We start from the raw sequence: 52,006 nt of genomic DNA, 5'->3' as shown, positions 1-52,006 counted from the left end.
GACCGGGCCACGCCACACGAGGGGGCGCGGGGGGGCCCCGGCCCCCCCCCACCGGTGGGCCCAAAGAAACCGCCCACCCCCCCCCCCCCGCGGCCGGGCCCGCGGGCGTTTGCGTTAGCGCAGGGTGCTGGCTGACTCAGTAGGGAGCCACGCTCATATTGGCTCCACTGCCGATCAGGCGGACCCGCTGACCGACCTGGAAGGCCTGGTCGGCCTTCTGGACGACGACCACGCTCTGGCCATTGTCCTTGCGCACCTCGATCTCCCAGCCGGCGGTACGGTTGACGGAATCCTCGATGCGCGAGCCGGCCACGGCGCCGCCGATGGCACCGGCAGCGGTGGCCAGCTGGCGACCGGAACCACCGCCCACCTGGCGACCCAGCATGCCACCGATCACGCCGCCGCCCACGGTACCGACCAGATTGCCGCTGGGGCTATCGGCCTGGATCTGCACCTGACGCAGGGCAGTGATGGTGCCGAAGGTGACGCTCTGGGCGGTCTGGGCCTGGCTGCCGCGATAGACGTTGCCGCCATAGGGGGCGGTATTGGCGCAGCCGGCCAGCGTCAGGGCGCCAATGGCGATGATGGGAAGAAGACGTTTCATGGTGAACCTCCTGGAGTTGTGTTGCTAAGCCACCCATCGTGGGGGCCGGCCGGACTGCCGAGTTAGCAAACGCTGTTTTATAACTGGAGTCTATCCAAGCTCTGGAGCTTTGACCAGCATTGGCCGGTCATGTGCCGCTCATTCTAGCCCCAAATCGCCCAAGGAATATGAAAGTCCTCGGACATTGGTCGCAGGAGGGCTTGTACCCCGGGCCGAGATAGCGTCAAATCTTCGGCGGTTGACGCCCGTCAGCCCTGTCGCCAAGCCGTGGCTTATTCGCCGATTCTTCCTCCTCCCGTAAGTCAATTACCTTTTTACCCTCCGAATGAGTGCCGATGTAGTTCGACTACAACCGGTGCTGCGGCCAATGGCGCATTGAGGGATTTCTTGCACTGCACCATAGTGAAATCACGGTTTGGTTCAGGGGGTCGCTACCCGGACTCCCTGAACGAATCGAAGCTACGACCGAGGCGCCTTTCCCTTTGATCCGGGCGCCAGAGGCGAAGGTCTTTCCAAGCTTGTGACCCATCGCAGTTGCAGTACCGGGCGCTTACCCGGCCCGGAAAGAGTAGCTAAGGCACCAGATCACCATCGGAGATGGCTGCCCGAGATGGATGCTTCCAGGGCAGTGATGACCTTACAAGAGGAATGACATATGAACTGCACCGAACTGAGCCAACAAGCCGACCTTATCGCCAGCAGCTTCAGCAAGAAGGACCTGGCCAGGCTGGTGGTGGCCCTGAAGGGCAAGCATGAATCCCTGCAGGATGCCCTCGAGGTAATCGATACCATCGATACCCGCATGGGCTACACCCTCGACGAGGCCTGGGAAGAAGTCCATGCCGGGGAGACCCGCATGGCCGCCGTCGACGAGGAGTAACCCCCCCCCGGCGTGGTCCGACTCACCGCCCCCTTGCCACCGGCAAGGGGGCGGTTTTTATTGGTCAGCCAGGGCGCTGGCCGTTGATGATCCTGCTGCCTTGCCCCTTGCCCCTTGCCCCTTGCCCCTTGCCCCTTGCCCCTTCGCCCTGGTGCCGCCCTTGTCCCTTGCCGCCCTGGTGCCGCCCTTGTCCCTTGCCGCCCTGGTGCCGCCCTTGCCCCTTGCTGCCCTGGTGCCGCCCTTGTCCCTGCCCCTTGCCCCTGCCCCCGAAAAGAGGAAAGAAACCACGACGAAGCCTCCCTTTCTCGGTCGAGGAAAGGGGCGGCGATGAGCGGGGAAATAAATCCACAAGCCAACCTGGAGGACAAGGGAGATCGAGGGTGATAGGACGGAAGGAAAGCCGGTGATAAGGAGAGAAGCCCGACGCGATATCGTGGTCGGGAGACGGGCAGGAAAGGACGGGGAAGGAATAAAAAAGGGTTTATCGCAGATCAGCGTGAATCCCTGGCATGGCCAAGCTCGGGCAAGCGATTGCAGGAGCTGGCTTTGCCGGCATAACCGGGTCGCTTTACTCCCACATGGTATTCACGCCAGAGTGCGATAGACCAAAAAAAGGGGAGGCCTAGGCCTCCCCAACTTCCAGTTTCACCGCAGTGCCATGATCAGAACTGATTCATGGTGTTGTCCTTGCCACCGGCCTTGAGGGCCGCATCGCCGTGGAAGAACTCCTTGTGGTCGTCGCCGATATTGGAGCCGGCCATGTCCTGGTGCTTGACGGTGGCGATGCCCTCGCGGATCTCGCGGCGCTGGACCCCGGCCACATAGGCCAGCATGCCTTCGTCGCCGAAGTAGCCCTTGGCCAGGTTGTCGGTGGACAGGGCCGCGGTGTGGTAGGTGGGCAGGGTGATCAGGTGGTGGAAGATCCCCGCCTCTCGAGCCGCATCGCGCTGGAAGTTCTGGGTCCACTGGTCGGCCAGGCGGCCCAGTTCGGTGGCGTCGTACTCGGCGCTCATCAGGTTGGCGCGGTCGTAGGCGCTGACGTCCTTGCCCTCGGCTTCCCAGGCATCGAACACCTGCTGACGGAAGTTCAGGGTCCAGTTGAAGGAGGGCGAGTTGTTGTAGACCAGCTTGGCGTCCGGCACCACCTGGCGGATACGGTTCACCATGCCGGCGATCTGGCCGACGTGGGGCTTCTCGGTCTCGATCCACAGCAGGTCGGCGCCGTTCTGCAGGCTGGTGATGCAGTCCAGCACCACCCGGTCCTCGCCGGTGCCCGGCTTGAACTGGTAGAGGCCGGAGGCCAGACGCTTGACCTTGACCAGCTTGCCGTTCTGCTTGATGACCACGTCGCCGTTGTCGATATCGGAGGCTGAGGTGATCTCGTCGCCGTCCAGGAAGGCGTTGTACTGGTCGCCCAGGTCGCCGGGCTCCTTGGTCACGGCGATCTTCTGGGTCAGGCCGGCGCCCAGGGAGTCGGTGCGAGCGACGATGACGCCATCGTCCACGCCCAGCTCCAGGAAGGCGTAGCGCACGGCATTGATCTTGGCCAGGAAGTCCTCGTGGGGCACGGTGACCTTGCCATCCTGGTGGCCGCACTGCTTCTCGTCGGAGACCTGGTTCTCGATCTGGATGCAGCAGGCGCCCGCTTCGATCATCTTCTTGGCCAGCAGGTAAGTCGCCTCGGCATTGCCGAAACCGGCGTCGATGTCGGCGATGATCGGCACCACATGGGTCTCGTGATTGTCGATCTGGGCCTCGAGCTCGGCCACCTTGGTGGCGTTGCCGGCGGCCTTGGCCTCTTCCAGGGCGCGGAACAGGTGGTTGAGCTCCCAGGCATCGGCCTGGCGCAGGAAGGTGTAGAGCTCGTCGATCAGCCCGGCCACGCTGGTCTTCTCATGCATGGACTGATCGGGCAGGGGGCCGAACTCGGAGCGCAGGGCGGCGACCATCCAGCCGGAGAGGTAGAGGTAGCGGCGCTTGGTGGTGCCGAAGTGCTTCTTGATGGAGATCAGCTTCTGCTGACCGATGAAGCCGTGCCAGCAGCCCAGGGACTGGGTGTACTTAGCACTGTCGGCGTCATAGGCGGCCATGTCCTCACGCATGATCTTGGCGGTGTACTTGGCGATGTCCAGGCCGGTCTTGAAACGGTTCTGGGCACGCAGGCGGGCGGCATTCTCGGGGCTGATGCTCGCCCAGCCGCTACCCATGGCTTCGCGCAGTTGGGTCAGTGCCTTGATATCGTCTTGGTATGACATGGGGCCTTCCTTCCTCAGTGGTATCGAGCCTTCGCCGGGGACCCACAGGTGTCGAGCTATGCTGCACCTGCGAAGTGCTTTCAGGATCGACCAGCGCCGGCGGTTTGTCTCTGCTGCCTTGGTCGAAGGTTTTGCCGGTTTTAAACGAATGTTTAATCTCTGACTACAGGGTCATTATCAAACGAACGTTTTTTGACTGGCTTGCTAAGCACTATGGCCCATGAATGCTGGGCTCAACAATGAACACTTAGGGGGAGAAGGGGTTGTAGTATGACTACATGAGGGCCGGGGATGGCCCTCGATGTGTAGTGACTTTCCGTTTGGATAGGTGGGGTGTGGAAGTTCGATCCACGCTCACTCCACCAGGGAGAGGCGCATATTGCGGTGCGGAATGCCGGCGTCGAGGAAGTCGTCGCCGTAGGCTTCGAAGCCGAGTTGCTCGTAGAAGGGCAGGGCATGCAGCTGGGCGGAGAGCTCCACGCTGGGGTGGCCCTGGATGCGGGCGGCTTCCACCGCGGCGGCTACCAGGCGCTGGCCGACGCCCTGGCCGCGGGCCTCGGCGAGCACCGCCACCCGACCGATATGGGCATCCGGCAGCAGGCGGGCGGCGCCCACCGCCACGCCGTCCCGGTAGGCCACGAAGTGCAGGCTGATGGCGTCGCGGCCGTCCCACTCCTCCTCCTCGGGCACCTGCTGCTCCACCACGAAGACCTGGTGGCGGATGGGGCCGGCAGCATCGCCGAGCTCTTCCCAGTCGCCCTGGCGAATGGTGATGGCATCACTCATGGTCAGTCTCCTCATCATCGAATGCCGCCTCGTCCAGGGGCCAGGCGAGGCTGCCGCGATTGAGCAGCTCGACCAGCAGGGAGGCGGCGCCGGGGTAGGTCAGGACCCGGGCATCCAGCGGGGTGGGGGAGGCTAGGGTGCGGGCCAGGTCGGCGTCACAGGCCAGGCCGTCGCCATCCACGAAGAGGGTGGTTCGGCCGTCGTTCTCCCGGCGCCAGGCGAAGCGGGAGCCCAGGCTGCGCTCCAGCCAGGCGCCTTCCTGTAGTTCGGCGACAAGCTCGTCGGCGGCCAGCGGCGTTTCCTGGGGCACCAGCTGATCCACGTACTTTGGCTGGGTCATCACCCGGCCGAACCACTGGGCCAGCTGCTCGGGGTCGTCGAGGGTGTCGAGGATCAGCCGGCGCATGCGCTCGAGTGCCGCCTCGTCGAGTTCACCGGGATCGGCGGGGGGCGTCATGCCGGCATCGCCGTAGCGTAGCGAGGCGGGCAGCTGTTCCCCCAGGTAGTCGGCGAAGGAGGTCACCGCCTCGTCGGCGGAGAGCGCCCGGAAGCCCACCGAGAGGGTCATGCAGTCGTCGGACTGGCTGACGCCGTGGTGGGCCCAGCCCGGTGGCACATAGAGCATATCGCCTGGCTCCAGGACCCAGTCTTCCCCCGGCGTGACCTCGAAGCGCTCGAGGATGCGCAGATCGATGCCGTCGAGGATGGGAGCGTCGTCGGGGACGCGTCCGCCCAGCTGCCAGCGGCGCTGGCCGCTGCCCTGGAGCAGGAAGACATCGTACTGGTCGACATGGGGGCCGACGCTGCCGCCCGGGGGGGCGTAGCTGATCATGATGTCGTCCAGGCGCCAGCGGGGCAGGAAGGCGAAGGCCTCGAGGAGTTCGGCGACCTGGGGGACATAGTGATCCACCGCCTGGACCAGCAGGGTCCACTCCTGCTCGGGGAGCCTGGCGAAGGTGGCCTCGTCGAAGGGACCGTGGCTGACCTGCCAGGGGCCCTGGGGGCCGCGCTCTTCCACCAGGCGCGCCTCGACGCCAGGCTCGCAGGCCAGGCCGGCCAGCTCGTCCGGGGTCAGGGGGCACGCGAAGTCGGCGAAGGCGCCGCGAATCAGCAGCGGTTTCCGTTGCCAGTAGTCGCGCAGGAAGTCGGCGGCACTAAGGCCGCCGAGCATGGGCAGTGGCGTATCGGTCGACATAAGGATCCTGGGACTCGAATGGGGTGGATGAGCAACCGGACCATAGCGTGAAGCTGGAAGCCGCCCCTGGCTCCTATGACCGGAGGCGGCAGGCTGGCTTCCAGCTTCCAGCTTCCAGCTTCCAGCTTCCAGCTTCCAGCTTCCAGCTTCCAGCTTAGAGCTTGCGCGTCTGCTCGACGGCATTGCCGATATAGCCGGCCGGGGTCAGGGCCTTGAGCTCGGCCTTGACCGCGTCGGGCAGCGCCAGGGTATCGATAAAGGCGGCGAAGCCGGCCTGATCGATGCGCTTGCCGCGAGTCAGCTCCTTGAGCTTCTCGTAGGGCTTCTCGATGCCGTAGCGGCGCATCACGGTCTGGATCGGCTCGGCGAGCACTTCCCAGCTGGCGTCCAGGTCTTCCGCCAGGCGCGCCGGGTTGGCCTCCAGCTTGCCGATGCCCTTGAGGGTCGCCTGGTAGGCGATCAGACCGTAGGCCAGGCCCATGCCCAGGTTGCGCAGCACCGTGGAGTCGGTGAGGTCGCGCTGCCAGCGGGAGATGGGCAGCTTCTGGGCCAGGTGGCCGAGCACCGCATTGGCCAGCCCCAGGTTGCCTTCGGAGTTCTCGAAGTCGATGGGGTTGACCTTGTGGGGCATGGTGGAGGAGCCGATCTCGCCGGCCACGGTGCGCTGCTTGAAGTAGCCCAGGGAGATATAGCCCCAGACGTCCCGGTCGAAGTCGATCAGGATGGTGTTGAAGCGGCACACGGCATCGAACAGCTCGGCGATGTAGTCGTGGGGCTCGATCTGGGTGGTGTAGGGGTTGAAGGTCAGCTCCAGCCCTTCCACGAAGGCCTTGGCGTGGGCCTCCCAGTCGATCTCCGGGTAGGTGGCCAGGTGGGCGTTGTAGTTGCCCACGGCGCCGTTGATCTTGCCCAGCAGTTCGACGCTTTCGATCTGCGCGAGCTGGCGACGCAGGCGGTAGGCGACGTTGGCCATCTCCTTGCCGAGGGTGGTGGGGCTGGCGGTCTGGCCATGGGTGCGCGACAGCATCGGCTGGTCGGCGTGGGCCTCGGCCAGGCGTGCCACCTCGTCGGCGACCCGACGCATCACCGGCAGCAGCTCGGCCAGGCCGCCCTTGAGCATCAGGGCGTGGGAGAGGTTGTTGATGTCCTCGCTGGTGCAGGCGAAGTGCACGAACTCGGTGATGGCGTGCAGCTCCGGCTGGCCCTCGATCTTCTCCTTGATGAAGTACTCCACCGCCTTGACGTCGTGGTTGGTGGTGCGCTCGATCTCCTTGATGCGCTTGGCGTCGGCCACCGAGAAGTCGCGGACCAGGGCCTCCAGGAAGGCCACCGCCTCGGCGGAAAGCGGCGGCACCTCGGTGATCTGGGCGTGACCGGCCAGGGCCTGCAGCCAGCGGATCTCGACGGTGACCCGGGCCCGGATCAGGCCGAACTCGCTGAAGTGTTCACGAAGGGCCGCGGCCTTGTCGGCATAGCGACCGTCGACGGGGGAGAGGGCGGTAAGGGCAGAGAGTTGCATGGGTTCGATCCGTACTGGGTGAAGGGTCAATTCAGGGCATCGAGGGCGCGTTGCATGGCCTTGCGCTGGAAGATCAGCTTCCAGCGCCGCCCGCCCTGCTGGTGCCAGAGCAGGGCGAAACGAATGCCGGTGAGCAGGGCGGCGCGCACCCGCTCCGGCATGCCGCGGCTCTGCAGCAGCCCCGGGTCGCCCTGTACCACGATGCGGTACTTGAAGTTCGACAGGGTCTGCTGGTAGAGCTCGCCGAGGCTGGCCACCACGTTCTCGTGCTGTTCGCCGAAATGCTCGGCCTGGCCCTGGATGCGCGGCAGTTCCTGGCCCAGGGTGGCCATCATCTGGTCGTTCTTGCGCAGCTTGTTCATCAGCAGCAACAACGAGAAGCCGTAGCGCAGCACCACCGGGTTGTGCTGGCGGCGGCCGAGCACCGCCTCCAGCACCTCGAGACCCTGGCGCAGGTGATTGGGGTGACCGCCGTAGATCGCCTCGAAGCTCTCCGGGTCGGTGTCCAGGGTGGCGTGGAGCAGGGTGTTCCAGGCCCGCTCGTCGGCCTGGCCGGTGCGGGCCAGTTCGTCCACCACCTTGGCGGCCTGGAAGACCCCCGCCAGGGCCAGGGCCTGGCGGGTGGTGGGGTCATCGGCGGAGCGATGGATGGGCGTCGGGCTCATGAGGCGGCCTCCGCCCGGTTCCAGGTGGTGCGGATCACCCCGCCGCCGAGGCAGATCTCGCCGTCATAGAGCACCAGGGACTGGCCCGGGGTTACCGCCCGCTGGGGCTCATCGAAGTGCACCTCGACGCCGCCATCTTCCCGGCTGCGGAAGGTGCAGGGCACGTCGGACTGGCGGTAGCGGGTCTTGGCGGTGAGGCGGGCCTCGGTCAACGGCGGCTGGCCGGCCACCCAGTCCATGGCCTCGGTGGCCAGGCTGTCGCTGTAGAGCAGCGGGTGGTGCTTGCCCTGGACGGCGATCAGCACATTGCGGTCGAGATCCTTGGCGGCCACGTACCAGGGCGCCTCGGGGTGGTTCGGCAGGCCGCCGATCCCCAGCCCCTGGCGCTGGCCCAGGGTGTAGTACATCAGCCCCAGGTGCTCGCCGATGACCTCCCCGTCGGGGGTCTCGATGCGCCCCGGCTGGGCCGGCAGGTACTGCTGGAGGAAGTCGCGGAAGCGCCGCTCGCCGATGAAGCAGATGCCGGTGGAGTCCTTCTTGCGCGCGGTCACCAGGTCATGACGCTCGGCGATGGCGCGCACCTCGGGCTTCTCGAGTTCGCCCACCGGGAAGAGGGTGCGGGCGATGGCGGCCTCCGGCACGGCGTGCAGGAAATAGCTCTGATCCTTGTTGGGATCCAGCCCCTTGAGCAGCCGCGGCCGAGTTTCGCCGTCGAGGCGGCCCGTCACCGCACCCTGGCGCACATAATGGCCGGTGGCGATCTTCTCGGCGCCGAGCATCTCGGCGTAGTCGAGGAACACCTTGAACTTGATTTCCCGGTTACAGAGGATGTCCGGGTTGGGGGTGCGCCCGGCCCGGTACTCGGCCAGGAAGTGCTCGAAGACGTTGTCCCAGTACTCGGCGGCGAAGTTGGCGGTATGCAGCTTGATACCGAGCTTCTCGCAGACGGCCTGGGCGTCCGCCAGGTCCTCCTTGGCGGTGCAGTACTCGGTGCCGTCGTCCTCGTCCCAGTTCTTCATGAACAGGCCTTCGACCTGGTAGCCCTGCTCGAGGAGCCGCAGGGCGGACACGGATGAATCGACACCGCCGGACATGCCGACGATGACCTTGCCCGAAGATGACATAGACGCTCTCGGATTGGCGTGGCTGGCAAATAGGCGGGGATTATACCCGACAAGAGTGACAAGCTCGAAGCCCGAAAGGTATCGGCTAGGTCAGGCCCCCGAATGCGGGCGCCGCGGAAGGTTTATCTCGTGGATCACTTTCAGCGGGTAGTGGCGTCCCGCCGCGGCGTCCTGGATGCGCTGCAGCACCAGGGGGCTTCTCAGGCGACCGGCGCGTTCCAGGGTCTCGATCTCCTCCAGGGTCAGCCAGTGGCAGGCGAGGATGTCGCGATCGAGGGCGCGGTCGAGGCGGCTCTCGGGGCGGGCGATAAAGCCGTGGCTATGGAAGGTCAGCCCCGAGGCGGTGCGAAAGCAGTAGAGGCCCAGGTAGGCCTGGGGGGTGATTCGCCAGGCGGTCTCCTCGAGTACCTCGCGGCGCACCGCCTCGAGCAGGCTCTCGTCCGGCTCCAGGTGACCGGCAGGCTGATTGAAGAGCGTGGCGGGGCCGCCGCGCTCCTCTTCCACCACCAGGTAGCGGCCGTCACGCTCCACCACGCAGGCCACGGTGACCCTGGGGCTCCAGCGGCTCATCGGCCACGCCTCGGCTTGGGCCGGCTCCGGCTCGCCGGCTCGGCACCACGCCCCTTGCCCTTGGCGGGGCGTCCCCGGGGCTTGACCGGGGCGTGCAGGGTCTCGCGGCGCCACTCCCCCGGGGCCAGGCCGTCGAGGCGCCAGGGGCCGATGGCCACGCGCACCAGGCGCAGGGTGGGGTGACCGACATGGGCGGTCATGCGGCGCACCTGGCGATTGCGTCCCTCGCTGATGGTCAGCTCCAGCCAGCTGGTCACCGGGTGGCGCCTGGGGTCCAGGGGCGGGTCACGCTCGGGCAGGCCGGCGCTTTCCAGGCGGCGCACCTTGGCGGGGCGGGTGGGGCCGTCGCCCAGGGTGACGCCGCGGCGCAGTGCCTCCAGGGCGGCGTCGTCCGGCACGCCCTCGACCTGCACCCGATAGGTCTTGGGCTGCTTGTGGCGCGGGTGGCTGATGCGGTGGATCAGCTCGCCGTCATCGGAGAGCAGCAGCAGGCCCTCGGAGTCGTGGTCGAGGCGTCCCGCCGGGTAGATGCCCGGTACCTGGATGACATCGGCCAGGGTGGTGCGCCTCTCCGCACCGGCCGCGCGGTCGGTGAACTGGGAGAGCATGCGGTAGGGCTTGTGGAGGAGATAGAGGGTGCTCATGGGCGCAAGCTTACCGGCAAGCAGGGCGAGATGGCAGGGGGAGAGGGCCGTGTCAGCCTTATTGCTTATGCGCCGAGCCGGGCGCGCTGATATAATGCCGCCGCTCGCCGGGAGCGCCCTCGACACGTCGGGGCCTGCTACAAGCAACCTGCCGGGCGCCGATGTTCCCCGAAAGACCCGGCGTTATCGCCTTGCCGGGCAGGCCGCATAGAGCCTCCGAGGCGGACATCGTCAGCGCGCGCTACCGATCCAGTTTCATGCCACCGCAGTGACCAGAGAGATCAACGCCAACATGTCAAAAACGCCGAAGATTATCTATACGCTTACCGACGAAGCGCCGGCCCTGGCCACCTATTCCCTGCTGCCGATCATCGATGCCTACACCGACTCCGCCGGTATCAGCGTGGAGACCCGGGACATCTCCCTGGCCGGTCGCATCATCTGCCTGTTTCCCGACTACCTGAGCGACGAGCAGCAGCTCGGCGATCACCTGGCCGAGCTCGGCGAGCTGGCCAAGACCCCCGAAGCCAATATCATCAAGCTGCCCAACATCAGCGCCTCCGTGCCCCAGCTCAAGGCGGCCATCCGCGAGCTCCAGGCCCAGGGCTACAAGCTGCCCGACTACCCGGACGAGCCCACCAGCGAGGTGGAGCGTGACATCAAGGCGCGCTACGACCGGGTCAAGGGCAGTGCCGTCAACCCGGTGCTGCGCGAGGGCAACAGCGACCGTCGCGCCCCCAAGTCGGTGAAGAACTACGCCCGCAAGTACCCGCACCGCATGGGCGAGTGGAGCGCCGACTCCCAGTCCCACGTGGCCTGCATGAGCGAGGGTGACTTCTACGGTAGCGAGCAGTCCGCCACCATGAGCGCCGAAGGCGCGGTGAAGATCGAGCTGATCGGCAAGGACGGCAGCACCACCGTGCTCAAGGAGAAGACCCCGGTACTGGCCGGCGAGGTGATCGACGCCGCGGTAATGAGCCACCAGGCGCTCACGGCCTTTATCAAGGAGCAGGTGGCCGACGCCAAGGCGCGTGACGTGCTCTTCTCCCTGCACCTCAAGGCCACCATGATGAAGGTCTCCGACCCGATCATGTTCGGCATCGTGGTCAAGGCCTTCTACGGCGAGGTGCTGGAGAAGCACGCCGAGGCCCTGGCCCGGGTCGGCTTCGATGCCAACAACGGCATCGGCGACCTCTACGCCACCATCGCCAAGCTGCCCGCCGCCCAGCAGGACGAGATCAAGGCCGATATCGAGGCCCTCTACGCCGAGCGCCCGCGCCTGGCCATGGTCAACTCCCACAAGGGCATCACCAACCTGCACGTGCCCAGCGACGTGATCATCGACGCCTCCATGCCGGCGATGATCCGCGACTCCGGCAAGATGTGGGGCGCCGACGATGCCCTGCACGACGCCAAGGCGGTGATCCCGGACCGCTGCTACGCCACCATCTATCAGGCGACCATCGACGACTGCAAGGCCAATGGCGCCTTCGATCCGACCACCATGGGCAGCGTGCCCAACGTCGGCCTGATGGCCCAGAAGGCGGAGGAGTACGGCTCCCACGACAAGACCTTCCAGATCCCTGCCGATGGCACCGTGCGCGTGACCAGCGAGGCCGGCGAGGTGATCTTCGAGCACGCTGTGGAGAAGGGCGATATCTGGCGCATGTGCCAGACCAAGGACGCGCCGATCAAGGACTGGGTCAAGCTCGCCGTGACCCGCGCCCGCGACAGCGAGACCCCGGCGGTGTTCTGGCTCGATGCGAATCGTGCCCACGACGCCCAGCTGATCAAGAAGGTCGAGGCCTACCTGGCCGAGCATGACACCAGCGGCCTGGATATCCGTATCCTGGCGCCGGTGGACGCCATGAAGCTCTCCCTGGAGCGCATCCGCCGCGGCGAGGACACCATCTCCGTCACCGGCAACGTGCTGCGCGACTACCTCACCGACCTCTTCCCGATCATGGAGCTGGGCACCAGCGCCAAGATGCTTTCCATCGTGCCGCTGATGAACGGCGGTGGCCTGTTCGAGACCGGTGCCGGCGGCTCCGCGCCCAAGCACGTCCAGCAGCTGCTGGAAGAGAACCACCTGCGCTGGGACTCCCTGGGCGAGTTCCTGGCCCTGGCCGCCTCCCTGGAGCACCTGGGCAAGACCTTCGACAATGCCCGCGCCCGGGTGCTGGCCAAGGCGCTGGACGAGGCCAACGGCAAGTTCCTCGACAGCAACAAGTCACCGTCGCGCAAGGTCGGCGAGCTGGACAACCGCGGCAGCCACTTCTACCTGGCCATGTACTGGGCCGAGGCCCTGGCCACCCAGGACGAGGACGCCGAGCTCAAGGCGCTGTTCGGCAAGCTGGCCGAGGAGTTCCATGCCAAGGAGGCGGTGATCGTCGAGGAGCTCAATGCGGTGCAGGGGCAGGCCGTGGATATCCAGGGCTATTACCACCCCAACGGTGAGCTGACCGAGAAGGTCATGCGCCCGAGCGAGACCCTCAACGCCGCCCTGGCCCTGGTGGCCAAGGGCTGATCGCCCCGGCACCCCTGAGACCAGTGGTGCGACGGCCCCCGCCCGGCAAACGGGCGGGGGCCTTTTGCATTAGGCCCTTGCATGCGTGCCGACCAGGCCGCATCTTGATAAGTGAACCCGCCACCGGCCCGGGCGTCCAAGCAGGGTTGAGACGCGCCGCGTCGGGTGGCTTGTAGAAATGGATAGTGCTTCATATGTTCAAGACAGAGGAACCCTGGCGGGGTGTGTTCGCCGGCATGACCCGACCCGAGGAGGAGGGCGACGGCGACCTGGCGGTACAGAGTACCGACCCGGAGCTGGCCCGCCCGCCCATGTACAAGGTGGTCTTGCACAACGATGACTTCACCCCCATGGAGTTCGTGGTGGAGGTGTTGCAGGTCTTCTTCCATATGGAGCAGGAGAAGGCGGTGCAGGTGATGCTGGCGGTGCACACCCAGGGTAAGGCGACCTGTGGCATCTTTACGCGGGATATCGCGGAAACCAAAAGCCATCAGGTCAATCAATATGCCAGAGAGTGCCAGCACCCGTTGCTGTGTGATATCGACAGGGCCGATTGAGCGGCCACCGCACTCGCGGGCAACGCCCCAGGGGGTTGCCAACGTCGTGAAAGTGCCCGATGGTGAAACTGCCGGTGCCCACCGGCTGAAGCCCGAGGCGGCAAGAAGGGGACTGCCATGCTGAGCAAAGAACTTGAACTGACCCTGAACACGGCCTTTACCGTGGCGCGCTCCAAGCGTCACGAGTTCATGACCGTGGAGCATCTGCTGCTGGCCCTGCTGGACAACGCCTCCGCGGCGGATGTGCTCCGGGCCTGTGGGGCCAATCTCGACAAGCTGCGGTCCGACCTGCAGGATTTCATCAACTCCACCACGCCGCTGATCCCCGAGGATCAGAGCGATCGCGAGACCCAGCCGACCCTGGGCTTCCAGCGGGTGCTGCAGCGTGCCGTCTTTCACGTGCAGTCCTCCGGCAAGAGCGAGGTGACCGGCGCCAATGTGCTGGTGGCGATCTTCTCCGAGCAGGAGAGCCAGGCGGTCTACTTCCTCAAGCAGCAGAACGTGGCGCGGGTCGATGCGGTCAACTACATCGCCCACGGCATTTCCAAGGTCGCCGGCCATGGCCAGAGCGCGGCCCCCCAGTCGCCGGATGCCGAGGAGTCCGAAGAGGGCGTGAGCGAGGGCGGCAACCACCCGCTGACCAGCTACGCCACCAACCTCAACGAGCAGGCCCGGCTCGGCAAGATCGACCCGCTGATCGGTCGCGAGCACGAGCTGGAGCGGGTGGTGCAGATCCTCGCCCGGCGGCGCAAGAACAACCCCCTGCTGGTGGGTGAGGCCGGTGTCGGCAAGACCGCCATCGCCGAGGGGCTGGCCAAGCGCGTCGTCGAGGAGGAGGTGCCCGAGGTCATCAGCGATGCCGTGGTCTACTCCCTGGACATGGGGGCCCTGCTGGCCGGCACCAAGTATCGCGGCGACTTCGAGAAGCGCCTCAAGAGCCTGCTGGCGGAGCTGCGCAAGCAGCCCAATGCCATCCTCTTCATCGACGAGATTCACACCGTGATCGGTGCCGGGGCCGCCTCCGGCGGGGTGATGGACGCCTCCAACCTGCTCAAGCCGCTGCTCTCTTCCGGCGAGCTGCGCTGCATCGGCTCCACCACCTTCCAGGAGTATCGCGGTATCTTCGAGAAGGATCGTGCCCTGGCGCGGCGGTTCCAGAAGGTCGATGTCATGGCGCCCTCGGTGGACGACACCATCCGCATCCTCAAGGGGCTGCGCGGTCGCTTCGAGGAGCACCACAAGCTCAAGTACACCGATGCGGCACTGGAGAGCGCGGTGCGCCTGGCGGATCGCTACATCAACGACCGCCACCTGCCCGACAAGGCCATCGACGTGATCGACGAGGCCGGTGCCCACCAGCGCCTGCTGCCACCGGAGGTGCGGGTCGATACCATCGACGTGGATCAGGTCGAGGCGGTGGTGGCCTCCATCGCGCGGATTCCGCCGAAGAGTGTCTCCAGCTCCGACCGCAAGTTGCTGTCGAAGCTCGATCGCGACCTGAAGATGCTGGTGTTCGGCCAGGACGAGGCGATCGACAGCCTGGCGGCGGCCATCAAGCTCTCCCGGGCCGGCCTCAAGTCGCCGGACAAGCCGGTGGGCAGCTTCCTCTTCGCCGGCCCCACCGGGGTGGGCAAGACCGAGGTGGCCCGCCAGCTGGCCAAGATCATGGGCATCGAGCTGGTGCGTTTCGACATGTCCGAGTACATGGAGCGTCACACGGTGTCACGGCTGATCGGCGCGCCCCCGGGCTATGTGGGCTATGACCAGGGTGGCCTGCTCACCGAGGCGATCACCAAGCAGCCCCACTGCGTGCTGCTGCTCGACGAGATCGAGAAGGCTCACCCGGAGGTCTTCAACCTGCTGCTGCAGGTGATGGACCATGGCCGCCTCACCGACAACAACGGCCGCGAGGCGGACTTCCGCCATGTGATCCTGATCATGACCTCCAATGCCGGTGCCGAGCAGATCGCGCGACGCTCCATCGGCTTCCAGACCCAGGACCACTCCACCGATGGCATGGAGGTGCTGCGCAAGACCTTCTCGCCGGAGTTCCGCAACCGCCTGGACGGCATCATCCAGTTCCATGGCCTGGATCCCAAGGTGGTGCGTAACGTGGTGGACAAGTTCCTGGTGGAGCTGCAGGCGCAACTCGACGAGAAGCGGGTGCAGCTGGACGTGGACGAGGCGGCGCGGGCCTGGCTGGCCGAGCATGGCTACGACCCGGAGATGGGTGCACGACCCATGGCGCGGCTGATCCAGGAGAAGCTCAAGAAGCCCCTGGCGGAGCTGATCCTGTTCGGCGAGCTGGCCGAACATGGCGGCGTGGTTCACGTCACCGTGGAGGAGGGCAGCGACGAGCTGCATCTGGCCACCGAGGCCGAGGTGGCCTGAGGGCCGACACCGGCCGGTCTGCGGGCCGGCCACCACCGACCGGCGCCCTGTCAATCGACGGGGCGTCGTCTTTTTTACTGGCCGGTGGATCGGGTGGCGCCGGCGAGGCGCGGGGTGGTCGAGCCCGGCGGGGCGCGACTCAGCGGGAGCGGTAGACGATGCGTCCCTTGGAGAGGTCGTAGGGGGTCAGTTCGACCTTGACCTTGTCGCCGGTCAGGATGCGGATGTAGTTCTTGCGCATCTTGCCGGAGATGTGGGCGGTAACGACATGGCCGTTCTCCAGCTCCACGCGGAACATGGTGTTGGGGAGGGTATCGACGACGACCCCTTCCATTTCGATATGGTCTTCACGTGCCATATAGGCGCTTCCTCATTGATGGTCACTCGGCTGTCGCGACGCGACACTGACGGCCACGGGGCCGTCGCTGATCAAGATAGCGCGATATTGTGCCGCATGCCGTGCGTCAAGGCAAAAATCACAGCGCGATCAGTCGGCGCCAGGTGCGTCCATCCAGGTACTCCAGGGGCTGGAAGGCCTGCTTGTAGTTCATCTTGCGACACTCGCGAATCCAGTAGCCCAGGTAGACATGGGGCAGCTCGCGCTCCTCGGCGAGCCGCAGGGTGTGCAGCACCGCATAGGTGCCCAGGGAGCGGCGGTCGAAGGCGGGGTCCGGATCGAAGAAGGTGTAGATGGCCGAGATGCCGTGGCTCAGCAGGTCGATGGCGGAGACCGCCAGCAGGCGGCCGTCGAGGCGAAACTCCAGCAGCCGCGCATAGGGGTGATCGAGGGTCAGGAAGGTGCGGTACTGCTCGTGGCTGGGGGGGTACATGTCGCCATCGGCATGGCGGGTGCGAATGTAGCGGTCGTAGAGCTGGTAGTGCTCCTCGTGGAAGCGGGCCGGGCGCTCGAAGAGCGTCAGGTCGGCGTTGCGATGCATCAGCTTGCGCTGGGTGCGGCTGGGGCGAAACTCCGCCACCGGGATGCGCACCGAGATACAGGCCTGGCAGCCCTCGCAGTGGGGCCGATAGAGATGACGCCCGCTGCGCCGGAAGCCCAGCAGGGAGAGGGCGTCGTAAACGCCCTGGCCGGGTGACTCCTGGGGGTCCAGGAACAGGGTCGTGGCCTCCCGCGCCTTGAGGTAGCTGCAGGGGTGCGGGATGGTCAGGAAGAAGCGCAGGTCTCGTACCGGACGCTGCGGCGCATTGCTGCTCACGGTCGCCGTCTCCTCCGGGCTCGCTGGCATCAAGGCGGAGTGGGCACGGAGGGGGGCTCCATGCTCGCCCGCTCGCTGGTCATCCAGGCACCGCTGGCCTGGTCGACATACTGCTCAAGATAGCCGATGAACGTCTCCCGAGCGATATCCCGGGCCCCCAGGCTGGCCAGGTGGGCGGTGTGCATCTGGCAGTCGATCAGGCCGCCGCCATGGGCCTGGAGATGCTGGCAGAGGTGCACCAGGGCGACCTTGGAGGCATCCGATACCCGGGAGAACATCGACTCGCCGAAGAAGGCCCGCCCCAGGGCCATGCCGTAGAGACCACCCACCAGGGTATTGCCCTGCCAGACCTCCACGGAGTGGGCATGCCCCCGGGCATGCATCCGGCAGTAGGCGTCGCGCATCTCGTCGGTGATCCAGGTGCCCTCACGCCCCTCGCGGCTGGTGGCACACTGCTCGATGACCGCCTCGAAGGCGTGATCCCGGGTGACCCGGAAGCCGCCATTGCGCAGGCGCTTGGCCAGGCTGCGGCGCACCCGCAGCTCCTCGGGGAAGAGCACCATGCGTGGGTCCGGGCTCCACCACAGGATCGGCTGATCGTCGCTGTACCAGGGAAAGATGCCGCGTCGATAGGCGGCCAGCAGCCAGTCCGGGGTCAGGGCGCCACCGGCGGCCAGCAGGCCGTCCGGGTCGCGCAGGGCGTGATCCAGGGGAGGAAACTGCACCGGGTAGGGGGCGAGCCAAGGCAGCATGGGCGGTCGTATCATCGGGAACGGGGCCAGGCGGTGTGCCTCCGCCCATCATGCCTAGTGTGACCGGCTTTCCCGGCATCGACAAGGCACCCTCGTCGGGACCGGCTAGGCTCGGTATGATGGCGCCACGCGATTCGAACGAGGTTCGTCATGGCGGTGCGTCCAGGGCGAAGCAAGACACAAGGGGGATGACCATTTGAGCGTCGACAAGAAGACCACGGGTCGTCGTGTCTCCACACAACAGGCCAAGGAGCAGGCGCGGCGTTTCGGCGTGCGCCTGCAGGGCGCCTCCCGTGAGGGGGCGGTGATTCTACTGCTGGCGGGCTGCGTCTTCCTGCTGCTGGCGCTGTTCAGCTACCAGCCGGGCGATCCCGGCTGGTCGCACAGCGGGCCGGAGAGCCGGGTCGCCAACTGGATGGGGCCCATCGGCGCCTGGCTCGCCGATGTGCTCTATTCGCTGTTCGGTGCCAGTGCCCTGTGGTGGCCCGGCATGCTGGGCTTCGCCGCCTGGCGGCTGCTGCGAACCCGGCGCCTCGAGCTGGAGTGGGATGCCACGGCCCTGGCGGTTCGCCTCGGCGGGCTGGTGTTGCTGCTGCTCGGCACCACCACCCTGGGGGCCCTGCACTTCTTCAACCCCGACAGCAACCTGCCCTATGCGGTGGGGGGGATCCTCGGCGAGGGGTTGATGATCGGCCTGGCCCCCCTGGTGGGGGCCCACGGCACCACCCTGCTGGCCCTGGTGGCCCTGCTCTGCGGCCTGCCACTGTTCAGTGGCCTCTCCTGGCTGGCGCTGATGGATGAACTGGGCCATCGGGCGCTGCGTCTGGCCGGGCGGCTCTGGCGCTGGATCGGCGGGGGGCGCGATAGCGAACGTGAGGACCCGCCGGAGGCGCCGCTGAGCAAGCCGGAGGTGCCGCAGGCAAGCGAGGCCGAGGCGGCGCGCCCCTGGTGGCGACGCTGGCTGCCCCGCCGCGAGACTCCCCAGCTGGCCGAGGCCGCCGGCATGGCCGCTCCCCGGCGCGCCGAGCCGAGCCTCGAGGGCGAGACCGAGATTCCCTGGGAGGTGCCGGCACATACCCCCTCCGCCAAGGATCCCGAGGCGGCCTATACCCGGCGCTTCGCCGAGGCGCCTGAGTCGCCCGAGACCCGGGACGTCGAGGCGACGCCCGGCCCCGGGCCAGCCCAAGGGCTCAGTGCCCGCCGCGACGAGCCCGAGGCGCCGTGGTCATCCGGCATGGCCCTGCGCGCCGAGCCGGCGGATACCGCCCCGCCGCGGGACGAGAGGCCCGCGGAGCCTGCCACCACTGGGGGGGCCGCCTCCCCCGGGGAGGACGACGAGCGCTTGCCCGCCGAATCAGGGGGCGAGGTGTCCCCCGAGGCATCCCGGGACCCGGTCGCGGCGCCGGCCTCCGAGGCACCGGTCGAGACGGGCTCTGACGAGCCCCGCGCCGAGCAGGACGCCGAGCCGACGAGGGAGGCCAGTTCGGCCGGGGGCGCCGGGATGGGCGCCATCCCGGCCAGTGCCTCCGCCGTGGCGGCCGAGCGCCGCGAGCCGCGCCTGGTCAGCTGGAGCGAGGCGGGCTGGGACGATGACGACGACGAACCGACCCTGATGACGCCCCGGGCAGAGGCCCAGGAAGGGGCGCCGGGCAGCGAAGCGCGTTCGACCCCGGTGGCCGCGCCGGAAGGCGAGGCGGAGCCGCGGCCGGATGCGCCGTCGGCGTCGTTCCCTTCTGCCGAGGAGGTGGCTTCCCGGGAGGCGGAGCCCCTGGACCTGCCCGCCACGCCGGAAGGGCTGGAGGAGGATGCGCCACGCCTGGCCACCGCCGAGCAGGGGCGTGCCGCCGCCGGCGAGGGGCCGACCCTGTGGACCGTGGAGCACCTGCAGAACCAGCGTCCGCTGTTCGAAGACCTGGGCGACCCGGAGGGCGAGGTGCCGTCGGTGCGCCTGTTGACCCCTCCCGAGGCCCATGAGCCCAACTACACCCCGGAGCAGCTGGCCAGCATGGCGGAGCTGCTGGAGGTGCGGCTGCGCGAATATGGCGTCAAGGCCGAGGTGGTCGAGACCTGGCCGGGGCCGGTGATCACCCGCTTCGAGATCAAGCCGGCGGCGGGGGTCAAGGTCTCCAAGATCAGCAACCTGGCTAAGGACCTGGCGCGTTCGCTGATGGTCAAGAGCGTGCGGGTGGTGGAGATCATTCCCGGCCGCCCCACGGTGGGCATCGAGATCCCCAACCCCAAGCGTGCCATGATCCGCCTGCGTGAGGTGCTCGACTCCGACCGCTATCTCCACGAGGCCTCGCCCCTGGCCCTGGCCCTGGGCCAGGATATCGGCGGGGCGCCGGTGGTGGCCAACCTGGGCAAGATGCCCCACCTGCTGGTGGCGGGGACCACCGGCTCGGGCAAGTCGGTGGGGGTCAATGCCATGCTGATCTCCATGCTGCTCAAGGCCACCCCGGAGGAACTGCGGCTGATCATGGTCGACCCCAAGATGCTGGAGCTCTCCGTCTACGACGGCATCCCGCACCTGCTGGCGCCGGTGGTCACCGACATGAAGGAGGCCGCCAACGGCCTGCGCTGGTGCGTGGCGGAGATGGAGCGCCGCTACAAGCTGATGGCGGCCATGGGGGTGCGCAATATCGCCGGTTTCAATGCCAAGCTCGACGAGGCCGCCCGGGCCGGTGCCCAGGTGGCCGACCCCCTCTGGGAGCCGCAGCCCTGGCAGATGCACGAGTCGCCGCCGGTGCTGGAGAAACTGCCCTATATCGTGGTGGTGATCGACGAGTTCGCCGACATGTTCATGATCGTCGGCAAGAAGGTGGAGGAGCTGATCGCGCGCCTGGCCCAGAAGGCCCGGGCCGCCGGTATCCACCTGATCCTCGCGACTCAGCGCCCCTCGGTGGACGTGGTCACCGGCCTGATCAAGGCCAATATCCCCACCCGGATCGCCTTCCAGGTCTCCTCCAAGGTGGACTCCCGGACCATTCTCGATCAGGGCGGCGCCGAGAACCTGCTGGGCCATGGCGACATGCTCTACCTGCCCCCGGGGGCGGGCCTGCCGATGCGGGTGCATGGCGCCTTCGTCGATGACGACGAGGTGCACCGGGTGGTGGAGGACTGGAAGCGTCGCGGCGAGCCGGAGTACATCGACGAGATCCTCTCCGGCGGGGTCTCCGCCGAGGCCCTGGCCGGCCTCGAGGCAGAGGGCGTCGGCGAGGGCGACGATGCCGAGCAGGATGCCCTCTACGACGAAGCGGTGCAGTTCGTCACCGAGTCCCGTCGCGCCTCCATCTCCGCGGTACAGCGCCGCTTCAAGATCGGCTACAACCGGGCCGCACGCCTGGTCGAGGCCATGGAGATGGCCGGCGTGGTTTCCACCATGGGCACCAATGGCGGGCGCGAGGTGCTGGCGCCGCCGCCGGTGAACGATTGAGGCCGGGGTCCTCGAGTCCTGGGTCTTGTGCGAAAAGTCGGCGAGCGCAGACAGTTTTCGTGCAGAGCCTAATCGTGCAGCAACCATGAAAGCCCCCCGGCCCTCCGGCACTCCAGCCGCGGGGCCGGGTCTATGTTACGGACCGTTTCCGCCAGCCTTTCGGGAGTGAAAGATGCGATTGATCAAGACATTGTCGGCCCTGACCCTGGGCCTGGCCCTGCCGCTGAGTGCCCTGGCCGACGAGGCCGCCGGGCGCCTGGCTCAGCTGCTGGAGCCGGTGCGCACCTACAGCGCCAGCTTCGAGCAGCAGATCCTCGATGGCAGCGGCCAGCGCCTGCAGGAGGCCGAGGGGCAGATGTGGCTGTCGCGGCCCGGCAAGTTTCGCTGGGAGGTGGAGGCCCCCTATGCCCAGGTGGTGGTCTCCGATGGCGACGAGGTCTACCTGCATGACCCGGACCTGGAGCAGGTGACCATCCAGGCCCTGGACACCCGGGTGACCCATACCCCGGCCCTGCTGCTCTCCGGCAGCGCCGCCGATCTCACCGAGGCCTATGCGGTGAGCCGCCGTCAGCAGGGTGCCGCCGAGACCTTTACCCTGACGCCGCGCTCCGCCGACACCCTCTTCGAGGAGTTGGCCCTGACCTTCTACAGCGAGCGCCTGGGGGCCCTGCAGATGGCCGACAGCACCGGCCAGCGCACCGCCATCTACTTCAATGACGTGGCGATCAATCCGAGCATCCCGGCCGAGCGCTTTACCTTCGTCATTCCCGATGGCGCCGATGTGATTCGCGATACGCACTAGGCCTTCGGCCAGTAGCAAGCGACAAGGAGCAAGCTTCAAGGAACCCCCTTGGCTTGCTCCTTTCGTTTGGAGAGCAGGTTGGCTTGCGGCTCGGCGCTAGGCGCCGTTATCCGCCTCGGCGTCGAGCTGGGCGCGCCACTCCATCAGCTGCTTGAAACGGGCCTCCTGGCCGTGGACGCTGGGCTGGTAGAGGCGGGTGGGGGAGAGGCCTTCGGGCCAGCAGTCGTGGCGGCTGCCGGCGGGGTAGCCGTGGGGCTCGTGGTGGGCGTAGCGGTAGCCCTCGCCGTGGCCCAGGGAGGCCATCAGCTTGGTGGGCGCATTGCGCAGGTAGGTGGGCACCGCCAGGGTCGGATGGGCCGACGCCTGGGCCTTGGCCTGTTTCCAGGCCTGGTCGATGGCATTGCTCTTGGGGGCCACCGCCAGGTGAATCAGGGCCTGGGCGATGGCCCGTTGCCCCTCGTAGTCGCCCAGGCGCAGGTAGGCGTCCCAGGCCGCCATCACCAGGGGCAGGGCGCGGGGGTCGGCATTGCCCACGTCTTCGGAGGCAATGGCCGCCAGGCGCCGAATCACGTCCAGCGGGTCGCCGCCCCCCTGGATGAACTGCGCCATGTAGAGCAGGGCCGCATCGACCCGGGAGGAGCGCACCGACTTGTGGAGCGCCGACAGCAGGTCATAGTAGTGATCCCCCTGCTTGTCGAAGGCGCTGGCCTGGTGGCCGAGCACCTCGCCGAGCCCCTCGGCATCGAGGCGCTCGGTGTCGCCCTCGGCGGTGGTGAAGTCGCAGGCGGTCTCCAGCAGGCCCAGGGCGCGGCGGGCATCGCCCCCGGCGGCCCGGGCCAGCAGCCCAAGCACCTCGTCATCGGCCTGGATGCGCCGCTGGCCCAGGCCCCGCTCGGGGTCGGCCAGGGCCTGGCGCAGCACCGCCAGCAGCGCCGCCTCGTCCAGCGGCTTGAGCACATAGACCCGGGCCCGGGAGAGCAGCGCCGAGTTGACCTCGAAGGAGGGGTTTTCGGTGGTGGCGCCGATCAGTGTCAGCAGCCCCGATTCCACGTGGGGCAGCAGGGCATCCTGCTGGCTCTTGTTGAGGCGATGGATCTCGTCCAGGAAGAGCAGGGTGCGGCGCCCCTGGGCCTGGCTCAGGCGGGCCCGCTCCACGGCGGCGCGGATCTCCTTGACCCCGGCCATCACCGCCGAGAGGTGCTCCAGCTCGGCGCCGGACTCCCGGGCGAGGATCTCGGCCAGGGTGGTCTTGCCGGTTCCCGGCGGCCCCCAGAGGATCATCGAGCGTACCGTGGCGCTCTCGGCCATGCGCCGCAGCGGCTTGCCGGGGCCCACCAGGGCGGCCTGGCCGAGGTACTCGTCCAGGCGCCGGGGGCGCATGCGGTAGGCGAGGGGGGCCGCCTCGTCGGCGTGTGACTGGCTGAAGAGATCCATGCTGTCTCCATACGACTACGACTTTAGGCGATAGGCAGAGTCGCCCCTCAGGCACTAGGGTTAAACATCCATGCCTGGGGTCGTTGCCTCAGGTGCATCCTGTTGGTGAACCCCTGTCTTGCTGGCGACTCCAATATGAATGGTACGCCAGGACAGCAGAGGAGGCCCGACCATGCCCATGCTGACTCAACTGCGCCAGGATCATGCCAATATGGCGCGGCTGTTGCACGTGTTGCAGCTCAAGCACAAGACCCTGGCCGACGGTGAGCGTCCCGACTTCAAGCTGGTGCGCGAGGTCGTCGACTACATCCTCGGCTACATGGAGGATTACATTCAGCCCCTGGAGCAGCTGTGTGGCGAAAAGCTCTTGTCGAGTGTGCCACAGGCCGAGACGCTGACCCGTCGTCTGGCCGACGACTATCGTCAGCTGCGCGAACGCCTGATGCGCCTCTCTCAGGATATCGACATGATCCTGATGGATGCGGTGGTGCCCATGGATCGCTTCGCCGACGACCTCAAGGCTTACCTGGAGGCACATCGGGCCTATCTGCGCGACGAGCGGGAGGAGCTCTTCCCGTTGATCGCCGAGCACCTGGATGACGAGGAGCTGGCGCGTCTCGACGACCTGCTCCCGGAGGGGGCGGCGGCCAAGCTGGAGCAACTCCACGACGCCTACCCCGAGCTCTATGCCGAGTTCCGCGGCGCTCCCGAGCCCGTGGTCTGACCCCGCTTGCCGTTGACCTCCTCGACGCCCCGGCCCCGGCCGGGGCCTTTGTCGTCGGCGGTCGTTAAGTCCAGGCCGCGACTGGGGTAGAATGCCTCTCCTGTGCCAACCGGGGGAGGGGACACGCGCCGATGGATCGACTCCAGGCCATGCAAATCTTTCGTGCCGTGGTGGAGGCGGGCAGTTTCGCCGGGGGCGCCCGCAAGCTGGACCTCTCCAATGCCATGGTCAGCAAGCAGGTGGCGCGCCTGGAGGGCGAGCTTGGCGTGCGCCTGCTGACCCGCACCACTCGGCGCCTGCAGCTCACCGCCGAGGGCGAGCGCTACCTGCAGGGGGCCGGCCGGCTGCTGGATGAGCTCCACGAGCTGGAGGCGAGCCTCGGCGAGCAGCGCGGCGAGATTCGCGGCCGGTTGCGCCTTTCGGCGCCGCTGGATTTCGGCGTGCGCGAGCTGATGCCGGCCCTGCAGGCCTTCGAGGAGGCCCACCCGGCAGTGGAGCTCGAGGTGGTGCTGGAGGATCGCCGGGTCGACCCCCTGGCCGAAGACTTCGACCTGGTGGTGCGCATCGGCGAGCTCGAGGACTCCAGCCTGATCGCCCGGCCGCTGATGTCGATGCCGATCCATCTCTATGGCGCCCCCGACTATCTGGCGCGCCACGGGGAGCCCAAGCACCCGCGTGACCTTGGCCAGCACCGTTGCCTGCACTACAGCCTGCAGCGCGGCGGCGCCGGCTGGCATTTCCTGGTGAACGGACGCCTGGAGCGGGTGCGTTTTCGGCCGGTACTGACCTGCAACAACGGCCGGGCGCTGATCGAGGCCGCCGCCCGCGGCATGGGCCTGGTGCTCAAGCCCTCCTTTCTCGGCGAGCCCGAGGTGCGCCGGGGTCGCCTGGTGCGCCTGCTCGAGGCCTATGCGCCGCCGCCCATGCAGGTGCATCTGCTCTATGCCGAGCGTCGCCTGATGCCGGCGCGCCTGCGGGTCCTGGTGGATGCCCTGCTGAGCCACTTCCAGGCGTCGCCCACGGGAGGGGAACCATGAGCGGCCCCATCCTGATCTTCGACTCCGGCGTCGGCGGTCTCTCGGTGGCGGCGGCGATTCGCCGTCGCCTGCCCACGGCGGCCCTGGCCTATGTCTGCGACAACGCCATGCTGCCCTACGGCACCAAGCCCGATGCCTGGCTGGTGGAGCGTATCGTCGCGGTCTGCCGGGCGGCGGTGGTGGCCTGTCGCCCCAGCGCCCTGGTGGTGGCCTGCAACACCGCCAGTACCCTGGCCCTGGAGGCGCTACGGGGGAGCCTGTCGATCCCGGTGGTGGGCACGGTGCCGGCCATCAAGCCCGCCGCCGCCCTGAGTCACAGCGGTCATCTCGCCCTGCTGGCCACCTCCGCCACCGTCAATCGCCCCTACACCTTGGGGCTGATTCGCGACTTCGCCGCCGGCTGCCGGGTCCAGCGCCTGGCCGCCGATGCCCTGGTGGTGCAGGCCGAGCGCCACCTGGCCGGCGAGCCCCTGGACCTGGCGGCGATCGCCGACTGCCTGGCGCCGCTCTGGGAGGACCCGGAGCTCGATACCGTGGTGCTGGGCTGCACCCATTTTCCGCTGCTGCGGGACGCCCTGGCACGGCTGGCCCCGCGACCGGTGACCTGGGTCGATTCCGGCGAGGCCATCGCCCGCCGGGTCGCCCAGGTGGTACCCCATCCCCGGGTCACCGAGGGCCCGGGGCCGGCCTGGGTCACCGCCGAGGCCCCGGCGCTGGCCGCCGCCCTGGCCGGTGTCGGTTTCGGTGTACCGCAACCGCTTCTCCTGGCGATAGACGCCCCGCACTAGGCGTCTCGCCTTACCGCTTTCACTCTCAAGGAGGCCCCGTGGCCGTACCCGTCGTCGATCCCGAGCGCTATGGCGAGCAGCTCGAGGCCAAGCGCCAACGCATTACCGCCCAGTTCGCCCGCTTCTCGCCTCCCGAGCTGGAGGTCCATGCCTCGCCGCCCAGCCACTACCGCATGCGCTGCGAGTTCCGCCTCTGGCATGAGGGGGATGACCTCTTCTATGCCATGTTCGAGGTGGACCCGGAGGATCCCAAGAAGAAAACGGTGATCCGTCTGGATGATTTTCCCGTGGCCAGCCAGCGCATCAATGCCTTGATGCCGGCGCTGCTGGATGCCATTCGCGACGTGCCGCTGCTGCGCCGCAAGCTGTTCCAGGTGGAGTTTCTCACCACCCTCAGTGGCGAGGCGCTACTGACCCTGATCTACCATCGTCCCCTGGACGAGGCCTGGGAGGCCGAGGCGCGCCGCCTTCAGGAGACGCTGGGGGTGATGATCATCGGTCGCTCCCGCAAGCAGCGCCTGGTGCTGGAGCGCGACCATGTCTGGGAGCGCCTGTCGGTGGACGGGCGTGACTTCGTCTACCAGCAGGTCGAGAACAGCTTTACCCAGCCCAATGCCGAGATCTGCCGGTCCATGCTGGGCTGGGCCCGGGACGTGACCCGCGATAGCCAGGCCCGCGACCTGGTGGAGCTCTACTGCGGCAATGGCAATTTCACCATCGCCCTGGCGGAGAATTTCCGCCGGGTGCTGGCCACCGAGATCTCGCGGACCTCGGTGGCCTCGGCACGCATCAATCTGGAGGCCAATGGCATCACCAATGCCAGCGTGGGACGCATGTCGGCGGAGGAGTTCAGCGCCGCCCTCCAGGGCGAGAAGGGCGGGCGCCGGGTCACCGAGATGGGCCTGGCCGACTACGACTTCTCTACCGTGCTGGTGGACCCGCCCCGGGCCGGGCTCGACGACGCCAGTTGCGACCAGCTCAGTGGCTATGAACGCATCGTCTATATTTCCTGTAACCCGGACACCCTGGAGCAGAACCTGGAGCGGCTCTGCCGGACTCACCGTATCCGACGCATGGCGCTCTTCGATCAGTTTCCGTGGACCCACCATTGCGAGTGTGGCGTGCTGCTCGAGCGCATTGGCGACTAAAGTCAATAGGGGTGGGGGCAGGTCATGATGCGCAACTGACATGCTCCATGAGAAAACGTGCAACTCGATAGGGTCGAGACGGGTGCTACAGTACCCTTCGGGAAACGCGGCGCCGGCCGTGTTCCACCCTAATTCGACGGCCCCAGGCCGACAGCAGCCGAGGTGATGGATGCAACACGTCGTGATCGATGGCAAACAGGAATTTCTCGCTCAACTCAAGGAGCAGTTGACCAAGCGGTTACCCGAAGAGAAGGTGGCCGAGATCGCCGACTTTGCCGAGCTCTTCTACGCCAGTGTGCCCCTGGTCGATCTCTCCGAGCGTCGCCTCGATGACCTCTATGGCGCGACCCTCTCGACCTGGCATTTCATTCAGGAGCACGACGCCAAGGCGCCCAAGGTGCGGGTCTTCAACCCCGACTACCAGGAGCATGGCTGGCAGTCATTGCATACCGTGGTGGGGGTGCTGCACCAGGACATGCCCTTCCTGGTGGACTCGGTGCGTATCGAGCTCAACCGTCGCGGCATCACCCTGCATGCCATCCATAACCTGGTGCTGGCGGTGGAGCGGGATGCCAAGCGGCAGCTCAAGCGGGTCACCCGCCCCCAGGCGGCCGACGCGCCCGAGGGACGCGAGTCGTTGATCGTCATCGAGATCGATCGCCACTCCGATCCCCAGCTGCTGGCCGATATCGAGGCCGGGCTGCAGGAGATCCTGCGCGACGTGCGTACCGCCGTGGCCGATTTCGAGCCGATGCGCGACCAGGTGCGGGCGGCCCTCGAGGAACTCAAGGCGGCACGCCCCGAGCAGGTCGATCCCGCCGATCACCAGGAGGCCATCGCCTTCCTGGAGTGGCTGATCGACGACAACTTCACCTTCCTTGGCTGTGACGAGTACGAGGTGGTCAGCAACAAGGGCGGCCAGGAGCAGCTCAAGAAACGCAAGGGCAGCGAGCTGGGCGTCTTCAAGCTCGATGCGCCCCGCTATCAGGAGCGCATCCATAACGATCAGGGCATCGAGGACGACCACTATGTGCTGATCCCGGAGCTGCTCTCCTTCGCCAAGAGCGCCTACCACGCCCGGGTGCATCGCCCCTCCTACCCGGACTATATCTCCATCGATCGCTATGACGATCAGGGCAAGGTGATCGGCGAGCGTCGCTTCCTGGGCCTGTTCACCGCCACCGTCTACAACGACTCGCCGCGACATATTCCGGTGTTGCGTCGCAAGATCGAGGCGGTGATGAAGGCCGCCGGGGTCAACCCCAGCGCCCATGACGGCCACCAGCTGCGCCAGATCCTCAATGTCTATCCCCGGGATGACCTCTTCCAGATCAGCACCGAGGAGCTGACCCGTACCGCCCTGGGTATCCTCAATATCCGCGAGCGGCGTCGGGTGCGTCTCTTCGTGCGCGAGGATCGCTTCGGCAAGTTCTACTCCTGCCTGGTCTTCGTGCCGCGGGACGTCTTCTCCACCGACCTGCGGGTGCGCATCCAGACCATGCTCTGCGAGGAGCTGGATGCCACCTTCGGCGATTTCAATACCCATCTCTCCGAGTCGGTGCTGGCGCGTATCCAGCTGATCCTGCGCTTCAACGGCGACGAGCCGGTGAGCTATGACCTGGAGCGCCTGGAGCACAAGGTGATCCAGCTGGCCCGCAGCTGGAACGACGACCTCCAGGCCGCCATGGTGGAGGGTTTCGGCGAGGAGCAGGCCAACCTGCTGATGGATGACTACCGGGACGCCTTCCCGGCCAGCTACCGGGAGGACTTCACCGCCCGCACCGCCGTCTACGACATCCACCACCTGGGCGAGGTCGAGGCCGGGGCGCCCCTGGCACTCTCCCTCTACCGCCTGGTGGAGGAGGACATCGACGGGGTCAACCTCAAGCTCTTCCACAAGGACCAGCCGATTCCGCTTTCCGACGTGCTGCCGGTGATGGAGAACCTGGGGCTGCGGGTGATCGGCGAGCGACCTTACGAGATCGCCTCTCCCAAGGGCACCTCCTGGATCCACGACTTCGACCTGGAGCATCACGGCAGCGAGGTGGTCAACCTCCAGGAGATGCGCGGGCCCTTCATCGAGGCCTTCAAACGCATCTGGGCGGGTCAGGCCGAGAACGATGCCTTCAACCGCCTGGTGATCGGGGCCAACCTGAGCTGGCGCGAAGTGGCCATGCTGCGCGCCTATGCCCGCTACCTGAAGCAGATTCGCTTCGGCCTGTCGCAGTTCTATATCGCCAACACCCTGGCCAGCTACCCGGAGATCACCCGCGAGCTGGTGACCCTCTTCGAGCTGCGCTTCGACCCGGAACAGCAGGAGCGGGAGAGCGAGAGCGACGCCTGCGTGGCGCGTCTCCAGGCGCTGCTGGACGATGTGGCCAGCCTCAACGACGACCTGCTGCTGCGCCGCTATATCGCCCTGATCCAGGCCACCCTGCGCACCAACTACTACCAGCGCGGCGCCGACGGCGACTACAAGGAGTACATCGCCTACAAGCTGGAGCCGAGCAAGGTGCCGGACATGCCCAAGCCGCGTCCGGCCTTCGAGATCTTCGTCTACTCGCCGCGGGTCGAGGGCGTGCACCTGCGCGGTGGCAAGGTCGCCCGGGGCGGGTTGCGCTGGTCGGACCGCCGCGAGGACTTCCGCACCGAGGTGCTCGGCCTGGTCAAGGCCCAGCAGGTCAAGAACTCGGTGATCGTGCCGGTGGGCGCCAAGGGAGGCTTCGTCTGCAAGCGCCTGCCCGAGGGTGACCGGGACGCCATCCAGGCCGAGGGCGTCGCCTGCTACAAGACCTTTATCCGCGCCCTGCTGGATGTCACCGACAACCTGGACGGCACCGAGATCGTGCCGCCGGTGGACGTGGTGCGCCACGACGACGACGACCCCTACCTGGTGGTGGCCGCCGACAAGGGCACCGCGACCTTCTCGGACATCGCCAACGAGATCTCCGCCGAGTACGGCCACTGGCTGGGCGATGCCTTCGCCTCCGGCGGGGCCAACGGCTATGACCACAAGAAGATGGGTATCACCGCCAAGGGCGCCTGGGAGTCGGTGAAGCGCCACTTCCGCGAGCTGGGCGTCAATACCCAGGCCGACGAGTTCAGCGTGGTGGGCATCGGCGACATGGGCGGCGACGTCTTCGGCAACGGCATGCTGCTCTCCGACAAGATCCGCCTGGTGGGGGCCTTCAACCACCTGCATATCTTCGTCGACCCGAGCCCGGATGCGGCCAAGTCCTTCGCCGAGCGCCAGCGCCTCTTCGCGCTGCCCCGCTCCAGCTGGGAGGATTATGACGCCAGCCTGATCTCCCAGGGCGGTGGCGTCTTCAAGCGCAGCGCCAAGTCCATCGCCATCACTGCGGAGATGAAGGCGGTGTTCGGTATCGCGGAGGACAAGCTGGCCCCCAACGACCTGATTCGCGCCATGCTCAAGTCCCAGGTGGACCTGGTCTGGAACGGCGGTATCGGTACCTACGTGAAGGCCGCCAGCGAGAGCGACGCCGAGGTGGGCGACAAGGCCAACGATGCCCTGCGCATCAATGGCGGCGAGTTGCGCTGCCGGGTGGTGGGCGAGGGCGGTAACCTGGGGCTGACCCAGCGTGGCCGCATGGAAGCCGCCAGGGCCGGGGTGCGGGTCAATACCGACTTCATCGACAACGCCGGCGGGGTCAACTGCTCCGACCACGAGGTCAATATCAAGATCCTGCTCGACGATATCGTCAAGAGCGGCGACATGACCGACAAGCAGCGCAACCAGCTGCTGGCGGAGATGACCGAGGACGTCTCGCGGCTGGTGCTGCGCGACAACTACCAGCAGACCCAGGCGCTCTCCCTGGCCGAGATCCTCTCCAAGGAGGGCATGGGCCCCTACCGGCGCTTTATCTCCGAACTGGAGGCCAGCGGCCAGCTGGATCGCGAGCTGGAGTTCCTGCCCGACGACGAGGCCCTGCTGGAGCGCTCCAATGCCGGCGAGGGCCTGACCCTGCCGGAGCTCTCGGTGCTGATCTCCTACTCCAAGATGGTGCTCAAGGGCGACCTGATCGACTCCGAGGTGCCGGACGACCCCTGCATCCAGCAGCACCTGGAGCGGATCTTCCCGACGGTGCTGGTGGAGCGCTTCAAGGAGACCATGTACGACCACAAGCTGAAGCGCGAGATCGTCGCCACCCAGATCGCCAATGACCTGGTGGATCACATGGGCATCGTCTTCGTGCGCCGGCTGATGGACACCACCGGGGCCAAGCGCGCCGATATCGCCCGCGCCTATGTCATCGCCCGGGACAGCTTCAACCTGAGCGGCCTCTGGGAGCAGGTCGAGGCCCTGGACAACCAGGTGCCGAGCCGCGTCCAGTACGCCATGATGATCGACCTGATGCGCCTGCTGCGCCGTGCCACCCGCTGGTTCCTGCGCCAGCGCAGCGGCATGACCACCAAGGACAGCATCGCCCACTTCGCGCCGCGCCTGGCCCAGCTCCAGGAGAGCCTCGGCAAGCGGTTGCGCGGCGACGAGCTGGCCGCCTGGCAGGCGCGCCGCGACGAGCTGGTGGCCGCCGGCGTGCCCGAGGCCCTGGCCAACGCCGTGGCCGCGGCCAACAGCCTCTATGCCGGCCTCGGCATCATCGAGGCGGCCAAGCTCTCCGGCGAGAAGATCCAGCGAGTCGCCGAGGCCTACTACGAGGTGGGTCACCGCCTCGAGCTGCCCTGGATGATCGAGCAGATCAATGCCCTGGAGGTGCGCGACGGCTGGCAGGCCCAGGCCCGCGAGACCTTCCGCGACGACCTGGACCGTCAGCAGCTGGCCCTTACCGTGGCGGTATTGCAACTCGAGGATGCGCCGCGGGAGATGGAGGCCCGGGTCGAGCAGTGGGTGCAACGCCATGACAGCCTCTACCGTCGCTGGTGTGGCCTGCTCGGTGAAGTTCGCTCCGGCAGCCAGGTGAGCTTCCCGCTGTTCGCCGTGGCCATCCGCGAGCTGGTGGACCTGGCCGAGAGTCGTCACGACTGACGGTCACCTCTCGCCACCCTGACGAACCCCGCCCCCTGGTGGGGTTCGTCGTTTTCGGGCCCCTTGGGCTATAATGCGGCGCCGCCCATCCACCCGAGGACTCCCATGTACGCCCTGGCCCGCTCGCTGCTCTTTCGTCTCGACCCGGAAACCGCCCATGGCCTGGCCCTCAAGGGGCTCGACCTGGCCGATGGCCTGGGGTTGGCCCGACGCCTCGGCGGGGCTCGGGTGGAGGACCCGGTGGAGCTGATGGGGCTGCGTTTCCCCAATCGGGTCGGGCTGGCCGCCGGCCTCGACAAGAACGCCGATCACCTGGACGCTCTGGGCGCCCTGGGCTTCGGCTTCGTCGAGGTGGGCACGGTGACCCCCAGGCCCCAGGACGGCAACCCCAAGCCGCGGCTCTTCCGCCTGCCCGAGGCCGGCGCCATCATCAACCGCATGGGCTTCAACAATGCCGGCGTCGACCACCTGGTGGCGCGGGTCAAGGCGAGCCGCTATGACGGGGTGATCGGCATCAATATTGGCAAGAACCTCACCACCCCGGTGGAGAAGGCGGTGGACGACTACCTGGTCTGCCTGGGCAAGGTGCACGCCCATGCCCACTACATCACCGTCAATATCTCCTCGCCCAATACCCCGGGGCTGCGCAACCTGCAGTTCGGCGAGCAGCTGGATGCCCTGCTGGGCGCCCTGCGCGAGGAGGGACGGCGCCTGGACGAGGCCAGTGGTCGCCGCGTGCCGCTGGCGGTGAAGATCGCCCCGGACATGAGCACCGACGAGGTGGGACTGGTGGCCAAGGCCCTGGCCGATAATGCCATCGATGCGGTGATTGCCACCAATACCACCATCGCTCGGGAGGCGGTGGCGGGGCTGCCCCACGGCGACGAGCAGGGCGGGCTCTCCGGTCGGCCGGTGTTCGAGGCCTCGAATACGGTGATTCGCGAGCTGCGCCGCCGTTTGCCATCGATGCCGATCATCGGCGTCGGCGGCATCGATGGCGGCGAGGCGGCGCTGGCCAAGCGCGAGGCGGGGGCCGACCTGGTGCAGCTCTATTCGGGCTTCATCTACCGGGGCCCCGAGCTGGTGGGGGAGTGTGCCCGGGCCCTCCAGGCGAAGGGGTAGGCGAGCGACCAATAGAAAGGCCCGCGAGTGCGGGCCTTGGGAATGGGTGGTGATGCGTAGTGTCAGATAGTGTCTAGAGAAGACGTCACATGACCATGGGGTTTTTGTGGATGCCGGCGACTCCCGTCATGCCAGCCCATTGGTCCCCACGACCTTCACGCCAACCGCTCATCCAGTATTCTCGAAGATCCACATCTTGGCTGGGACACTCATCTCTCGAACGACCACTGAGTCCCGCCTTGTAGCCATGAACATAAGCACGCTGGAAGCGATCACGTTTCTGTCGTTTCATCGGATGGCCTCTTCAGAACCGTTAGACTTTGTGACGTTTGCAGTACACAAGACTCCTTCGCGGCCCTCAGGCGAATCATTCGCCCGGCCGTAGTTATCCAGCATCTGCGGCAAGCAACGCATGCGTTATTTCGTAGCTACGCTTATACATTTAGACCATGACGGGACCGGTTGTCGACCGGTATTTTGGCATAACGAGTCTAGCAAATCGGGATGACGGGAATATGACCCCCGCGTCACGCGGCCAGGCCCCGCGGCCAAGCGCCCCACCAACCGCCATAGCGAGTCCCCACAGCACACCATGAGTGATACGCAAGTGACTAACCTTCCAGCCTTTTTTGCCGCCTGTCCACGCGGGCTCGAGACCCTGCTCGGCGAGGAGCTGACGGCCCTGGGTGCCCAGGTGGAGAAGACCACGGTGGCCGGCGTACATTTCCGCGGCGAGCTGGCGGTGGCCTATCGGGCCTGCCTCTGGTCGCGCCTGGCCAACCGCATCATCCTCTGCCTGGCCCGGGACGAGGGCATCGAGAGCCCGGCGCAGCTGGCGGATGCCGCGGCGCGAGTCGCCTGGGCGGAGCATCTGGTGCCGGGGCGCAGCCTGGCGGTGGACTTCCATGGCCAGTCGGCGGAGATCCGCCATACCCGCTTCGGCGCCCAGACCGTCAAGGATGGGGTGGTCACCGCCATGGCCCGTGCCGGCCGCGAGCGACCGGTGGTCGAGCCCCGTGCGCCCGACCTGCGCCTCTATGCCCACCTGCACCGGGGCCGCCTGACCCTGGGCATCGACTTCAGCGGCGAGAGCCTGCATCGCCGCGGCTACCGTCGCGAGCTGGGCCATGCGCCGCTCAAGGAGAACCTGGCCGCGGCCCTGCTGATGCGTGCCGACTGGCCGGCCCGGGCCAAGGCCGGCGAGGCCCTGGTGGATCCGCTCTGCGGCTCCGGCACCCTGGTGATCGAGGCGGCGCTGATGGCGGCGGATATCGCCCCCAACCTGAACCGAGAGCGCTTCGGCCTGGAGGCCTGGGCGGGCCACGATCGCGAGGTGTGGCGGGAGCTCAAGCGGGAGGCCGAGGCGCGGGCCAGCCTGGGCCGCAAGCGCTGCAAGGCGCGGCTGTTCGGCAGCGACCAGAGCCCCCAGGCCATCGCCGCCGCCAAGGCCAACGCCATGCGCGCCGGCATCCCGGCGCTGATCCACTTCCAGGGCGCCTCGGTGACCGAGCTCAAGCGCCCCGAGAGCCTGAGCCCCGAAGCCAGGGGGCTGGTGATCACCAACCCGCCCTATGGCGAGCGGATCGGCGAGCTGCCGGAACTGGTGACCCTCTATCGGCAGCTGGGCGAGGGCGTGCGTGACGCCTTCCCCGGCTGGGATCTGGCACTGTTCACCGGCAACCCCGACCTGGGCCACCGCCTGGGGATGCGTGCCCATAAGCACTACGCCTTCCGCAACGGGCCCCTGGAGGCGCGACTGCTGCTGATCCGGGTGCCCGAGGCGAGCGGCGAGGCGGGCAGCGACGCCAGGCCCGAGGCGCCGGCGCGCTCCGAGAATGCGCAGATGTTCGCCAACCGCCTGCACAAGAATCGCAAGCGTCTCAAGAAGTGGCTCAAGCAGTCCGGCGAGTCCTGCTATCGCCTCTATGACGCCGACATGCCGGAATTCGCCCTGGCCATCGACGTCTACGGCGACTGGGTGCATGTGCAGGAGTATGCGCCACCCAAGTCGGTGGATGCGGCCCAGGCCCAGAAGCGCCTCTTCGACGCCCTGGGGGTGATCCCCGAGGTGCTGGAGGTGCCCGCCAGCCGGGTGGTGATCAAGCGCCGCGAGCGCCAGAGCGGCCGCGCCCAGTACCAGAAGCAGGGCAGCCATGGCGAGCGCTTCGAGGTGCGCGAGGGGCGCGCGCGGCTCTGGGTCAACCTGCGCGACTACCTGGACACCGGGCTCTTCCTCGACCACCGCCCGGTGCGGCGGCGGCTCGCCGAGATGGCCGCCGGCAAGCGCTTCCTCAACCTCTTCTGCTACACCGCTACCGCCACCGTGCAGGCGGCATTGGGCAGCGGCGACAAGGGGGGCGCCAGCGACAGCATCAGCGTCGACCTCTCCAATACCTACCTGAGCTGGGCCCGGGACAACTTCGCCCTCAATGGCCTCGACCCGGCCCACCACCGGGTGGTGCGCGACGACTGCCTGCGCTGGCTGGAGACCGCCAGGGCCGAGTTCGACCTGATCTTCATGGATCCGCCGACCTTCTCCAACTCCAAGAAGATGGAGGCGACCCTGGATATCCAGCGCGACCACGGGCGGCTGATTCGCCTGGCCATGGCGCGCCTGGCGGCGGACGGCACCCTGGTCTTCTCCAATAACCAGCGGCGCTTCGTACTGGATGCCGACCTGGCGGAGCAGTATGCGGTGGAGGAAATCTCGGCGAAGACCTTCGATCCGGATTTCACGAGAAACCCCGACCTTCATCATGTCTTTCTGATTCGCCATCGGGGGGCGAAAACGGTATGAGACCTTCGACCCGCTCTTTATTTGGCAATAGAAACCCCGACCTTCACCATGTCTTTCTGATTCGCCATCGGGGGGAAGGGGCCCGGGGGGAGGGCGCATGATCCAGCTTCGGCTCTATACCACCCTGGGTTGCCATCTCTGCGAGGAACTCGAAGCGCTGCTGGTGACGCTCTGCCCGGTGGAGTACACCCTCGAGCGAGTCGAGATCAGCGAGGACGAGACTCTGGTGGCGCGCTACGGGGTGCGGATTCCCGTGCTGGTGGCGGAGGATGGCGAGGAGCTGAATCGCGGCTTCGAGGCGTCGCGGCTGGTGGCCTGGCTGGCCGCCCGGGGCTGGCTCGACGAGGCCGCCTGGCAGCGGCTGCAGGCCCCCGCGCCGCCGGCCGAGCCTGCGAAGGTGCAGGTTCGCCACGGCCGACGTTACCTTGGCCGGGCTACGCCCGGAGCTTGAAGCCTTAAGCTTGAAGCTGGAAGAAAAAGCCTTGACCCAGGTAGCGAGGGGACGATGCTGAATTCCAGCTTCCAGCTTCCAGCTTCCAGCTTCCAGCTTCCAGCTTCCAGCTTCCAGCTTCCAGCTTCCAGCTTCCAGCTTGCCCTTAGGCGTTATCCAATAGCGAGAGCTGGCGCACGGCGTCCTGGCCCTCGGGGGAGTCGGCCTGCACCTCGAGGACCTTGTGCAGGCCCCGGGAGCGCTGGATGGTGGCCTCGTCGTCGAGCCACATCATCGCCTGGTCGTGATCCTCGGCCAGCTGGTGCTTGAGGCCGCCGAACTGGGTGCCGATCTGCCCCCAGGCGCGGCTGAAGATCCAGTCGCCGAACATGTCCTGGTGGATATGGATCAGCACATAGTCATGGTCACTTTCCCAGCGGACGATCACGGCGACTCCTGGTGGCGGCAAGGGGCCCCGGTGGGGCGAAGCTGCTATTGTAGCGACCTGCCTCCCATGAACAAGCCATCCCCAGGAGTCATGCATGCCTGCCCCCCGACGGATCATCGTGGACGCCAACATTCCCGCCGCCGAGGCCTGTTTCGGTGAGCTGGGCGAGGTCCAGCGCCTGCCTGGCCGCGAGCTTCCCCCCGAGGCGCTGGCCGACGCCGAGGTGCTGATCACCCGCTCCATTACCCGGGTCGATCGCACCCTCTTGGATCAGGCGCCGCGACTGCGCTTCGTGGGCACCTGCACCATCGGCACCGACCATATCGACCGGCTGGCCCTGGCCGAGCGCGGCATCGGCTTCAGCAGCGCCCCGGGCTGCAATGCCGAGGCGGTGGTGGACCATGTGCTGGGGGCCCTGCTCTGGGCGGCGGAGCGGGAGGGCCAGGAGCTCGAGGCGCGCCGGGTGGGTATCGTCGGCGTCGGCCAGGTGGGTGGCCGCCTGGCCGCGCGCCTGGCGGCCCTGGGCATCGAGGCCTTGTGCTGTGACCCGCCCCGGGCCGAGGCGGAGGGCGGCGGAGACTTCCACGACCTGGACGCCCTGATCGAGCGCTGCGACGTGCTCTGCCTGCATACCCCCCTGGTACGGGGTGGGCCCCATGCCACCCACCATCTGCTCGATGCGCGGCGCCTTCGGGCCCTGCGCCCGGGCACCTGGCTGCTCAACGCCGGGCGGGGCGACTGCCTGGATGGCGAGGCGCTGAAGGCGCGCCTGGCGGGGCGGGGCGACCTGACCACCCTGCTGGATGTCTGGGAGAACGAGCCCGCCATCGACGAGGCGCTGTGGCGGGCCACCGACCTGGCCACCCCCCATGTGGCCGGGTACAGCCTGGATGGCAAGCTGCGTGGCACCCATCAGGTCTATGCCGCCGCCATGCACCATTTCGGCCTGCCGGCCCGGCGGCGCCTGGGCGAGCTGCTGCCGCCGCCGGCCCTGCCACGCCTGACCCTGGACGCCGGCCTGAACCCCTGGGATGCCCTGCGGCTCTGCATTCGCGCCTGCCATGACCCGCGGCGTGATGCCCTGGGGCTGGCGCGCTTCGCCCGCGAGCGGGGCATGGCCCGAGGCTTCGACGCTTACCGGGCCGACTACCCCCTGAGGCGCGAGTTCGCCACCCTGACGGTAGCACTGCGCGAGGGCGCCGCCGAGCTGGCTCCCTGGCTCCAGGGCGCCGGTTTTGGCGTCGAGCTCAGCTGAATGACAAGCGCCCGCCATATCGGCGGGCGCTCGGGGTCACGGGCATGCGGATGGCGTCGATCTCACCTAAATACCATCGGGCCCGCCAATGGCGGGCCCGATTGCACAAGACACTCAAACGGTGACTTACTGCCGATAGGCGGCTTCCTTGAGCGCGCGGATGCGGTCATCCAGGGGAGGGTGGCTGGCGAAGAGCCGCTCCATGACCTTGCGGGTCTGGCCGGTGGTGATGGCGAAGGCGGTCAGGGTGTCCGGCATCTGGTCGGGCAGCTCGGTCTCGGCCTTGAGGCGGGCCAGGGCGTTGATCATGGCCCCGGAGCCGGCGAGCTTGGCACCCGCGGCGTCGGCGCGGTACTCCCGGAAGCGCGAGAACCAGGCCACGATGGCCGAGGCGATGATGCCGAAGACGATCTCGGCGACGATCACCACCGCGAAGTAGCCCATGAAGCCGAGGCCGCCGGCGCCGTCGCTGCGGCTCTTGAGGAACTGGTCGACCAGGTGGGCCACGACCCGGGCGAAGAACATCACGAAGGTGTTCACCACGCCCTGCACCAGGGCCAGGGTGACCATGTCGCCGTTGGCCACGTGGCCGATCTCGTGGGCCAGCACCGCCCGCACCTCTTCGGGGCGCATGCGGTTGAGCAGGCCGGCGGAGACCGCGACCAGGGCATCGTTCTTGTTCCAGCCGGTGGCGAAGGCGTTGGACTGCTGGGCGGGGAAGATACCCACCTCCGGCGTCTTGATGCCGGCCTCCCGGGAGAGCTCCTCGACGGTGTCCAGCAGCCACTTCTCGGTGGCATTGGAGGGCGTCTCGATGATCACCGTGCCGGTGCTGCGCTTGGCCATCCACTTGGAGATGAACAGCGAGATCATCGAGCCGGCCATGCCGACGATAAAGCAGAAGATCAGCAGGCTGTTGAAGTTGATGCCCTGGCCACGCAGGTAGCCTTCCACCCCCAGCAGGCGCAGGGTGATACTGGCGACGATGATCACCGCCAGGTTGGTGCCCAGGAAGAGCAGGATTCTCATCATCGGTCGGGTCTCCACAGGAGTTGGATAATCATGGGGCGGCATAGGGCGCCGCCCAACAGAATCTTGAGATTAGATACGGCCTTTGGCGTTGGGTTTCAAGCGCCCTTTCAAGTCGTTAGCGAGCTCGAGGGGTGTCAGAGCCCCTTGCGATAGCGTTCCAGGAAGCGCGCGAAACGATCCAGGGCATCGCCCAGTTGATCGGCCCAGGGCAGGGTGACGATGCGCACATGGTCCGGCGCCGGCCAGTTGAAGGCGGTGCCCTGGACCAGCAGGATCTTCTCCTGCAGCAGCAGGTCCAGCACCAGCTTCTCGTCGTCGGCGATGGGGTAGACCGCCGGGTCCAGGCGCGGGAAGGCGTAGAGGGCCCCCTTGGGTTTGACGCAGCTGACCCCGGGAATGGCGTTGAGCTTCTCCACGGTGATATCGCGCTGGGCCAGCAAACGCCCGCCGGGCAGCACCAGGTCATTGATCGACTGGTAGCCGCCCAGCGCCGTCTGGATGGCGTGCTGGGCGGGCACATTGGCGCACAGGCGCATCGAGGCCAGCATATTGATGCCCTGGATAAAGTCGGCGGCCCGCTGCATGGCCACCTGGCCGGAGAGAATCATCCAGCCGGAGCGGAAACCGGCGCAGCGGTAGCTCTTGGAGAGGCCGTTGAGGGTCACTACCAGCTGGTCGTCGCCGGCCAGGGCGCCGGTGGAGACGTGCTCCACCCCGTCGTAGAGGATCTTGTCGTAGATCTCGTCGGAGAAGACGATCAGGTCGTGCTCCCGGGCGATCTCCAGCAGCTCCCGGACCACCTCCGGCGGGTAGACGGCGCCGGTGGGGTTGTTGGGGTTGATGATCACGATGGCCCGGGTGTGGCCGGTCACCTTGGCGCGGATATCCTCCAGGTCCGGAGCCCAGTCCGCCTGCTCGTCGCACAGGTAGTGGACGGCGCGTCCGCCGGCCAGGTTGGCGGCGGCGGTCCACAGCGGGTAGTCCGGGGCCGGGATCAGCACCTCGTCGCCGTCATTGAGCAGGGCCTGCATGGCCATCACGATCAGCTCGGAGACGCCGTTGCCGATATAGATGTCCTCGATGCCGACGCCGGGAATCTGCTTGCGCTGGCACTCCTGCATGATCGCCTTGCGTGCCGAGTAGAGCCCCTTGGAGTCGCAGTAGCCCTGGGCGGTGGGCAGGTTGCGCATCACGTCCTGGAGGATCTCCTCCGGGGCCTCGAAGCCGAAGGGGGCGGGGTTGCCGATATTCAGCTTGAGGACCCGCTGGCCCTCCTCTTCCAGGCGCTTGGCGTGGTCGAGCACCGGACCACGGATGTCGTAGCAGACGTTATGCAGCTTGTGTGACTTCTTGATCGGGGTGTCCATGGGCGTTGGCAATCCGCTGTCCAGTCGGGGGCACGCTACCCCCGAGCATTGTCATCTAGGAATCGGTTGGCTCCGGCGTTTCATCCTCGGCGACCGGCTCCGGGGGAATATCCGCCGGGGTCTCCAGGGTCAGGCGACCCAGCTTGCCGGCGCGCAGTTCATGCAGCAGCACCTCGGCGCCGCGATGCAGGTCCACCTCGCCGCCGGGGCGCAGGCCACCGCGCTTGCTGGCGATCTCGGTGAGGATGGCATGGCCATCGAAGCCAGCCAGGGCCAGCAGGTCGAGGCGCTGGGGGCCGTCGGCATCCACCGCCTCGGCACCCGGGGCCGGGGCATAGGGGGGCAGGGCCTTGAGCTTGTAGCGGCTCGTCAGGGCCTCGGGGTAGCGCCTGGCCAGCTCCGCCGCGGTAACGATCCCCACCTCCACATAGTCGATGGCGGTATCGCGAATGGCGCCGCTGGCGGCCAGGCGGAAGGCGCTGGCCTGATCCTCGATCTTCGGCCATAGCACCCCGGGGGTGTCGATCAGCGCCACCCGGCCGTCGATGCGCACCTTCTGCTGGCGCTTGGTGACCGCCGGCTCGTTACCGGTCTTGGCGATCTTGCGGCCCGCCAGGCCATTGATCAAGGTCGATTTTCCCACGTTGGGAATGCCCATCACCATGACCCGCACATCGCGGTCGGCGCGGACCTGGCCGGCGAGGGCATGGCACAGCTTGGGAATGCCCTTGAGCTCCCGGGCCTGGGTGGTGGTCACCGCCAGGGCCCGGGTGTCCGGGAGGCCATCGAAATAGTCGACCCACTCCTGGGTGCGCACCGGGTCGGCCAGGTCGGCCCGGGACAGCAGCTTGAGCACTGGCTTGTGCTGGGTCAGTTCGGCCAGCATGGGGTTGGCGCTGGAGTAGGGCAGGCGCGCATCGAGCACCTCCAGTACCACATCGATCTCGGGCAGGGCCTCGGTGATCTGGCGGCGCGCCTTGTGCATGTGTCCCGGGTACCAGCCGAGCATGATGCGTGTCTCCTGGGCAGAAAAAACGGCCGCTCATCTTAGCAGATGAACGGCCGTCGGCGCTGCCGCAACTCAACGCCTGCGGAGACTATTCCCCTTCATGGAAACTGATGGCCACCGAGTTGATGCAGTAGCGCAGCCCGGTCGTCTCGGTGGGACCATCCTCGAAGACATGCCCCAGGTGGGCGTTGCAGTGGGCGCAGACCACCTCGGTGCGGATCATGCCGTGGGAGCCGTCCGGGTGTTCCTCCACCGATGACTTGCCGAGGGGGCGGTCGAAACTGGGCCAGCCGCAGCCGGCATCGAACTTGTGTTCATTCTCGAACAGCGGGGCATGACAACAGACGCAGTGGTAGATGCCCTGGGCATCATTGACCCGGTAGTCGCCGCTGAAGGGGGGCTCGGTGCCCTTCTCGCGGGTCACGTGGAACTGCTCGGGGGTGAGTTGGCTGCGCCATTCGGCGTCACTCTTCTCGATCTTCTTGCGCATGGCGTCCTCTCTGGCTGCTACCGGTCGCCGCCGCAGGGCGGCAGGGTCGGGGGCGGCCGATCGCCCCATCTATAGGGTAGCTTCTCGAGAGCAAAAATTGGCGCTTAACCATAGGCTTGACACCCTCACGGCCGCTCAGTAATATACGCGCCACCTCGACGAGGCAAGCAGCGTCCCATTCGTCTAGTGGTCTAGGACACCGCCCTTTCACGGCGGTAACAGGGGTTCGAACCCCCTATGGGACGCCACTCCTCGACGTGGCAGGATGTATCGAGACAAGCGGGAATAGCTCAGTGGTAGAGCATCGCCTTGCCAAGGCGAGGGTCGCGAGTTCGAATCTCGTTTCCCGCTCCAGGCTTCGGTCTGGTAATGAAGCGGCGGCACAGGGTCGCGAGCTGGTACGCCAGCCCGGTCGATCACGTTTCCCGCTCCAGGCTTTTACAAGCTATTGCGTCCCATTCGTCTAGTGGTCTAGGACACCGCCCTTTCACGGCGGTAACAGGGGTTCGAACCCCCTATGGGACGCCACTCGATCCATCCGACGGCGAAGCAAGCATCAGCGGGAATAGCTCAGTGGTAGAGCATCGCCTTGCCAAGGCGAGGGTCGCGAGTTCGAATCTCGTTTCCCGCTCCAGGCTTTAAACAGCCAATGCGTCCCATTCGTCTAGTGGCCTAGGACACCGCCCTTTCACGGCGGTAACAGGGGTTCGAACCCCCTATGGGACGCCACTTCGCACACATCGATGATTAGCGGGAATAGCTCAGTGGTAGAGCACAACCTTGCCAAGGTTGGGGTCGCGAGTTCGAATCTCGTTTCCCGCTCCATTCGATATGTAAAAAGAAGCCGCCAGGCAATTGCCTAGGTGGTTTTTTTCGTTCTGTGCCAAGGCTCGGGCCGCGAGCTGGTACGCCAGCCCGGTCGATCTCGTTTCCCGCTCCAGTCGTCACTCCAGAGAACTGCCAAGCAAACGCTTCGGCGGTTTTTTGTGCTTGTCGTTGACCTCTCCCCCAATTTCCCTCGAGTCGCGCCATGCTATAGTGCCTTGGCGGCTAATTAAGGGAATCGCATGAGCTTTCTGACGCTTACCCAGGGAAGGGGAAGGCAGCAGCGCCGGTCCCGGCGATCGCCACTCCATCCTCTGATCCTGCTATGCCTGATGGCGCTGCCGGTCACGCCGGTTCAGGCGCTTAGCCTCGATGAGGCACGCCAGCAACTGGCGGAACACTCCCATGCCCTGGCGGCGCAGCGCGCCGACCGCGAGGCCTGGCAGCAGCAGCGCCAGGCGACCCGCCGGTTGCGCGAGCCCCGGGTCGACCTGACGGTGGCCGGCGTGGCCTATGGCAAACAGCTCGAGTTCGACCTCGCCCTGCTCAACCGCACCCTGGAGGCGGATATCGAGCGCACCGGGGTGCGCTCCAGCGTCCAACTGCAGTGGCCCCTCTACATGGGCGGGCGCATCGATGCCACCCAGCGCCAGGCCGGGGCCCGCGAGGCCCAGTCCGAGGGCGAGCTGCGCCATGCCGAGGCCCAGCTGACTCGCCAGATGCTCGATCGCTACTTCGCCATCCAGGCGGCGACCCGGGTGGTCGAGGTCCGCGAGGCCGCCCTGGAGACCCTGGAAGCCCATGTCCATCGGGCGCGGCGTTTCGAGGAGCAGGGGCTGGTCAATCGCCTGGCGCGGCTCCAGGCGGAGGTGGCCCGGGACGAGGCGCGCCGTGACCTGCTGCAGTCACGGCGTATCCTGGCCGACCTGCGGGCCGCCTTGGCCAATATGCTGGCCACGGACACCCTCGGCTGCCTGACCACCCCACTGCCCGAGCCCCGCCAGCCCGACTGGCCGGTGGAGGCCTTCGTGACCCAGGCCCTGGCGGCCCATCCGCAACTGGCCGTCCTCGAGGCCAGGGGCGAGCAGGCCGCTCAGCAGGTGCGTATCGAACAGAGCGAATGGTTGCCAGAGCTCTTCGCCTTCGGCAGCTACGAGCTCAATCGCGAGGCCACGCCCCTCACCGAACCCGACTGGGTCGCCGGCCTGGGCGTCAAATGGGCGCTGACCACCGGCCTCGACCGGGGAAGCGCCATCGACGCCGCCCAGGCGCGCCGGGTTCAGGTGCGTGAACTGACCGCCCAGGCCCATCAGGACCTCACCCTGGCCAGCGAGAGCGCCTACCGCGGCGTGCTGCAGCATCAGGAGCAGTACGCCCTGCTGGGGCAGGACCTGGCCCTGGCCGAGGAGAATGCCCGACTCCAGGACGCCTCCTTCCGGGCCGGCCTGAACACCTCCCTGGATGTCACCGAGGCCCACCTGGGCGTGGCTCGCAGCGGCGTCCAGCGGGCCCAGGCCGCCTATGACTATGCCGGCGCCATGCTCGACCTGCTGACCACCGCCGGCCTGCTGGGCGAGATCGACGACTTCCTGGCCTTTTCCTCCCCCGTCAGCTGTGAAGGAGCCGCCCCATGAAGGCGAGTACCCGTGTGACCCTGAGTGGCCTCGCCGCCCTGGCCCTGGTGGCCCTGTTGATCGGCGCGGTGCTCTGGTTCGGTGGGCATCGTGCCCCGGAGTACCTGCACGGCGAGGTGGAGCTGCGCGAGATTCGCGTGGCCGCCAAGATCGCCGGCCGGGTCAGCCAGACCCTGGTGCGGGAGGGCGATCGGGTCGCCGCCGGTGAGCCGATCTTCGAGATCGATAGCCCCGAGGTGCGGGCGCGCCTGGGCCAGGCCGAAGCCGCCCGGGACGGTGCCCAGGCCCTGGCCGACGAGGCCGAGGCCGGGCTGCGTGACGAGGAGGTGGAGATGGCGCGCCTCGACTGGCAGCGGGCCCAGGTGCAGGCGGAGCTGGCGGCGGCCAGCTTCGAGCGGCTGCGGCCACTGCATGCCGAAGGGTTGATCGCCGCCCAGCAGTTCGACGAGGCCCGCGCCCAGTGGCGCGCCAGCCAGGAGCAGGCGCGGGCCGCCGAGGCACGCTATCGGATGGCCCGGGAGGGCGCGCGCGGCGAGCAGCGCCGGGCCGCCCAGGCCCAGAGTCGCCAGGCCGCCGCCGCCGTGGAGGAGGTGGAGGCGGCCCGGGCCGAGACCCGGGTGGTGGCGCCCATCGACGGCGAAGTGGCGGAGCTGCTGATCCATGTGGGCGAGCTGGCGCCGGCCGGCTTCCCGGTGGTGACCCTGGTCGACCCCGAGGATCAGTGGGTGGTGTTCCATGTCCGCGAGGAGCGCCTCGCCGGATTCGCCGTGGGAACCCGGCTGGAAGGCGAGGTGCCCGCCCTGGGGCAGACCCTGGACCTGAGCGTGACCCGCCTCAACCCGCTGCCCGATTTCGCCACCTGGCGTCAGGTGCGCGGTACCCCCGGCTATGACCTGCGCACCTTCCAGGTGGAGGCGCGTCCCGAGGCGCCGGTGGCGGGGCTGCGAGCCGGCATGACCGTGATCGTCGCCGCCGATGACTAGGCGCGCCGCTCCGCCGCTGCGCTACGGCACCCTGGCGGTGGCGCGTCGCGAGCTGCGTTTCTGGGGCCGCAGCCGGGGGGATCGCTTCCTGCTGCTGTGGCTGCCGCTGCTGATCGGCGGCCTGGTGTGGTGGATCTTCTCCGCCGGCCAGCCCCGGGAGCTGCCCCTGGTGATCGTCGATGAAGACGCCAGCCAGTTTTCCCGCTCGGCGGGGCGGCTGGTGGATGCCATGCCGGGGGTGCGGGTGGTGGCCCGCCTGGGGGAGCGCCAGGAGGCGGCATCCTGGCTCGAGGCGCGGCACGCCTATGGGGTGCTGTGGATTCCCGCCGGCACCTCCGCCGAGCTGGCCCGGGGCCGACAGGTCACCCTGGTCCTCGAGCACAACGCCCAGTTCCTGACCCACGCCTCCCAGGTGGTCCGGGAGGTGCAGACGGCGGTGGCGGCGCTCTCGGCGGCCGGGGTCGCCCAGCGCCTGGCCCGGGGGCCCCAGCCGGCGGCGGCCGTCACCACCGCCCAACCGATCCGGATACACCGGGATACCCTGGACGAGCGGGGGCCCGACTACGAGGTCTTCCTGGCGGCGACCCTGCTGCCGGCGGTGTTGCAGATCCTGATCATGGTGGCCGGGGTCTCCGCGGTGGGGCGCGAGCTGCGCGACGGCACCGCCGGCGGCTGGTTGCGTCGCGCCGGCGGCTCCCTGGCGGCGGCCCTGGCCGGCAAGCTGCTGCCTTACCTGGTGCTCTATCTGGCGTTCGGGGCGCTCTTTATCCTGGTGTTCGCCGGGCTGCGGGGCTCGCCGATCCAGGGCAGCATCACGGGGGTGCTGCTCGGCATGGCGCTCCTGGTGGTCGCCTCCCTGGCCTTTGGGGTGCTGCTGGTGGCCGCCACCCGCAATATGCGCATGGGACTCAGCCTGGCGGGCTTTCTGGCCGCGCCGGCCTTCGCCTACTCCGGCCAGGCCTTCCCCCTGGTGGCCATGCCGGCCTTCGCCCAGGCCTGGGCCTCGCTGCTGCCCCTCACCTACTGGCTGGAGCTCTATAACCGGGTATGGCTGGCGGGCAGCCCTTTGGCCCTGACCTGGGCGCCCCTGGCTGTCCTGGCACTGATGAGTATCCTGCCGCTGGGCATCGGCGCCTGGCTATTGGCCCAGCGGGGCTTCCTGCCCGAGGCCTGGGGGAGTCGATAATGCACTGGCGATCCGTGATGGCTAGGCCGGCTCCCAGGCCCAGGAGGAGCAATGACTAGCATGCGTGCGCTATGGCAGGCCTATGCCGCCGTCTGGAAGGAGATCCGGGCCGACAAGGGCGCCCTGATGCTGCTCTTCGTGGCCGGGGTGGTCTATTCGCTTTTCTACCCCTTGCCCTATCGCTACGAGCAGGTGGAGTCGGTGCCGGTGGCGGTGGTCGACCGGGACCTGAGCCCCAGCTCGCGGACCCTGGTGCGCTGGCTGGAGTCGGTGCCGGCCCTGGAGGTGGAGCGCCTGGGCCGTGATCCCGCCGCCCTGCAGGAGGCGCTGTGGCGGGGCGAGGTGATGGGGCTGGTGGTGATTCCCGAGGGCTTCCACGGCGAGCTGCTGGCCGGTCGCCAGGCCGACTTGCAGGTGGCCAGCCACGAGGGCTACCTGCTGGCCGGCAGCAAGGTGCTGGCCGGGGTGAGCCAGGCGGCGGCGACCCTGGGGGCCGGGGTGACCCGCCAGCGCCTGCTCGGCCAGGGGCAGGCGAGCTGGCAGGCCGAGGCGGGGCATACGCCGGTTCGGCTCGAGGCCCGGGCCCTGTATAATGCCGACGAAGGGTACGGCAGCTATGTGGTGCCGGCGGTGATGGTGCTGATCATCCAGCAGACCCTGCTGATGGGCATCACCCTGATCATCGGCAGCCGCGCCGAGCGCGGGCGCCTCGGCCAGTCCCCCATCGGCTACGCCGGCATGCTGGCCGCCTTTACCACCGTGGGGGTGATCAACTGCCTCTACTACTTCGAGGGAGTGACCCGCTTCCAGGACTACCCCCTGGCGGGCACCTTCGGGCCCACGCTGCTCTTCTCGGTGGTCTTCTCGCTGTGCGTCTCGGCCCTGGCGCTGCTGCTGGCCAGCGCCTTCGATACCCGCGAGCGGGGGCTGCAGCTGCTGCTGGCCACCTCCATCCCGATGCTCTTCCTGGCCGGCTACTCCTGGCCGGTGGAGGCGCTGCCCGAGCCGCTGGTGTGGCTGCGCTGGCTACTGCCCAGCACCGCCGGCATCCAGGGCCTGGTGGCGCTCAACCAGATGGGCGTGGGACTCGAGCAGGTGAGCCGCGAGCTCGGGGTGCTGCTGGCCCTGACCCTGGTGGCGGTGCCCCTGGGGGCGTGGCGCTATGCCCGCCTGTCCGGTGGGCCGAAAGCCGCGGCGGTTAGCGGCGCCTAGGCTGCCCCTCCTGGCATGGCGGCATTGTAATCGCCGCCATTGCCCGCATTATTTGTCACCTAATCATTTTTCCAGAAGGTGAGTCTGATGGCCGAACCGGCCCTGTCCATACCGGCCCTGTCCATACGCGGCCTGACCAAGGTCTACGCCAACGGCTTCCAGGCCCTCAAGGGCATCGACCTGGAGGTCGCCGAGGGCGACTTCTTCGCCCTGCTGGGCCCCAACGGCGCCGGCAAGTCCACCACCCTGGGGGTGGTCAGCTCCCTGGTGCAGAAGAGCGACGGCAAGGTCGAGATCTTCGGCACCGACATCGACCGCGACTTCGCCCGCGCCAAGTATCACCTAGGCGTGGTGCCCCAGGAGTTCAACTTCAACCAGTTCGAGAAGGTCATCGATATCGTCCTGGCCCAGGCCGGCTACTACGGCATGCCGCGCCGCGAGGCGCTGCCCCGGGCGGAGGAACTGCTCCGTGACCTGGGGCTGTGGGACAAGCGCAACGGCAGCGCGCGGATGCTCTCCGGGGGCATGAAGCGCCGGCTGATGATCGCCCGGGCGCTGATGCACCGCCCACGGCTGCTGATCCTCGACGAGCCCACCGCCGGGGTGGATATCGAACTGCGCCGCAGCATGTGGGACTACATGCGCCGCATCAATCGCGAGGAGGGCACCACCATCATCCTGACCACCCACTACCTGGAGGAGGCGGAGAGCCTGTGCCGCCACGTGGCGATCATCAACCACGGCGAGATCATCCGTAACACCGGTGTGCGCGAGCTGCTCGCCGAGCTCGACACCGAGACCTTCCTGCTCGACCTGGCCCGCCCCCTGGGGGAGGCCCCCGTGGTCGAGGGCTTCGAGGTCAGCCTCAGCGAGCCGGCCCAACTGACGGTGGCGGTGCATCGCGGCCAGCGCCTCAATGACGTCTTCGCCGCCCTCAACGACCGGGGCATCGAGGTGGTCTCCATGCGCAACCGGGCCAACCGCCTGGAGGAGATGTTCGTCTCCATGGTGGAGCAGGGCAATGCCGCCACCGCCAAGGCGGAGGGCCAGGCATGAGTCCGCAGCAGATCGCCATCGCCCTCTGGACCCTGCTGGTCAAGGAGATCAAGCGCTTCACCCGCATCTGGCCGCAGACTCTGCTGCCGCCGTCGATCACCATGACCATGTACTTCATCATCTTCGGCAGCCTGATCGGCTCGCGGATTGGTGAGATGGACGGCTTCAGCTACATGGACTTCATCGTGCCGGGGCTGATCATGATGTCGGTGATCACCAACAGCTACTCCAACGTGGCCTCGAGCTTCTTCTCCAACAAGTTCCAGCGCAGCATCGAAGAGATGATGGTCTCGCCCATGCCCAACTGGGTGATCCTCTCCGGCTTCGTGCTGGGGGGCATGGCCCGGGGCCTGGGGGTGGGGGTGATCGTCACCATCGTCTCGCTGTTCTTTACCCGGCTGAGCGTGGCGCATCCGCTGCTGACCGTCGGCGTGGTGGTGCTGACCGCGGCGCTCTTCTCCCTCGGCGGTTTCATCAATGCCCTGCTGGCGGACAAGTTCGACGATATCTCCATCGTGCCCACCTTCGTGCTGACGCCCCTGACCTACCTGGGCGGGGTCTTCTACTCCATCTCCCTGCTGCCGAGCTTCTGGCAGGGGGTGTCGCTGCTCAACCCCATCCTCTATATGGTCAATGTGTTCCGCTACGGCTTCCTCGGCGTCTCCGATATTCCGGTAGGCTGGGCCCTGGCGGCCATTCTCTGTTTCATTCTGGTGCTCTTCGCCATCGCCCTGTGGATGCTGGAGCGCGGTAAAGGTATTCGCTCATGACCAGTCACCGTCCCGAGACCCTCGAGCACGCCCCCCTGGGGCGTGATTCCGCCTACCCGGAGCACTACGACGCCGGGCTGCTCTACCCCATTCCCCGGGCCGCCAATCGCGCGCCCCTGGGCATCACCGAGGAGGCGCTGCCCTTCGTCGGCGAGGACGAATGGCACGCCTTCGAGCTCTCCTGGCTCAATGCCCGCGGCAAGCCCGTGGTCGCCGTGGCGCGTTTCCGGCTGCCGGCGGACTCGCCGAACCTGATCGAGTCCAAGTCCTGGAAGCTCTACCTCAATAGCTTCAACCAGACCCGCCTCGATAGCCGCGAGGCGTTGATCGCGACCCTCGAGGCCGACCTGGCCGCCGCCGCCGGCGCCCCGGTGACGGTGGAGCTCTTCGGCGTGGACGACGCGGCGCTGGCGCCGCAGCGGCTGCCCGGCGACTGCCTCGACGACCTGGATATCGAGGTCAACGACTACACCCCCAGCGCCGAGCACCTGGTGGTGGGGGAGGTGATCGTCGAGGAGACCCTCCACTCCCACCTGCTCAAGTCCAACTGCCCGGTCACCGGCCAGCCCGACTGGGGCAGTGTGCTGATCCGCTACCGGGGGCCCCGCCTCGACCGGGAGGGGCTCCTGCGCTACTTGATCTCCTACCGCCAGCACCAGGACTTCCACGAACACTGCGTGGAGCATATTTTCACCGACCTGCTGGCCCGGGCGCGGCCCGAGCGGCTCTTGGTGATGGCCCGCTACGTGCGCCGCGGCGGCCTGGACATCAGCCCCTGGCGCGGCACCCCCGGCGAGACGCCGCCGCTGCCGCTGCGCTTGGCACGACAGTAAGCCCCTGGCGGTGCTAGAGTGGCCGCCAAGGCCTACCGAGAACTTTTCGCATTGGATCTGGAGACAGAGCGGATGGATGCCATTTCCCTGCTGCACGAGCGCAGCTCCATGGGCAAGCTGATGGGCCCGCCCCCCAGCCCCGACCAGCTCGAGGTGATCTACCGCGCTGCCCTGCGCGCGCCGGACCACAAGGAGCTCACCCCCTGGCGCTTTATCGAGTTCTCCGGCGAAGGGCTCGACCGCCTCGGTGAGCTCTTCGCCGAGGCGGAGTATCGCGCCGACCCGCATATCGGCGATGCCGCCCTGGACGCGGCCCGCAAGAAGCCCAAGCGGGCGCCGATGATCATCGCGGTGATCGCCAAGGTGCGCCCGGACATCCCCAAGGTGCCCAAGCTGGAGCAGGTGATCTCCGCCGGCTGCGCCGCCCAGGGCATCCTGCTGGCGGCCCATGCCCAGGGCCTCGGGGCCATGTGGCGCACCGGCCACTACGCCTTCGATGCCACCGTGCACAAGGGCCTGGGCCTCGGTGAAGAGGACGAGCTGGTGGGCTTTATCTACCTGGGCCAGCTGGCCGGTCGCCACAAGCCGCTGCCCAGCCGTGACCCCGCCGACTTCGTCGAACGCTGGAGCTGAGATGCGCCTGCCGGGCCAACCCCACCCGCGCCTGCCGCTGCCGCCGGCGGGACTGGACGAGGATCTGGACGCCTTCCTCGCCTGGCTGGGGGAGGCGATTCCCCTGGTCCGGCACCTGGGCATTCGCGCCATGCGCTGGGAGGGGGAGGCCCTGGTCTGGGAGCTGGCGCTTTCGCCCAGCCTGAACGACAAGGGCACCGGCTTCGGCGGCGCCCTGACCGCCCAGGCCACCCTGCTGGGCTGGTGCTGGACCACCCTCTGGCTGCGCCGCCAGGGGCGCGCCCAGGACGTGGTAGTGGCCGAGGCCGGCCAGCGCTTCCTGGCCCCGGTCAGCGGCGACTACCGCCTGGTGTGTCGTCCCGAGCGGGACGACGGCCCGGCCCAGTTGGCCGAGCGCCTCGCCGCCAAGGGCCGCGGCCGCCTCGCCCTGGTCCAGCAGCTCTGGTGCGTCGATACCCTCTGCCTGGAGGCCCGGGGCGACTACGCCGTGCTGCCCTGACGCCGGCCGACGCGGATCCAGGGCTCACCGGGCGCCGCGGGTTTTCCAAAAAACGGCTTGCAATCGAAGACTTATATCGATAACATACGCGCCGTTCTTGAGCGAAAGGCCACGGCCCAAGCCAGAGAACCACAATGCGGAGGGGTGTCCGAGTGGTCGAAGGAGCACGCCTGGAAAGTGTGTAAGTCGAAAGGCTTCGAGGGTTCGAATCCCTCCCCCTCCGCCACGAATTGAAAGAGAAGGCCGCTGACACTGTCAGCGGCCTTCTCCCTTTCTGGCGTTTCGAAATCATCGAAAAGGGAGGGGCGGGGGGGGCCGGCCCCCCCCCTTCTTATGCAAGCCGGGTTCCCCGCGGGCGCGTCCCACAGCGG

At 67.5% G+C, this 52,006-nt stretch carries 43 protein-coding genes and 7 tRNA genes; 31 read left to right on the top strand and 19 right to left on the bottom strand.

The window, feature by feature from the left end; genetic code table 11:
* Positions 1-136: 136 nt before the first annotated feature.
* Complete coding sequence (locus IHD13_RS14380; RefSeq protein ID WP_195861720.1) at positions 137-604, bottom strand: glycine zipper 2TM domain-containing protein; 468 nt, start codon at positions 602-604, stop codon at positions 137-139.
* A 655-nt stretch (positions 605-1,259) separates the two neighbouring features.
* Between IHD13_RS14380 and IHD13_RS14375 the strand changes: the two genes are divergently transcribed.
* Positions 1,260-1,484 (top strand): hypothetical protein, encoded by a 225-nt coding sequence (locus IHD13_RS14375; protein WP_195861719.1) that lies wholly within the window; start codon positions 1,260-1,262, stop codon positions 1,482-1,484.
* Positions 1,485-2,146: 662 nt separating this feature from the next.
* Here IHD13_RS14375 and IHD13_RS14370 read toward each other — a convergent pair.
* The 8 genes from IHD13_RS14370 to IHD13_RS14335 form a co-directional block, all read right to left on the bottom strand.
* Positions 2,147-3,739, bottom strand: a complete 1,593-nt coding sequence (locus IHD13_RS14370) for an isocitrate lyase (RefSeq protein WP_195861718.1) — start codon at positions 3,737-3,739, stop codon at positions 2,147-2,149.
* A gap of 354 nt (positions 3,740-4,093) precedes the next feature.
* Complete coding sequence (locus IHD13_RS14365) at positions 4,094-4,525, bottom strand: GNAT family N-acetyltransferase (protein WP_195861717.1); 432 nt, start codon at positions 4,523-4,525, stop codon at positions 4,094-4,096.
* Positions 4,518-5,720, bottom strand: coding sequence for a cupin domain-containing protein (locus IHD13_RS14360; protein WP_195861716.1), 1,203 nt, complete (start codon positions 5,718-5,720; stop codon positions 4,518-4,520). The genes IHD13_RS14365 and IHD13_RS14360 overlap by 8 nt, the downstream gene beginning before the upstream one ends.
* Before the next feature lie 154 nt (positions 5,721-5,874).
* The gene (purB, locus tag IHD13_RS14355; RefSeq protein WP_195861715.1) at positions 5,875-7,239 is read right to left on the bottom strand and encodes an adenylosuccinate lyase; all 1,365 of its coding nucleotides are present in this window, start codon (positions 7,237-7,239) and stop codon (positions 5,875-5,877) included.
* Between the two features lie 26 nt (positions 7,240-7,265).
* A complete protein-coding gene (gene hflD / locus IHD13_RS14350; protein ID WP_195861714.1) occupies positions 7,266-7,904 on the bottom strand; it encodes a high frequency lysogenization protein HflD in 639 nt (212 codons plus the stop codon).
* Entirely contained in the window at positions 7,901-9,028 is a 1,128-nt protein-coding gene (gene mnmA / locus IHD13_RS14345; protein WP_195861713.1) for a tRNA 2-thiouridine(34) synthase MnmA, read from the bottom strand. The genes hflD and mnmA overlap by 4 nt, the downstream gene beginning before the upstream one ends.
* 90 nt (positions 9,029-9,118) lie before the next feature.
* Positions 9,119-9,598: an NUDIX hydrolase gene (locus tag IHD13_RS14340; protein ID WP_195861712.1), complete on the bottom strand. Its 480-nt coding sequence runs from the start codon at positions 9,596-9,598 to the stop codon at positions 9,119-9,121.
* Positions 9,595-10,242, bottom strand: a complete 648-nt coding sequence (locus IHD13_RS14335) for a pseudouridine synthase (protein WP_195861711.1) — start codon at positions 10,240-10,242, stop codon at positions 9,595-9,597. The genes IHD13_RS14340 and IHD13_RS14335 overlap by 4 nt, the downstream gene beginning before the upstream one ends.
* Positions 10,243-10,534: 292 nt before the next feature.
* On the opposite strand from IHD13_RS14335, the gene IHD13_RS14330 reads away from it, so the two are divergent.
* From IHD13_RS14330 to clpA, 3 genes are all read left to right on the top strand, one after another.
* Positions 10,535-12,769: an NADP-dependent isocitrate dehydrogenase gene (locus tag IHD13_RS14330; RefSeq protein ID WP_195861710.1), complete on the top strand. Its 2,235-nt coding sequence runs from the start codon at positions 10,535-10,537 to the stop codon at positions 12,767-12,769.
* A gap of 194 nt (positions 12,770-12,963) precedes the next feature.
* Positions 12,964-13,326 carry an ATP-dependent Clp protease adapter ClpS gene (clpS, locus tag IHD13_RS14325; protein WP_195861709.1) on the top strand — a complete coding sequence of 121 codons (363 nt, stop codon included), beginning with the start codon at positions 12,964-12,966 and terminating at the stop codon, positions 13,324-13,326.
* Between the two features lie 117 nt (positions 13,327-13,443).
* Complete coding sequence (gene clpA, locus IHD13_RS14320; RefSeq protein WP_195861708.1) at positions 13,444-15,717, top strand: ATP-dependent Clp protease ATP-binding subunit ClpA; 2,274 nt, start codon at positions 13,444-13,446, stop codon at positions 15,715-15,717.
* Positions 15,718-15,856: 139 nt separating this feature from the next.
* Here clpA and infA read toward each other — a convergent pair whose 3' ends face one another.
* The 3 genes from infA to aat all read right to left on the bottom strand — a co-directional run bounded on the left by infA (position 15,857) and on the right by aat (position 17,683).
* Positions 15,857-16,075, bottom strand: coding sequence for a translation initiation factor IF-1 (gene infA / locus IHD13_RS14315; protein ID WP_013332816.1), 219 nt, complete (start codon positions 16,073-16,075; stop codon positions 15,857-15,859).
* Between the two features lie 118 nt (positions 16,076-16,193).
* Positions 16,194-16,931 (bottom strand): arginyltransferase, encoded by a 738-nt coding sequence (locus IHD13_RS14310; RefSeq protein WP_195861707.1) that lies wholly within the window; start codon positions 16,929-16,931, stop codon positions 16,194-16,196.
* A gap of 29 nt (positions 16,932-16,960) precedes the next feature.
* On the bottom strand, positions 16,961-17,683 hold the full coding sequence (gene aat / locus IHD13_RS14305; protein WP_195861706.1) for a leucyl/phenylalanyl-tRNA--protein transferase: 723 nt from the start codon (positions 17,681-17,683) through the stop codon (positions 16,961-16,963).
* Positions 17,684-17,879: 196 nt separating this feature from the next.
* Between aat and IHD13_RS14300 the strand changes: the two genes are divergently transcribed.
* Positions 17,880-21,116 carry a DNA translocase FtsK gene (locus tag IHD13_RS14300; protein ID WP_195861705.1) on the top strand — a complete coding sequence of 1,079 codons (3,237 nt, stop codon included), beginning with the start codon at positions 17,880-17,882 and terminating at the stop codon, positions 21,114-21,116.
* A gap of 172 nt (positions 21,117-21,288) precedes the next feature.
* Complete coding sequence (gene lolA / locus IHD13_RS14295; protein WP_195861704.1) at positions 21,289-21,918, top strand: outer membrane lipoprotein chaperone LolA; 630 nt, start codon at positions 21,289-21,291, stop codon at positions 21,916-21,918.
* Positions 21,919-22,014: 96 nt separating this feature from the next.
* On the opposite strand, the gene IHD13_RS14290 is transcribed toward lolA, so the two are convergent.
* Complete coding sequence (locus IHD13_RS14290) at positions 22,015-23,352, bottom strand: replication-associated recombination protein A (RefSeq protein ID WP_195861703.1); 1,338 nt, start codon at positions 23,350-23,352, stop codon at positions 22,015-22,017.
* A 178-nt stretch (positions 23,353-23,530) separates the two neighbouring features.
* On the opposite strand from IHD13_RS14290, the gene IHD13_RS14285 reads away from it, so the two are divergent.
* The 6 genes from IHD13_RS14285 to IHD13_RS14260 all read left to right on the top strand — a co-directional run bounded on the left by IHD13_RS14285 (position 23,531) and on the right by IHD13_RS14260 (position 33,176).
* Positions 23,531-24,076: a hemerythrin domain-containing protein gene (locus IHD13_RS14285; RefSeq protein WP_195861722.1), complete on the top strand. Its 546-nt coding sequence runs from the start codon at positions 23,531-23,533 to the stop codon at positions 24,074-24,076.
* A gap of 149 nt (positions 24,077-24,225) precedes the next feature.
* Positions 24,226-25,113 (top strand): LysR family transcriptional regulator, encoded by an 888-nt coding sequence (locus tag IHD13_RS14280; RefSeq protein ID WP_230086334.1) that lies wholly within the window; start codon positions 24,226-24,228, stop codon positions 25,111-25,113.
* Entirely contained in the window at positions 25,110-25,901 is a 792-nt protein-coding gene (gene murI / locus IHD13_RS14275; RefSeq protein WP_195861701.1) for a glutamate racemase, read from the top strand. Before IHD13_RS14280 ends, murI begins: the two co-directional genes overlap by 4 nt.
* Positions 25,902-25,939: 38 nt before the next feature.
* The gene (gene trmA / locus IHD13_RS14270) at positions 25,940-27,049 is read left to right on the top strand and encodes a tRNA (uridine(54)-C5)-methyltransferase TrmA (protein ID WP_195861700.1); all 1,110 of its coding nucleotides are present in this window, start codon (positions 25,940-25,942) and stop codon (positions 27,047-27,049) included.
* Between the two features lie 169 nt (positions 27,050-27,218).
* Complete coding sequence (locus IHD13_RS14265; protein ID WP_195861699.1) at positions 27,219-32,054, top strand: NAD-glutamate dehydrogenase; 4,836 nt, start codon at positions 27,219-27,221, stop codon at positions 32,052-32,054.
* 105 nt (positions 32,055-32,159) lie between these two features.
* The gene (locus tag IHD13_RS14260; protein ID WP_195861698.1) at positions 32,160-33,176 is read left to right on the top strand and encodes a quinone-dependent dihydroorotate dehydrogenase; all 1,017 of its coding nucleotides are present in this window, start codon (positions 32,160-32,162) and stop codon (positions 33,174-33,176) included.
* Positions 33,177-33,261: 85 nt separating this feature from the next.
* On the opposite strand, the gene rmf is transcribed toward IHD13_RS14260, so the two are convergent.
* Positions 33,262-33,468, bottom strand: a complete 207-nt coding sequence (gene rmf, locus IHD13_RS14255) for a ribosome modulation factor (RefSeq protein WP_146804486.1) — start codon at positions 33,466-33,468, stop codon at positions 33,262-33,264.
* Between the two features lie 300 nt (positions 33,469-33,768).
* On the opposite strand from rmf, the gene rlmKL reads away from it, so the two are divergent.
* Positions 33,769-35,973 carry a bifunctional 23S rRNA (guanine(2069)-N(7))-methyltransferase RlmK/23S rRNA (guanine(2445)-N(2))-methyltransferase RlmL gene (gene rlmKL, locus IHD13_RS14250; RefSeq protein WP_195861697.1) on the top strand — a complete coding sequence of 735 codons (2,205 nt, stop codon included), beginning with the start codon at positions 33,769-33,771 and terminating at the stop codon, positions 35,971-35,973.
* A gap of 97 nt (positions 35,974-36,070) precedes the next feature.
* The gene (locus IHD13_RS14245) at positions 36,071-36,424 is read left to right on the top strand and encodes a glutaredoxin family protein (RefSeq protein ID WP_195861696.1); all 354 of its coding nucleotides are present in this window, start codon (positions 36,071-36,073) and stop codon (positions 36,422-36,424) included.
* A 145-nt stretch (positions 36,425-36,569) separates the two neighbouring features.
* Here the strand turns inward: IHD13_RS14245 and IHD13_RS14240 are convergent, their stop codons facing one another.
* The gene (locus IHD13_RS14240; protein ID WP_146804483.1) at positions 36,570-36,851 is read right to left on the bottom strand and encodes a hypothetical protein; all 282 of its coding nucleotides are present in this window, start codon (positions 36,849-36,851) and stop codon (positions 36,570-36,572) included.
* Between the two features lie 94 nt (positions 36,852-36,945).
* Here IHD13_RS14240 and pdxB point away from each other — a divergent pair, with 94 nt between their 5' ends.
* Complete coding sequence (gene pdxB / locus IHD13_RS14235) at positions 36,946-38,106, top strand: 4-phosphoerythronate dehydrogenase PdxB (RefSeq protein ID WP_195861695.1); 1,161 nt, start codon at positions 36,946-36,948, stop codon at positions 38,104-38,106.
* Positions 38,107-38,232: 126 nt separating this feature from the next.
* Here pdxB and htpX read toward each other — a convergent pair whose 3' ends face one another.
* The 4 genes from htpX to msrB all read right to left on the bottom strand — a co-directional run bounded on the left by htpX (position 38,233) and on the right by msrB (position 42,004).
* Positions 38,233-39,138, bottom strand: coding sequence for a protease HtpX (htpX, locus tag IHD13_RS14230; RefSeq protein WP_195861694.1), 906 nt, complete (start codon positions 39,136-39,138; stop codon positions 38,233-38,235).
* A gap of 134 nt (positions 39,139-39,272) precedes the next feature.
* The gene (locus IHD13_RS14225) at positions 39,273-40,505 is read right to left on the bottom strand and encodes a pyridoxal phosphate-dependent aminotransferase (protein ID WP_195861693.1); all 1,233 of its coding nucleotides are present in this window, start codon (positions 40,503-40,505) and stop codon (positions 39,273-39,275) included.
* Between the two features lie 55 nt (positions 40,506-40,560).
* A complete protein-coding gene (gene ylqF / locus IHD13_RS14220; RefSeq protein ID WP_195861692.1) occupies positions 40,561-41,514 on the bottom strand; it encodes a ribosome biogenesis GTPase YlqF in 954 nt (317 codons plus the stop codon).
* 88 nt (positions 41,515-41,602) lie between these two features.
* The gene (msrB, locus tag IHD13_RS14215) at positions 41,603-42,004 is read right to left on the bottom strand and encodes a peptide-methionine (R)-S-oxide reductase MsrB (RefSeq protein WP_195861691.1); all 402 of its coding nucleotides are present in this window, start codon (positions 42,002-42,004) and stop codon (positions 41,603-41,605) included.
* A 172-nt stretch (positions 42,005-42,176) separates the two neighbouring features.
* Between msrB and IHD13_RS14210 the strand changes: the two genes are divergently transcribed.
* From IHD13_RS14210 to IHD13_RS14135, 16 genes are all read left to right on the top strand, one after another.
* A tRNA-Glu gene (locus tag IHD13_RS14210) sits at positions 42,177-42,252 on the top strand.
* A gap of 31 nt (positions 42,253-42,283) precedes the next feature.
* A tRNA-Gly gene (locus IHD13_RS14205) sits at positions 42,284-42,358 on the top strand.
* Between the two features lie 98 nt (positions 42,359-42,456).
* Positions 42,457-42,532: transfer RNA gene (locus IHD13_RS14200), tRNA-Glu, on the top strand.
* A 31-nt stretch (positions 42,533-42,563) separates the two neighbouring features.
* A tRNA-Gly gene (locus IHD13_RS14195) sits at positions 42,564-42,638 on the top strand.
* A gap of 19 nt (positions 42,639-42,657) precedes the next feature.
* Positions 42,658-42,733, top strand: a tRNA-Glu gene (locus IHD13_RS14190).
* A gap of 21 nt (positions 42,734-42,754) precedes the next feature.
* Positions 42,755-42,829 (top strand) — tRNA-Gly (locus IHD13_RS14185).
* 332 nt (positions 42,830-43,161) lie between these two features.
* Complete coding sequence (locus IHD13_RS14180) at positions 43,162-44,463, top strand: TolC family protein (protein ID WP_195861690.1); 1,302 nt, start codon at positions 43,162-43,164, stop codon at positions 44,461-44,463.
* Entirely contained in the window at positions 44,460-45,446 is a 987-nt protein-coding gene (locus IHD13_RS14175; RefSeq protein WP_195861689.1) for an HlyD family secretion protein, read from the top strand. Before IHD13_RS14180 ends, IHD13_RS14175 begins: the two co-directional genes overlap by 4 nt.
* Complete coding sequence (locus tag IHD13_RS14170) at positions 45,439-46,632, top strand: ABC transporter permease (protein ID WP_195861688.1); 1,194 nt, start codon at positions 45,439-45,441, stop codon at positions 46,630-46,632. The genes IHD13_RS14175 and IHD13_RS14170 overlap by 8 nt, the downstream gene beginning before the upstream one ends.
* Positions 46,633-46,683: 51 nt before the next feature.
* Positions 46,684-47,844: an ABC transporter permease gene (locus IHD13_RS14165; RefSeq protein ID WP_195861687.1), complete on the top strand. Its 1,161-nt coding sequence runs from the start codon at positions 46,684-46,686 to the stop codon at positions 47,842-47,844.
* A 102-nt stretch (positions 47,845-47,946) separates the two neighbouring features.
* Positions 47,947-48,900 carry an ABC transporter ATP-binding protein gene (locus IHD13_RS14160; RefSeq protein WP_195861721.1) on the top strand — a complete coding sequence of 318 codons (954 nt, stop codon included), beginning with the start codon at positions 47,947-47,949 and terminating at the stop codon, positions 48,898-48,900.
* Positions 48,897-49,670: an ABC transporter permease gene (locus tag IHD13_RS14155; protein WP_195861686.1), complete on the top strand. Its 774-nt coding sequence runs from the start codon at positions 48,897-48,899 to the stop codon at positions 49,668-49,670. Before IHD13_RS14160 ends, IHD13_RS14155 begins: the two co-directional genes overlap by 4 nt.
* Complete coding sequence (gene queF, locus IHD13_RS14150) at positions 49,667-50,503, top strand: NADPH-dependent 7-cyano-7-deazaguanine reductase QueF (RefSeq protein ID WP_195861685.1); 837 nt, start codon at positions 49,667-49,669, stop codon at positions 50,501-50,503. The genes IHD13_RS14155 and queF overlap by 4 nt, the downstream gene beginning before the upstream one ends.
* A gap of 72 nt (positions 50,504-50,575) precedes the next feature.
* Positions 50,576-51,136, top strand: coding sequence for a nitroreductase family protein (locus IHD13_RS14145; protein ID WP_195861684.1), 561 nt, complete (start codon positions 50,576-50,578; stop codon positions 51,134-51,136).
* A 1-nt stretch (position 51,137) separates the two neighbouring features.
* A complete protein-coding gene (locus IHD13_RS14140) occupies positions 51,138-51,635 on the top strand; it encodes a YiiD C-terminal domain-containing protein (RefSeq protein ID WP_195861683.1) in 498 nt (165 codons plus the stop codon).
* Positions 51,636-51,773: 138 nt separating this feature from the next.
* Positions 51,774-51,861: transfer RNA gene (locus IHD13_RS14135), tRNA-Ser, on the top strand.
* Positions 51,862-52,006 lie beyond the last annotated feature (145 nt).

This window comes from Halomonas sp. 328 (genome assembly GCF_015645095.1).
GTDB lineage: Bacteria > Pseudomonadota > Gammaproteobacteria > Pseudomonadales > Halomonadaceae > Bisbaumannia.
Note: the sequence above shows the minus strand (reverse complement) of the source record. Positions and strands in the feature narration are given on the sequence as shown.

Coding starts and splice junctions, on each gene's coding strand:
- IHD13_RS14155 (WP_195861686.1), top strand. CDS start 48,897: ATGAGTCCGCAGCAGATCGCCATCGCCCTCTGGACCCTGCTGGTCAAG.
- IHD13_RS14180 (WP_195861690.1), top strand. CDS start 43,162: ATGGCGCTGCCGGTCACGCCGGTTCAGGCGCTTAGCCTCGATGAGGCA.
- ylqF (WP_195861692.1), bottom strand. CDS start 41,514: ATGCTCGGCTGGTACCCGGGACACATGCACAAGGCGCGCCGCCAGATC.
- purB (WP_195861715.1), bottom strand. CDS start 7,239: ATGCAACTCTCTGCCCTTACCGCCCTCTCCCCCGTCGACGGTCGCTAT.
- IHD13_RS14225 (WP_195861693.1), bottom strand. CDS start 40,505: ATGGACACCCCGATCAAGAAGTCACACAAGCTGCATAACGTCTGCTAC.
- hflD (WP_195861714.1), bottom strand. CDS start 7,904: ATGAGCCCGACGCCCATCCATCGCTCCGCCGATGACCCCACCACCCGC.
- IHD13_RS14365 (WP_195861717.1), bottom strand. CDS start 4,525: ATGAGTGATGCCATCACCATTCGCCAGGGCGACTGGGAAGAGCTCGGC.
- IHD13_RS14265 (WP_195861699.1), top strand. CDS start 27,219: ATGCAACACGTCGTGATCGATGGCAAACAGGAATTTCTCGCTCAACTC.
- mnmA (WP_195861713.1), bottom strand. CDS start 9,028: ATGTCATCTTCGGGCAAGGTCATCGTCGGCATGTCCGGCGGTGTCGAT.
- rmf (WP_146804486.1), bottom strand. CDS start 33,468: ATGAAACGACAGAAACGTGATCGCTTCCAGCGTGCTTATGTTCATGGC.
- msrB (WP_195861691.1), bottom strand. CDS start 42,004: ATGCGCAAGAAGATCGAGAAGAGTGACGCCGAATGGCGCAGCCAACTC.
- IHD13_RS14380 (WP_195861720.1), bottom strand. CDS start 604: ATGAAACGTCTTCTTCCCATCATCGCCATTGGCGCCCTGACGCTGGCC.
- IHD13_RS14375 (WP_195861719.1), top strand. CDS start 1,260: ATGAACTGCACCGAACTGAGCCAACAAGCCGACCTTATCGCCAGCAGC.
- IHD13_RS14170 (WP_195861688.1), top strand. CDS start 45,439: ATGACTAGGCGCGCCGCTCCGCCGCTGCGCTACGGCACCCTGGCGGTG.
- IHD13_RS14290 (WP_195861703.1), bottom strand. CDS start 23,352: ATGGATCTCTTCAGCCAGTCACACGCCGACGAGGCGGCCCCCCTCGCC.
- htpX (WP_195861694.1), bottom strand. CDS start 39,138: ATGATGAGAATCCTGCTCTTCCTGGGCACCAACCTGGCGGTGATCATC.
- IHD13_RS14245 (WP_195861696.1), top strand. CDS start 36,071: ATGATCCAGCTTCGGCTCTATACCACCCTGGGTTGCCATCTCTGCGAG.
- IHD13_RS14175 (WP_195861689.1), top strand. CDS start 44,460: ATGAAGGCGAGTACCCGTGTGACCCTGAGTGGCCTCGCCGCCCTGGCC.
- IHD13_RS14330 (WP_195861710.1), top strand. CDS start 10,535: ATGTCAAAAACGCCGAAGATTATCTATACGCTTACCGACGAAGCGCCG.
- IHD13_RS14360 (WP_195861716.1), bottom strand. CDS start 5,720: ATGTCGACCGATACGCCACTGCCCATGCTCGGCGGCCTTAGTGCCGCC.
- murI (WP_195861701.1), top strand. CDS start 25,110: ATGAGCGGCCCCATCCTGATCTTCGACTCCGGCGTCGGCGGTCTCTCG.
- IHD13_RS14145 (WP_195861684.1), top strand. CDS start 50,576: ATGGATGCCATTTCCCTGCTGCACGAGCGCAGCTCCATGGGCAAGCTG.
- IHD13_RS14370 (WP_195861718.1), bottom strand. CDS start 3,739: ATGTCATACCAAGACGATATCAAGGCACTGACCCAACTGCGCGAAGCC.
- IHD13_RS14335 (WP_195861711.1), bottom strand. CDS start 10,242: ATGAGCACCCTCTATCTCCTCCACAAGCCCTACCGCATGCTCTCCCAG.
- rlmKL (WP_195861697.1), top strand. CDS start 33,769: ATGAGTGATACGCAAGTGACTAACCTTCCAGCCTTTTTTGCCGCCTGT.
- infA (WP_013332816.1), bottom strand. CDS start 16,075: ATGGCACGTGAAGACCATATCGAAATGGAAGGGGTCGTCGTCGATACC.
- pdxB (WP_195861695.1), top strand. CDS start 36,946: ATGCCTGCCCCCCGACGGATCATCGTGGACGCCAACATTCCCGCCGCC.
- queF (WP_195861685.1), top strand. CDS start 49,667: ATGACCAGTCACCGTCCCGAGACCCTCGAGCACGCCCCCCTGGGGCGT.
- clpS (WP_195861709.1), top strand. CDS start 12,964: ATGTTCAAGACAGAGGAACCCTGGCGGGGTGTGTTCGCCGGCATGACC.
- IHD13_RS14260 (WP_195861698.1), top strand. CDS start 32,160: ATGTACGCCCTGGCCCGCTCGCTGCTCTTTCGTCTCGACCCGGAAACC.
- IHD13_RS14165 (WP_195861687.1), top strand. CDS start 46,684: ATGACTAGCATGCGTGCGCTATGGCAGGCCTATGCCGCCGTCTGGAAG.
- IHD13_RS14140 (WP_195861683.1), top strand. CDS start 51,138: ATGCGCCTGCCGGGCCAACCCCACCCGCGCCTGCCGCTGCCGCCGGCG.
- IHD13_RS14280 (WP_230086334.1), top strand. CDS start 24,226: ATGCAAATCTTTCGTGCCGTGGTGGAGGCGGGCAGTTTCGCCGGGGGC.
- IHD13_RS14285 (WP_195861722.1), top strand. CDS start 23,531: ATGCTGACTCAACTGCGCCAGGATCATGCCAATATGGCGCGGCTGTTG.
- lolA (WP_195861704.1), top strand. CDS start 21,289: ATGCGATTGATCAAGACATTGTCGGCCCTGACCCTGGGCCTGGCCCTG.
- clpA (WP_195861708.1), top strand. CDS start 13,444: ATGCTGAGCAAAGAACTTGAACTGACCCTGAACACGGCCTTTACCGTG.
- IHD13_RS14340 (WP_195861712.1), bottom strand. CDS start 9,598: ATGAGCCGCTGGAGCCCCAGGGTCACCGTGGCCTGCGTGGTGGAGCGT.
- aat (WP_195861706.1), bottom strand. CDS start 17,683: ATGCTGCCTTGGCTCGCCCCCTACCCGGTGCAGTTTCCTCCCCTGGAT.